Origin of the sequence: Paraburkholderia aromaticivorans, assembly GCF_002278075.1 — a bacterium.
Lineage (GTDB): Bacteria > Pseudomonadota > Gammaproteobacteria > Burkholderiales > Burkholderiaceae > Paraburkholderia > Paraburkholderia aromaticivorans.
On record NZ_CP022991.1, the window covers coordinates 346029 to 403699 of the forward strand.

A 57671-nucleotide genomic window follows, 5' to 3' on the forward strand; every position below is an offset into this window, starting at 1 on the left:
CGTAGAAGTGTCCTGGCGCAGGCTAGCGCGGTGCGCGCTGACGCGCAGCCGCGTGCCTGTACCTGTCATCAGCTCTGGACGCGCCTGAACTGACGGCATATTCAACTGTGACGGAATACTGCATAGGGCTACGCATAATCTGCATTTCGTGAGAATTGTTCTGCTGCTTACGATCAGTCAAAAAGCTTGCGTGCGTCTTTCAGTTAATTGCCCGGCGTTTGGAAGAGAAAGACATGTGCAAAGAAAGGGTTGCCTTGTGACACGTGCCGATGTGCTGCAACGCAACTCAAGCGCGAATGTACACAAAGCTCGGCATTCCTGCTGAAGAACAAATTAGACGCCAGCGACGCGTGAATACCGGGTTAGATCATTTCGCATTGACCGCTCATTCCGGGAATGCCTTGTCATTGCTGGGCAGAAGGATGTCTGGCGGAAACGCGCGCAGGCGCACGAGCGTCGTTTCCCGCGCACGCTAACTGGTCGGCGTTTTTTATTACCAATTGTTCGAGAGGTTCATATGTGCTCCGGAGGCCTGCGCCAAGTGCCATTCGTAGCGCTGACTTTCATTCTGGGGATGAGGTCTTCAACTCACGCGCACATCATGAAGATGAATGTCACGGCAAAAGCGATGTTTTGCACAAAACAGTTGTGTGCGAAACAAATGGACTAGTGTGTGCGGTTTCACAGCAGCGCGCGGGTCGTCGATCGGCGGCGAGCGATGCTTTCAACCGCATGCCGACTTTCCTTTCTCTTTCGAAATGTCCAGGGAAGAGGTTGCTTGCGAGGCGTAAACATTTGAAGGATTGAAGATCCAGTAACGGATAACGGACGAAGGAAAGTCTAATTAATTGTTGCGTAACTCAAGGCACGGGGGTGCGCCCTACACTTCATTCCTCGCTTGATTCCGGAGTACTTCATGGCACCGCGACCCTCCTTTTCGAGCGATTCCGTACGTGGCTTCGAATTGACGGGCGACGGACAGTACTTGTTGCTGAAGGCCAACCAGACTTCCAGCATTGCGTCGCATTGTTCGGTTATGCACGAGCTGCTGGCGGCGTTGTCGAACGCGATTGGTGTGTCGGAACGGATTCGCAGCAAGAAAAAGAGCGTGAAGTTCGCGATGCCGTGTGAGGCCTGGGAGGTGGGCAAGGATGCAGGTGCGGCAGCTCATCTGATCCTCACATTCCGTCTGCCCGGCGGCGCGGAACTCTCGTTTCGCATGCAACGCACTGAGGCCGCTCACATGACGGAAGTACTGGCGCTCGTGAGCGGCATGGCAAAGATCGGCGATCTGTCCGCCATTACGGTGCAATAGCGCTCGCGTCTCCGACACCCGCGCCCTCGATCGATATGCAACACAGCGTATTGCAGTGGGGTCTCCACGTTGCGTTCCTATTTCTTGGTTTTCCTTTGCATGCTTGTTCAAACTTCAACTGTACGTCGTAACAGGACGGTGACGCTCGCCGGCCTGAGTGTCGCAGCGATGTCGGCCCACGCCAGCGACTCATTCGTGATTCGCGACATCCGGATCGAGGGATTGCAACGCGTCGAGGCGGGTACGGTGTTCGCCTACCTGCCCATCAAGCAAGGCGACACCTTCAGCGACGACAAGGCATCGGAGGCCATTCGCGCCCTGTATGCCACGGGCTTCTTCAACGACGTCAAGATTGCGACCGAAGGCAATGTCGTCGTCGTGCAGGTGCTGGAGCGTCCGGCTATCGGCACGATCGATTTCGCCGGCATTCATGAGTTCGACAAGGAAAACTTGACCAAGGCGCTGCGCGCCGTGGGTCTGTCGCAGGGCCGTTATTACGACAAGGCGCTCGTCGACAAGGCCGAGCAGGAACTGAAGCGCCAATACCTGACGCGCGGCTACTACGCCGCCGAGGTCACCACCACGATCACGCCGATCGACCGCAACCGCGTGTCCGTGCTGTTCTCGGTGGCCGAAGGGCCGAGCGCGAAGATCCGCCAGATCAACTTCATCGGCAACAAGGCGTTCAGCACGGGTACGCTGCGCGACGAAATGCAGCTGTCCACGCCGAACTGGTTCTCGTGGTACACGAAGAACGACCTGTACGCGAAAGACAAGCTCACCGGCGACCTCGAAAACGTCCGCTCGTATTACCTGAATCGCGGTTACCTCGAGTTCAACATCGATTCCACCCAGGTGTCGATCTCGCCGGACAAGAAGGACATGTATCTCACGGTCACGCTGCATGAAGGCGAGCCGTACACGATTTCGAGCATCAAGCTGGCGGGCAATCTGCTCGACCGCGAGCCGGAGCTGGCGAAGCTCATCAAGATCAAACCGGGCGACCGCTTCTCGGCTGAAAAGCTGCAGGCCACCACCAAGGCGATCGTCGACAAGCTGGGCGAATACGGCTATGCGTTCGCCACCGTCAACGCGCAGCCGCAGATCGACCAGTCCAACCACAAGGTGGACCTCACGCTGCAGGTGGACCCGAGCCGCCGCGTGTACGTGCGCCGCATCAACGTGGTGGGCAACACCCGCACGCGTGACGAAGTGGTGCGCCGCGAAATGCGCCAGCTCGAAAGCTCGTGGTTCGATTCGAACCGCCTCGCGCTGTCGAAAGACCGGATCAACCGTCTCGGCTACTTCACGGATGTCGACGTGACCACGGTGCCGGTGGAAGGCACACCCGACCAGGTCGACGTGGACGTCAAGGTGACGGAAAAACCCACGGGCTCGATTTCGCTGGGCCTGGGGTATGGTTCGGGCGAGGGGCCCATTATCTCCGCGGGCGTCTCGCAGGACAACGTGTTCGGCTCGGGCACGAGCCTCGCACTGAATGTGAACACCTCGACTACCAACCGTACGCTGACGGTCACGCAGGTCGATCCGTACTTCACGATCGACGGCATCAAGCGCATCACCGACGTCTATTACCGCACGACGGAGCCCCTGTATTATTCGACCGATTCGAGCTTCCGGATCATCACGGCAGGAGCCGACCTCAAATTCGGCGTGCCGTTCTCCGAGTCCGACATGGTTTACTTCGGGCTGGGGTTTGAGCAGAACCGTCTGGATATCGACGCCAATACGCCTCAGAGCTATAAAGACTACGTGACGCAATTTGGGCGAGTCTCCAACAACGTGCCGTTGACGGCAGGTTGGTCGCGTGACGATCGTGATAGCGCGCTTGTCCCCAGCCGGGGCTACTATACGCAGGCCAATGCCGAGTACGGCACTCCGCTGGGCGATACGCCGTACTACAAGGCAGACCTCCAGGCGCAATACTATTATTCGTTCGCGCGTGGCTTCGTGCTTGGCCTGAATTTTCAGGGCGGCTATGGCAATGGACTGAACGGAAAGCCTTATCCGATCTTCAAGAACTACTACGCGGGCGGTATCGGTTCAGTGCGGGGGTATGAGCCAGGTTCGCTGGGGCCGCGCGACGCGACCACCAACGATCCCATCGGCGGCTCAAAGATGGTCGTCGGCAATATCGAGCTGACCGTTCCATTGCCGGGATCCGGCTATGACCGCACGTTGCGCGTCTTTACGTTCCTCGACGGCGGCAATGTGTGGGGTAGCGAAGGCAGTAGCATCGGCGCGAACGGATTGCGCTACGGCTACGGGCTGGGTCTCGCGTGGATCTCGCCGATCGGTCCGCTCAAGCTGAGCCTGGGCTTCCCGCTCGTCAAGCACGCAGGCGATCAGTATCAGAAATTCCAGTTCCAGATCGGCACATCGTTCTAAGGCTATCCGCGAACTGCTTTCGTCATGTTGTCTCACACGCCAAGTTTGATGAACAGTTGCGGCCGCTGCTCGCAGATACTCCTGATGCCGGTCGTCACAACCTGAGCGGCCGAAGCCGAGATAGCCACCACGGTGAGATGACCGTTTTCGCCATCGTTCGTAGTGCTGTACTCGCTCACGAATTTGCCCGGATCGGCTGCCGCCATGATCGCACCGGCATCTCTCGTGCGTTTGAATTCGAGTCGGCAGCGTTGCTCGCTCTCAATCACTCCTGTTGACGCGCACTGCGGAGGCGCGATGCCTGAACTTATCGAACGCAACTAACGGTCAACGACTGCTCCCGCACCCGTCAAAGGTCAAATTCAGTTCCGCAGACGCTCGGCGGTCGTCGGTCTTCAATATGAGCCGACATGAGGGCCGGGTTCTCGAAAAAATTGACCGTGACGGATAGGGCAGACAATACAAGGCCGACGATCGCCGGCCGCCTGCGTGCGACCGTGACCGATTTACCCTCTTTCGGGAGGCTGTCACTGGGAAAGCCTCCCGCCAGCACGCCGACCATGTCGGCCACATCAAACTTACGTGTTCAGATGCGGCCCCAGCAGTGACAGGTCCGCAACCGAAAGACGGTCGTGCGCGGTCTGCACCTGATGCCAGTACGGGTAGAGCAGCGGCGGCGCGCTCACCTTGTCGAGCCGTTCACGCTGTTCGGTGGTCAGCGTGAGATTCGCCGCGCCGAGGTTGTCGAGCAGTTGCTTCTCATTGCGCCCGCCGATGATGACCGACGCCACCGCGGGTCGCCCGAGCGTCCATGCAAGCGCAACCTGAGCGGCCGAGACGTTCTGCTCGCCGGCGATTTCGACAAGCGCATCGACAATCGACCAGAGCCGCTCGGCGTCGCGAATCGGCGGCTCGGTCCAGCCGGCAAGCTGGCGCGTGCCCTCCGGCGTCGCGTCGCGGCGGTGCTTGCCCGAGAGCAGGCCGCCTGCGAGCGGGCTCCAGACGAGAATGCCCAGGCCTTGATCGAGCGAGATCGGCGCGAGTTCGTATTCCGCTTCGCGCGCTTCAAGCGTGTAATGGATCTGTTGGCTCACGAAGCGCGGCAAGCGGTCGCGTTCACTCACATGTAACGCCTTCATCAGGTGCCAACCGGAGTAGTTCGAACAGCCGACATACCGGACCTTGCCATGCCGGACAAGGAGGTCGAGCGCTTCAAGCGTTTCTTCGAGCGGCGTGAGTCCGTCCCATTCGTGCACCTGGTACAGGTCGATCACATCGGTCTTCAGACGGCGCAGGCTCGCCTCGCAGGCCTCGATCAAATGATGCCGCGACAGGCCCCGGTCGTTCGGACCACTGCCCATGGGAAAGCGCGCTTTGGTTGCGATCAGCACGCCGCCTTTGCGTTTGCCGCCGAGTGCCTCGCCGACGATTTCTTCCGACGCACCGTTCGAATAGACGTCCGCCGTGTCGATCAGGTTGACGCCAGCGTCGATGCACATGTCGATCTGTCGGCGCGCGTCGTCGAGGCCGACCTCGCCGACGCTCGCAAATTTGCCTTTGCCGCCCATCGTCATCGTGCCTAGCGTGATGGTCGACACCTTGAGGCCCGAACGGCCAAGTTGACGGTATTCCATGTTGAAGCAATCTCCATGTATGTTGCGAACATTCACAGCCGGCGTGCGGCCGTGAAGTTGCAGCGCGCCCGCACTTCGTGCCGAGTGTTCCTCGACCTCTCCAGACATCCGACGATAGCGGAGATTGAACTGTCATTCCAATAGAAAGATATGATCCAATTGTGCGGTTTTCGTGATCAATCGTCTCTGCGAGAAAGAGTGCCAAAGTGGACTTGAAGCAGCTGGAACATTTCATGGCGGTCGCCGAAGAGCGGCACTTCACGCGCGCGGCGCGGCGCCTGAACCTCGTGCAGTCCGGATTGTCCGCATCGATTCGCTCGCTGGAAGAAGACCTGGGCGGACCGCTGTTCAATCGCAGCACGAGGCGGGTCGCCTTGACGCCTGCCGGCGAAGTGCTGTTTGCGGAGGCGCGACGGGTACTGGCCGCCGCTCGCGACGCGCGGCACGCCGTCACGCAGGTTCACGGGCTCGCGCGTGGCCGGCTGAGCATCGGTGCGATTCACGGTCTGGCGCCCTTCGTCGATCTGCCCGCTTCCCTGGGGCAGTTTCGTGCCGCGTTCGCTGGGCTCGATATCGAATTGACATTGGACGGCTCGCGTGCGTTGATTGACGAGGTGCGGGAGGGGCGTCTCGACCTCGCGTTCACACAGCCGCCGGATACCTCGCTCGACGGTATCGGGTCGCATATGTTCGCGTGCGAAGGAATGGTCGTCGTCTGCGCGACGGATCATCGATTTGCGGGCGCCAGCGAGCTGGAGTTGGCCGACCTCGCCGACGAAACGTTCGCCGACCTGCGCCCGGAGTGGAGCGTGCGACGTCTCGTCGATCGAAGCTTTGCGGCCGCAGGGCTGCAGCGCCGGACCAGCTTCGAGGTCAACGATATGCCGATGTTAATTGAGCTGGCCGCGCATGGGTTGGCGATCACCATCGTGCCCGAATCTGTGGCTGCCGCAAGGAAGAACGACCCGCGCGGCGCGGCGGTCGCGACGGCGAGCCTGCGCGAAGCCGAGGAACCCTGCTGGGAACTCGCGGCCGTTTTTAAGGGAAGCGCGGGAGAACCGCTCATACCGGTCGCCCGTGCGTTTCTGGACTTGCTCAAATTGCCTGTGATAGCGACCTGACGCTCCCGACGGGCTCCGCATGGCGCTCTTAATTGAGCACGTAGGCCAGCGTGGCGGAAAAAGCGTGCGCACTATCGTAGGCAAACGTGACTGTTCAGTGTGAAAAACCTGGCACGATTTGCGGAACGCGACGGTCTTCAGACATCCCGTGAATGCGGGCGAATGTTGCTAGTGTCTTACAGTCGTCCGCTTTATATTCAGGATCCCTTGAGAGCGACGAGTGTGGGCCACGCAGAGAAAACGTGCATGCTAGCATCGTCGATTCACTCTTCCCACGAATCGGGATCGCTGTCGCTAGTGGGCGCCGCGACTCCGGCATCAATGAGGATGCTCATGACTCATTCTGCCCTGACCCCGGGCGCGGTCGCCGTGATCACCGGGGGTGCTGCCGGCATCGGGCTGGCTGCTGCCAAACGCTTTGCGCAGCTTGGGCTGCGCGTCTGCATTGCGGACCTCGGCGCCAACCGCATTGCGCAGGCGGTGGAGGAAATCGCTGTGCTGACCGCAAACGGCACGCAAGACGTCTTCGGGATTGAGACCGACGTCAGCGTCGCCGACGATGTTCGCCGCCTGCACGCGACGCTCGTCGAGCGCTTCGGCGGAACAGACGTGCTGATGAACAACGCCGGGATTCAGCCTGGCAGCGGGATGTTCGGTCCAACCGGGAGCTGGGAGCGCGTGCTGGGTGTCAACCTGTGGGGCGTGATTCACGGGACGCAGGTCTTCGTGCCGGAGATGATCAAGCGCGGGCGTCCGGGGCTTGTGATCAACACCGGTTCAAAGCAAGGTATCACGACGCCGCCGGGCGACCCTGCCTATAACGTGGCGAAGGCCGGGCTGAAAGCGTTCACCGAAGCGCTGCAGCACGAACTGCGCAACACCGCGGGCTGCCGGATTAGCGCCCATCTGTTGATTCCGGGCTTCGTGTTCACGGAACTGACACGGAAGGGCCGCACGGAAAAGCCGGCTGCCGCATGGACGCCCGAGCAGACTGTCGATTTCATGTTCGAGCGCCTCGATGCCGGCGACTTCTACATTCTGTGTCCTGACAACGACGTGCCGCGTTCGCTCGACGAGTTGCGCATTCTGTGGGCGGCAGGCGATATCGTCGAGAATCGCCCCGCGTTGTCGCGCTGGCATCCGGACTACGCCAAGGCATTCGAAGCCTTCATCAAGCAACCCCGGTGAATCGACGGGCGGCGCGGCGTACAAGGTTGTTCATGGCCTGCGGACAGTCGCTATACGGGCTACGCGCCGATGCGACGGCCGCGCTCACAACCTGAGCGCGCTGGCGGGTTGCGCCCGCGCCCGGTCGGCGGCGCCACCGTGTAGGGGGCGGTCGCGCATGGCGAAACAATGCCGGTTCAAGACGTGCGCTGGCGCTCGCTGAACGGGCCGCGCTACGGGTGGAAGCTCACCTGCGTCAGCTCTTCGCAGACCTGCCATAAACGGCCAGCATTCGACGCGTCCCTTGCCTGCCTGGCGACGTTCGCTTCTCCCATCCTGCTTCCCCGTGCCTCCAGAAAGCCCTGCGGACCATAGTAGCCACCATCGCCGACGTCACGCGAAGTCGCCGCGTAAAGGGTTGGCAAGGCGCCCGCGTAGTCGGTGTTCAGCAAGGTGCCGATGACATGGCTGAGAAGCGCGCGAGCAACGCCTGAAATCGCGGAGCGATCTCCACCCCGAAACAGATTGGTGTTGGCGACACCGGGGTGAGCGGCAACCGACATGACACGCGAATTCGCAGCGCGCAATCGCCGGTCGAGCTCGAACGCGAACATCAGATCCGCGAGCTTCGATTGCCGATAGGACCGCATCGGCGAATACGCCTTTCTGGACTGGAGGTCGTCGAAATCGATGTGCCCCTGCTTGTGCGCGATGGAAGCAATCGTGACGATGCGCGGTCGATCAGGCGAACCGTTCGCGGCTAGTCTGAGCGCGGGCATAAGGAGCGCAGTCAACGCGAAGTGGCCGAGTACGTTGGTGCCGAACTGGAGTTCGAAGCCGTCGGCGGTCTCCAGCCGCTTTGGCGGCGCCATGACGCCAGCGTTGTTGACCAGAACGTGAATCGGGCGTTGGCGGGCCAGTTCTTTCCGCGCGAACTGGCGTACGGACTCGAGGGATGCGAGATCGAGAATCGCGAGTTCGGCGCGAGCGCCGGGTGCAGCGGCGTTCAGACGGGCTAACGCCTCCTGACCGCGCTGTTCGTCGCGGCACGCGAGTATGGCTTGCGCGCCTTTGCGCATCAACGACAACGCGGCATGGTAGCCAATGCCGCTGTTCGCTCCAGTGATCAGAACCCGCTTGCCGGTCTGCGGCGGAATATCGGCGATGGTCCACGGGTTGTTCATAGTGCTCCGGCTGGGCATAGTGATAGTCGGTTTCGAGACTACCATTACAGCGGAAGTTCGGATTTGCGGCGACGTGGCGTGGCCGGGCTTCGCCGCACGACTCTTCCCCATCCCACACCACGCCGCCGCGCGACGTGGTGAGCGCGGGTTGCCGGGATGACCGAAGCGGTGCTGATGACCGCTGTTCAACTCGGTCAGCATCCAGATTGTTGAAACGAGAAGATGTCGTATTGAAGCGCTGTCGTCATCCGCATCCGCGCGCTTCTACCTCAATCATGCACGTGATGATGGTGATGGCCGCGTTCGTGCCGGCTCCGTTGTTCAATCTGCGGCACCGCATGCTTCTCTAGATGCGATCGAGCGCCGCGAAGCCTTCATCCAGTAACGTAACCTGATGAGCGAAGCGGGTCGCGTCGCGTGCCTTGAGTTTGGCAAGATTCTCGATTTTCCAGCGGATTGCCGGCAGGTCGCGTAGATGGTCGTACGGCATCAGCGACCAGTCTGGCTCGAGTCTCAGGAGCGAGGCGAGAAATTCGCGGTGCTCCGCGGTCAGTGCCCTCGGAAGGTCATGGTGAAGTCTGGCCTGCACGGCGTGAAGTGCAGCCAGATCGACCGGATCGACGGTCATGCCCACAAAGCCGGCCTCGTATTCGTCCTCGAGCGATCGTGGCTTCGCAAAGAGCACCTCGTGGACCGGTCGGTTATGGCCGGCGAGATAACCCACAAAGGCCGTCGCGACGTCCTGGCGCAGACCATAAGTGTCGTACATGTGCTGCACATCAAAAATATCGCGCGGATGCTGCCGGTCCAATGCGGCAACCAGTTTGCTGCCGTAAAGCTCGGCATCGGCGAGCGTCGGCACTTCGAAGTCGACGCGAAACATGGCCTGCGCGCGCGGCACGATGCTCCGTGTCACCGTTGGCGTTAGTGTGCCGCGAAAAACGTAGTTCACCTCGACCTTGACCTGGGCTTCAGTGGACGAGACAGTCAGTTTCACATCGTCGCCTTTGTTTCTGCCACTGGCGGCGGCCACGGTAACCATGTGTCCCTGTCGCTCGATCGCCTGCCGGGCGCGAGCGAGTTCGTCATGAATGATGGCGAGAGCTTCGTCGCGGCCCGGCTCGTACGAACACATGACCACGTCGATATCGACGGACAGGCGGGGCAGATCCTGAACAAACATGTTGATGGCTGTGCCGCCTTTCATCGCGAAGTGGGGCGTGTCAAAAACATCTGGCGCAATGGCCAGCATGAGGCGAACCGTATTGAGGTATTGATCGTTCATTGTGAGGACGTTGAGCCTTAAGGGGGCGTGCGGATCAGGCCTTCAGGGTGAGGCGGGGGCCGCCCTTGCGGCTGCTCGTCCAACGCCGGCCGGGCCCGAGCCGATCGACGTGCCGCTGGAGGTCCTGGCCCCAGGGAAATCCGCTCGCTTCTCCAAGATCGCGTACGAGCTTGACGACCTTGACGCGCGTGCAGTGCGAGAGGAGGGTGTCCAGGACAGCCGGGCGGAGATTGCGCAGCGAGGACGCGAGACTCATGGCCTCCTCAAGGGACTGCCCCTTCGCACGTCGTTTGCCTACGTCGCTGGCGAGTTCAAGCAGCGCGCGCTCGGGCTCGGAAACGAGCAGCGAGGGATCGCGGTTCGGCAGCGGTGACAGAGCGGTGTTTTCCGGCATGCTCTGGTCGAACAGGTGTGTGGTCTGCAGTGTATAGGGCATATGTTCGCCGACCCAGTCCGGCATGACGTAGGGGCGTTCTGCCCACAATACGACGCGCTCGCGAAAGCTCAGGTTGTGGCGCACCCCCTGCCAGTCCAGGGCCGTTTTGCCGCCGACGTGAAGGCCTGGTATTCGCTGGGCGAGATAGGCCAGTATTCCATCCCGGGTGGGCGTGTCGCCCGCTAGCAGATAGGCGCCTTTGGACAGGCGTTGCAGCCATCCGGCGTTGACCAGATAGGTGGTCTGCTGGGGGCTCACACCCCAGTCGCGAAGCGTTTGCGGGTCAAGCGGTTGCCCGCGCGGCGCGCTTGCCATGAGCCGTTGAAGTGTCTTGCTGGCCATTCCGTCGATCACGCATGATTTTTTATAGCATACACGTGTTTAATTTGAAGTTACAAAGAATAAATCATGCGGCGTATGCGCGTTCGACTGGCAGGGACGAGGAGGAGCGCTGCTTCGCAGTATGGAGAGCTTCCGGCGTACCCTACATGATTTATTCTTAGTAAATACAAATTTTGTGCTATTTTGTAAGAATAATGCATGCGCTCGCCTGGTGCCCGCCTGCGGATCGACCTTGGACTTCGCCGAAGCGCGTGTGGATTTACGCAGCAAATTTGGGCCTCAAAGTTCCCTCTGTGCCGCTCCGGTCGTGCTGGTTTGCATAATTTTTCCCGCGGGATGGGTCGGGAAGGTCATGATCCGCGCGCGGCATTTCCAGACACGCGCGGCTTTTCCCCGCGGAACTAGAGCTACACGAGTACGCTGGCCGAGGCGTGGCCCGGTTCAGGCGTTTGTGCAGCAACCTGCCGCACCATTGCGCTGGCCCCATGCGGTCCCCTTGCTGGACAAGCTGTAGATTCCCGAAGCGCGAGCATGTGACAAACTCCCCGGAAGAATATTAAGAATGGAGGCAGCTTTGCGGACGGTCGAATATCGCTTCTCCACCATCTGGCGCATCGACGCGCCAGTGCAGGAAGTCTGGACGGCAATCCAGGATTCTGCGCGCTGGCCCGAGTGGTGGAGTAGCGTCGAGCGCGTAGAACAGTTGGAGGCAGGCTCCGATCAGGGCGTGGGCCTCGTACAACGCTACACATGGAAAGGCTGGTTGCCCTATCGCCTCGTGTTCGATATGCGGGTGACGCGCGTCGACCCACTGGTCGCGCTTGAGGGGGAAGCCAGTGGCGATGTCGACGGCGTTGGTCGGTGGAGCTTTTCGACCGACGGACGCAACCGTACCGAGGTCCGCTATGACTGGTGTGTGCAGACGAACCGCGCGTGGATGAATGCGTTGGCACCGTTATTGCGGCCCGTTTTTCAATGGAACCACGACGCCGTGATGCGCGAAGGCGGCGCGGCGCTAGCGCGACGGCTGGACGCGCGGCTGCTTGGCATCGAGCATGGATGAAGCCAGCGCCGCATAAACCGAACGCACCGCGACGATTCGCCTTCACCTCGAGGCTTCTCCTCGCATCGAGGCAAATGATGCGCTCAAATGGTGGGGCAGAATGGAATCTGAACCCAGGCGTTGGCAGATGGCGATCAACCATCGGTCGCTGTTCGGCCCGGTTTCAGCCGGTCGGCGCATCCCTGTGAATCACCGACAATCCGTCTGATTCGGATCGTCAACGACTGTATCTTTCCAGGACATCACGTGCAGTCTTTAGCTGGAGTTATCGGTTCTGCCGTATCTCTTTTGGCGGCCGTCCCGTATGGATATGCAATTTATAGACGGGCCATCCGCCCACACCTATTTAGCTGGTTGATCTGGTCCGTCGTGACGGCTATCGCTGCCGCCGGCCAATTTGTTGCCGGGGCCGGTCCTTCAGCATGGTGTACAGCGGCGATTGCCGTTACATGTTTTCTCACGCTCATGGCCAGCATCTTCAGAGGGGAGAGAAGCTGGGCAAAATCCGACTGGTTATTCCTCAGTATTGCGTTATCGGCGATTCCGATTTGGGTACTTACAAAGGACCCCACGATATCGGTCTGCCTGGTGACACTAATTGAACTTGCAGGTCTCGGTCCGACAGTCCGAAAGACTATTCGTGATCCGTGGAGTGAAAATCTCACCTATTTTTTGTTGTGCGTCCTCAAATACGCACTCGCCATGCTCGCACTTAATACGTGGAGCGTGGCTGTTGCCTTTTATCCAACGGTCAACGTTGCGGCATCGGTCGGCGTTTGCATTCTGATGATTGTTCGGCGCCGGTTGCTGCCCAAAGAAGGGACCAACTCTCAATGACAACCAGTGCTTCTCGAACGCCTGTCGAACAGCAGTCGGCGGCCCCTTGAACCGGCCGATCGAACCGTGCCATATGTACTCTTCGACTTTCGATACGCCCGGGGGCCACGCCTACTTGATCGACTTACGCCAGAAGAGCAGGTATGCGGATGCGCACGATACGGCGAGCAGAATCGCCCACATCGGAGCCAGACTGATCAGAACAGCAGTGACGGGTAACATTTGGATTCCTAATGTCAAGGATTAACGATTACCAACACGTATCCGCTTTAGCCGGAACGGACGATCTGATCGAATATTGCGGTTCCGGCTAGCGATGAGTTAATGCTATATCGCTACCTGGGGGCACCTCTGTGACGTCCTGTCGCACCACCGTTGATACATGTCAAGGCCGAGCCACTCCGGTATCTGAAGGCCTTGGGGCTTCAGATACCGGGACAATCGCTGGCCGCCGATGAATGTCCTGGTGGTTCAAGCACTGTGCAAGAACGCGAACGACCAGACAAATGTCGTCATTCAGCCGCTCAATTCGACAGGGCATTCGCAGGAATCAACGAGATATTGAAAATCCGCACGAGAGCCGGCTGGCCGTTGACCAAGCCGGGACTCGAAGCGGATGTCACTCAGGAAAGAGGGAGGGCGAGTCGCGCTATCTCAGCAAAATATCGCGCACCGGTGAGCAGGATCTCGTCGTTGAAGTCGTAACTGGCGTTGTGGAGCGGAATACCTCCTGCCATCCCCGTATCGCCGTTGCCAATGAAAATAAAGTTGCCCGGTACGGCCTGAAGGAACGCGCCGAAATCTTCGGAAATCATCATGGGCTGCACGCTTGCGTCGACTTTATCCGCACCGACGATATTGCTGGCCGCCGCAACGGCAAGATCCACATATTCCGGTGAGTTCACGGTAGGCGAAAATTCGTGCGTGTATTCGAACGTACATTCAGCCCCGTGCGTATGGCAGAGGCCTTCGCTGATTTCACGCATGCGGGTTGCGAGCATCGTCTGGACTTCGGGTGTGTAGCTGCGCGTGTCACCCTTGATCGTCACGTTCGACGGAATGACATTGCGGATACCGTCCGTCATGAATTCCGTGCAGGAGATCACCGCCTGCAGGCTCGGATCGAGATTGCGGGACACGATTGTTTGCAACGCCAGCACGATTTGCGACGCGATCACGATGGGATCGACGCCCATGTGCGGTCTGGCTGCATGTGTGCCATGGGCCTTGATGTGAATGACGAAATTGTCTTCGCTAGCCATGATGCCGCCGGCGCCCGTAGCGAATGTCCCGGCGGGCATGCCGGGCATATTGTGCGCGCCAAAGATCGCGTCGACAGGGTATCGCTCGAAGAGCCCGTCTTTCATCATCGCTTTTGCGCCGCGGCCGTGTTCTTCGGCCGGCTGAAAAATGAAGCGCACGGTGCCGTTGAAATCCTTTCTCTCGGCAAGCAGGCGCGCCGCGCCAAGAATCATCGACATATGTCCATCGTGTCCGCAGGCGTGCATCTTGCCTTGCGTTCGCGAGGCATGCAGGCGGCCGGGTGCGTTCTCCGCGATATTCAATGCATCCATGTCGGCACGCAGGCCAATCACGCCGCGGCCATTGCCGACCGCGAGGTTGGCGACCAGGCCCGTTCCGCCGATTCCCCGGTGCACGTCGAGGCCGAGTGCTTTCAAGGCTCTCGCGACATAGTCCGAAGTGGCAACTTCCTCAAAACCGGTTTCCGGGTTCTGGTGCAGATGCTGACGCCAACTTTTCAACTGCGATTGCAAGGAGCTTTCCATAACGCATTTCCCTTTTCGACGGCGATTCGGATTGTCCTATCGAACCGTGGGTTCCAGCCATTGAGCCTGACGTGCAAGAACCGAGTCGGCCGTTTCGCCCACACATTCGCTGTAGACCGAGGGTGCCGTCGCTCCCTCCGTGCTGATCACGAGAACGCGTGACTCTTTGTTCAAACCGATGGCCTGCGCCAGTTGTGGATCGTGCATCGCCACTTCGACGCCGGCATAGCCAGCTGCGCCGGATTCGCCGACTACCAGCGGAATGTCCGCAGCGGTTCCGGCCGCGAGCCTGCGCATCGCTCCGATTGCGTCTGCGTCGCTGATCGTCATGAAATCGTCCACGCACAGATCAAGGATCTTCCACGCGATCGGTGAAGCTTCGCCGCAGGCGAGGCCCGCCATGATTGAATCGACGGAGCCTGTGGCTTTCGCGGCTCGACCTTCGAGCGCACTTTGATACAGGCAGTCCGCTTGTTGAGGTTCAACGACCATGAATCGCGGACGTTTGGGGCCATGCATCTCCCAGAGATAACTGGTTACTCCGGCAGCAAGGCCGCCGACGCCGCCTTGCAGAAATATGTGCGTGAAGGCGCATTGGTCTGCATGACTCCGGGACTGCTCGACGATCTCGGCTGCGATCGCGCCGTAGCCCTGCATGACGTCGCGAGGAATGACTTCATATCCTTCATAGGATGTGTCGGAGACCACATGCCAACCGTTTTCCTTCGCAAGGCGTGCGGCTTGTTCCACGGACTCGTCGTAGTTGCCCGTGATGCGAATGATCTGCGCGCCGTACGCGGCGATGGCCTGTTCGCGTTCTGCGCTCACGTTGGCGTGCAAGACGATCACGCAATTGCAGCCGAGTGTTTGCGCTGCGGCGGCCAAGGCCTTGCCATGGTTGCCGTCGGTCGCACTGATCACGACCAGGTTCGTCAGCATTTCCTTGTAGCGTCCCTGGATCAAGCCCTTCGGATCGAGATCGTGCTCGGGCCACAAACGCAGAATCAGGCGTACGAGCGCGATCGGTGCTCCCAGAGCCTTGAAGCTACCGAGTGGCGACCGGACGGATTCGTCCTTGACGCTCAGTCGCGCGACGCCAAGTCGTGCTGCCGCATCGGGCAGATCCCATAGAGGCGTAGCGGACGAACTGAGAAGCTTCCAGCTCTTAAGCCATGCACGGCTCTGTTCAGCGGACTCGACATTCAAAAGAGTCTTCAGTGTGTTGGGATAGTCGGTGTGCGACGCGTGCTTGTTAGTGATCAGCATTGCGATGCGGCTCCAGTGAATAAGTGTCCGGCACGGACCGTCGCATTCCCCGCTGGAAATCGACGCGCCAGCCATTGGGCAAAATGATATTGCTTGACGTGGTTAAATTAATCCCTAAATTTGAGGTTGCGACGCAATAATCTTTCACTTTCGCACCGGAACCTCAGACCATGGCTATCACCCTCGATGCATTCGATCGCAAACTGCTAGCCGAGGTCCAGCGGGATGCGCAACTACCCCAAAATGAACTGGGTGCGCGAGTCAACCTCTCGACTGCCGCCGTGAACCGCCGGCTGCGCCGGCTGGCCGAAGACGGAGTGATCGATCGGTACGCGGCCATCGTCTCGCCCGAAAAGGTGGGATGTCTGCTTACTATCGTTTCCATGGTGGAAGTGGAGAGCGAGCAAATCGATCTGCTCGATTCCATGAAGCGGACCTTTGAACGATGTCCGCAGATTCAGCAGTGCTACTACGTTGCGGGTGAGTGGGATTTCGTACTGGTTCTGACAGTGCGGGACATGGAGCAATACAACGACCTGACCCGGCAACTTTTCTTTTCAAATAACAACGTCAAGCGCTTCAAGACGCTCGTGAGCATGAGTCGGGTGAAGGTCGGGCTCGGCGTACCTGTCGATATCGACGACTGAAGCAGATCATCCGGCGCGGCACCCGGTCGCGCGGAACGTGACATGTCTGTTGCGTCGCCACCGGCACGCGGTGCCAATGCCACGGCCTCCGCGCGATGGACCTCGAATTGTCCATCGCGACGAAGTGGCTTATCTGACGACGCTCGCGTCGTGCCAATCGCCCTGGCCAAACTGCCTGACAGTAATCGCGCCGTTGCGAATGTCGCCGTTCCCGTCAAACTCGATCGGTCCCGTCACACCGTTCAGTGCCAAATTTTGAAGCTTGGGTAGATAGACTTTCGGGTCGACCGAGTCGGCTGCCTGCATCGCACCGGCCATCGCCATCACGGCGTCATACGCATACGGCGCGTAGAGTTGCACCGGAACGCCGAACCGCTGCTGGTAGCGCTTGAAGAACGCGTCTCCTTGCGGCATTTTCGACGGCGGCACGCCTGCCAGCGTGCAGTACGTGCCGCTATTCATCGCAGCACCCGCGAGCTTGATGAATTGCGGCGTACAGGCCTCGTCACCCGCGATGAGTTTGGCCTTCAGACCGAGCTTCTGGGCCTGCTGGACGAATGCCGCCGCTTGCGTATCGCCACCGGTGAAGACGATCCCGTCGGGCACGTGGCTCTTGATGGTCGTGAGGACCGCCATCCAGTTAGTGGTTTTGTCGGTACCGTATTCACGGGCGACGACGGCGCCTCCCGAAGCCTTGACCGCTTTTTCGACTTCGTCGGCGAGTCCCTGTCCGTAGGCTGTTCGATCGTCGACAATCGCGATTTTGGTCGACTTCAGTTCCTTCACAAGATAGGTGCCGATGACCGTTCCTTGCCGCACGTCATTCGCAACCATGCGAAAGACGTTCTTGTAGCCCTGCGCCGTGAGTTTAGGGTTGGTGGCGGACTCGGTGATCATCGGTATGCCCGCATCAGAATAGATCTTCGATGCGGGAATCGACGTGCCGGAATTGGCGTGGCCGACCACGCCTGCAACGCGGTCATCGACCAGCTTTTGCGCAACAGTCACGGCGGTCTTCGGGTCGGCGGCGTCGTCCTGCGAATCCAGTGCGAAGGTAACCGGCTGCCCTCCGATACGGAGTTTCTTCGCGTTGAGATCCTCGATGGCGAGCCGGACGCCGTTCTCGTCGTCCTTGCCAATGTGAGACAGTTCGCCGGTTAATGGCGATACCTGGCCGATCTTGACCGTGACGTCCGCCTCTGCCAGAAGCGGTTGCACCGCGAACACCATCGTCAGAAGAGGAGGGATGAATTTCAGATTTTTCATGCTCGGGCGCTCGCTAGGTTGCGTCGACGGATTGAGGGAAACGCTGGCACTTCCGCGGCCTTTCTGGATCGCTGAAGCAGTAACGATCGTAAAAGACGGGTGCGATAGCCAAAATCCTCCGGTTGCCCTGCGATGCAACTTCTGATCGTTCCGTTGCGGAAAAGTGAGAGATTTTTGATGTCCATGTCGCCGCGAGAAGCGGGGCAACGGCGACGGTCGGAAAAGCTGCGATCGCGTCGCGAACTCGAAGGGTTCGGGATTATCGAGCGTAAGGGCATGATCGCTTTTCCCGATGCTGCGCTCGCTGCAAGGGGTGGGGCTGCTATGGGGCAGGAAACGGTCGTTCGGGGGTGGTATTGGGGGGCCGTTGCGGATCGACAGTTCAGGGGGAATGACAGGCGCAAGGCCTGCCAGATATGGACTGCTACCATTGCTGTAGCAGGTCTGTCGCTTCTGTCCCCCCGTAACTGGCCGGTGGGCCGCATCGAGATAGACAGACGGCCAAGAGGCAAAATTCGGCACGGATTTGCAAGAGCGAGTGTCTGTCCCGGCCAAATGTGCAACGCAACATGTCAGAATTTCGCGACACACTATTTTGTTTCGCTTAGGAGAAACAAGGATGTCGAGTTACGCTCCCATTCGCGGCAACAACAATGTGATCATTCTGCGTGGAGAAACGGATGAAACGAATCGCACTGTCGACTCTCTCGCTGGCCCTGGTCAGCGCTGCAGGCGTAGCACATGCACAAAGCAGCGTAACCCTTTATGGGTTGATCGATGACTCGATCCAGTATGTTCACAATGCCAACCCGGCTGACAACAACCTTTGGCAGCTCGCAGCGGGTAACCTGCAAGGCAGCCGCTGGGGCATGAAGGGCACGGAAGACCTAGGCGGTGGTCTGAAGGCGATCTTCCAGTTGGAAAGCGGCTTCAACCCGAACAACGGCAAGATGGGTTCGTACGGCACGGGCACGAAGCTGTTCGGCCGCCAAGCATATGTCGGCTTGACGCAGGACACATTCGGTACGTTCACGCTGGGTCGCCAGTATGACCCGCTCGTCGATCTGGTCCAGCCGCTCACGGCTGACAACTACTTCGGCAGCACGTTCGCGACCCCGGGCGACGTGGACAACAACGACAACACCTCACGTACGAACAATGCAATCAAGTATGTCTCGCCGGTGTGGGGCGGCTTCCAGGTCGAAGGCATGTATGCGCTGGGCGGCGTCGCTGGCGCAACGGGCGCAGGCCAATCGTGGGGGGGCGCAGCAACATGGGCCGGCGGTCCGTTCAGCGTTGCAGCTGGCTACTTCCGCATGGAAAACGGCAACACGGCAGCAAGCCGTGGCGTGACCCCGACTAACGTGGGTGGCACGTGGAATGCGGGCGGGACGTCGGACGGCACGTTCGATGGTTCGAACATCAATGGCGCGTACCAGTCGGCCAAGCAGATCGACATCACGTCGTTGGCTGCACAGTATGTAACGGGTCCGTTCACGTTCAACGTCCGCTACAGCTTCGCACAGTACAAGCCGGACGCATTCTCCGGCTTTACCGAGCAGGAAAAGTACCACGTCGCTGGTGCGTTCGCTGGCTACCAGCTCACGCCGGCAATGCTGCTCGGCCTCGGCTACACGTACACGCACGGCGCAGGCGACACGTCGGCGAACTATCACCAGGTTTCGCTGGGCGGCGACTACTCGCTGTCGAAGCGCACCGACTTGTACCTGATCGGCGCATACCAGCACGCAAGCGGCCACCAGCGCGATGCAGCCACCGGCTCGGTGGTCGATGCAGGCGCATCGGTTGGATCGTATGGCTACCAGGCCGGTTCGACCAGCCAGGAAATCGTCAGCTTGGGTATTCGTCATAAGTTCTAATAGAACAACATGACCTACGGCTCGAGACGTCGAGCCATACCCCGAAGCCAGCCGGAGGCGTAAGCCGAAGGCTGGCTTTTGTCATGTTCCTTGATCGCTTAAAAAGCGCACGTCCCCGTGAGCGACAACCGCTCCTCAAGGTTAGGCCTGTATTGGCTCTGTGCCCTCTGATCGAAAAGTCGTGTTTATTTCGAGGTGTCCTGAGGACCTCGATTTCCGGTGTCGTTTGCCGGCATTATGCCGTTGCCAGCCAACACCCCCGCAAGAGACGCGAACGCGGCCTTATCACTAGCAAGACGTTGGGGCAACGCTTCCTGTAGAAACTCGACCCATGACCTTATTTTTTTATCAAAAGGCAGGGGAGACGGGTAAATCACGTGGACGTTACGGGCCTTCATCTTGTACTCAGGCAGGACGCGCACCACCGACCCAGCACGCAGTTCTTGCATTCCAACCCGAAAGGGTAACGGGCCAATGCCAAGACCAGCCAGAATCGAATCTTTGAGTATGTCGCATAGGTCGCTCTGAAGAACTGTGTGGTCGACCGAGCACGCCTCATCACCAAATGGCCCTTCAAATTGCCATTCTCCGGATGATATATCGCCGGCCAGATCAATGCGCCGATGCTGCTTAAGATCATAGAGTGTCTTCGGCACCCCGTAACGCTCCAGATAGACAGGTGACGCACAGAGGATTGAAGACATCGCACCAAGACACTCAGAGCTTATACCGGGCTCGGGCGGTTTTGATGAGCAAAGAAGGACAACGTCGTGATCGTCGAGCTTCGCTTTCTCTACCTTCTGCACGAGTGTCACGCTCACCGAAACCTGTGGGAATCGCTCAATGTAGCCTGAAATTACACCCGGTAGATGGTACCGGTCAAAGCTCGCGGATACGCCGATCCTAAGCGTCCCGGAAGGCTCGGCGCTTACTCCCAACGCCTCAGCTTCTGCCTGTGCCAAATGTTTGAGGATCGCTTCACAGTGTGAAAGATACCGCTCACCTGCTTCCGTCAATGCGACGCGCCGAGTTGTCCTATGCAAAAGACGTATGTTCAAGTGCGTCTCAAGGTCTGCTATAGCGCGTGAAACCTGAGACGTAACGAGGTGGAGTTCTTGCGCTGCCGTGGTAAAGCTGCCAGCTGATGCAACTTGAGCAAAGGCGCGGATGGCCTGCAACGTATCCATCGATCAAGTTCCGTCCATTCGGGCTCTAATGATTGGGCAACGACTCGCAACCAACCTGCCATACCACGCGCCATTATTATGCCTGCCTCCGGATGAATCCGCCTTGAATTTGGCTGACCGACCGGAATTTGACGCAACGGGACCAGGCCTAATACGCGGGAGCAGGTGTTTAATAGCGTGCCGTGAACTGCCGGTGCCCCGAGCCTGACTCGTCCGGAATGGCGTCGCCGTCTCGCGTCGAGGAAGGAGCAACGAGGAGGTCCGAACCGTGTCGAACTTGAGACGTTCGCGGTCTTTAGTTGAACGACTGCAGTGGGTCGAAGATTGACCACTCCATCACGCGCAGAATCGATCTCCCTTCATTGAAGAGGAGGCTGTCATGGAAGCGCTTAATTCTTTTGGCTCTCGCCGGGTGCCGTGGAACAAGGGGAGGTCGACCGGCCAGAAGCCTCCGTTGAAGCTTTGAAAAATCTGGGCGATTAGAACGAGGCTGCAGATCTCGTCCGACGCTCGTCAGTTGGCGATGTTCAACCTGGCGATCGACAGCAAGCTTCAGGCGTGCGATTTGACGCGCTTGCAGGTGCAGGACGTCTGCATAGGAGGCCACGTAGTTGCGCGAGCGACGTTTATGCAGCAGAAGACACAACGACCGGTCCAGTTCGAAATTACGGAGCAAACTCGGCAGAGTGTCGCGGCCTGGATCTCAGCGCGGAGGTTGAAGCTCTCCGACTATCTGTTTCCGAGTCGCCCGCACGGGTCAGAGCACCTATCGACGCGCCAGTGTGCTCGCATCGTGCATCGATGGGTGGCGTCAATCGGCCTAGACGCTGCCGCCTACGGCACGCACACAATGCGCCGCACTAAGGCGTCGTTGATCTCCCGCCGAACAAAGAACCTGCGCACGGTTCAGTTACTCCTGGGCCGTACGAAGCTCGACTATGTCCCGCGCCGAACTATGTCCCGTGGCGCACGAGACTGACATGACGTCATCAGTTGGCCGCGCGCAGCGCGGGATATAGTCCGGGCCTACAGGCCCTTCAGAAACGCCAGCAATCGGTCGTCCGGCCGATACCGTCCCGGCTTGCCGTTGGGCGGCGTCGTCCGGTCTAGGACCTCCTGTTTCAACGTGAGGTTAGCGTCGAGGTAGACCTGTGTTGTTTCCACCGATTCGTGACCGAGCCACAGTGCGATCACCGAGGGCTCGACACCTTCTTGCAGCAAATCTATCGCTGTAGTGTGTCGCAACACATGCGGGCTCACGCGCTTGTTTGTCAGCGACGGGCATCTGTCTGCTGCCGCCACGACATACTTGTGAAGCAGGTAGTGCATGCCGTGTACGCATAAGACCAAAGGCCGATTTACGCATGCGCAGATAGCCGTCATCGTATTGAGGCTGCAGCCAGCAAACGGTTGGGGACTGACTCAGACTTGCTCGTTCCTCTGTCCGTTACTCTCATCGACTGCATCATCGATAGGCTGTTGCCGCTAACCTTGTTGAAGGGTCGCGGGTGAAAAGATTGCCTCGGTAACGACCAGTCACCGCGGAAAAGGCCTGTTATGAAGGCTTGTCATCGAGTTTCCGGGCGATGTGAATCGTTCGGGCTTGCACGCATGCTCGCGCGACGTTGCATCAAACCCATGAAAATGCCGATCCAAAGTGAGGGATGAAAAGATGAAACCGTTACCCTTTCTCCTAATGACTGCCGTCACCTTGACTGCCTGTGCGACTGCACCGATGCCGCCGAACGCACAATCGGTCGGTGAAAGTCAGCAGCCGGTCGCCGCAGTCGCGCAATGCATCGCTCAGAAATGGGCGGACCGGTCGCAACAGACAGTCATATCGCAGGTCATTGTGGCGAACAATCAGGCGATGGATGTCTATGTTCCAGGGCAGCGGCCGCCGGATGGCGCTGCAGCTGTCGTGCGGCCCTCGTGGACGGGCCACAAAACCTGGGTCGGATTTCGCTCGGGTGCAGGTGCGGGTGGCGATGCCACCGGCGATATCAACGCCTGCCTTTAAGCCTCCGAACGCCGGAGCCCTTGATGGCAACCATGGCCTTCGTCCGCTGTGAAGTCGACCAGGTTAGAAGCGCTCGGCTGTGTAGTTGAAAGGATAGTCCGCTTCCTTACAGCCATGGTTTTTTTGCGTCTTCGGCAGTGTAACTTTCTAGCGCGGCATTGCCTCATAAGGAATCCTGCTCAGCAGATCGCTGATGATGTTCAGGCGCACACGCCGCTTGTCGTTCGAATTCGCCACATACCATGAAGCGATTTCGGTGTCCGACGCCTCGAACATCGAATCGCGTGCACGCGAGTAGTCATACCATCGGCTATAGGATTTCGGGTCCATGTCCGTCGGTTTGCAAACCTTGAACCTTCGTTGATACGTTCTTCCAGGCGGCGGGTCTGTTCTTCGGGGCTGACTTCGAGCCAGTATTCGAGCAGGATGACCCCGACTCGACGATCGCCTGCTCGACAAGCGGTGCCGCCTTGAAGCTCTCAACGCCGCAAAGCTGCCACTAGCACAAGGTGAATGTTTTCGAACGGCGGCTTACGGTGAGAGTGTCGAACGCCTGGACACTCATGCGTCTCTTTCGCGCAAGTTTCGACCTTTCAATGGACTACATTCAACACTCGGCGAAAATCAACGAGGCGTGTAAGAGAACTTCTGGCCGCCAACGCTTGCCTCGTACATTAGACCGCCCTTGGCCACTGTAAACACAGCCATGCCTTTTCGATAGGCGCCTGTCGTTTTGGCATCTTTCTTCCCGCCACTCACGTTAGTAGACGTGCCCGTCGTGCCTGCCTGCGCGCCAGCCGCCGCAGTGATCGCGATCGCGTTGGCATCTGCGCCGAATTCAAAGTTACCATTGGTGAATTCTTTGAGGGCCCGTTCATCCTCGAACAAAATGAGTTCACTGTACACCTGGCCGCCAAGTTGCAAGCCCACAGTGACCTGAGTCATCGATGTATCGCCGATACGTTTCCCTTTCTCATAGACGCGACCCTTCCCATGGGCACCGCCTATACCGACCCCTCCCTTGCCAATCTTCGGAAACACAGCGTAACCATAGGCACTATGCAGAAGGCTGCCGCTTTCTCCCGCGTTCTTGAATAGGTTGAGGGTGTCCGTATATTCGTCGGCCCGAGCAGCAGAAAGAGGCAACATCAGCAGGACCGTGAGCGTCACTATCAGACGTTTGAGCATGACATGTTCTCCATGGATTGATCGCGTTCAAGCACTGCCGTGACGTACTCCCACCCATTATTGTCGATCATGCCAGCGGCAGCAAAAATACATTACAGGATCGCTCCGGCGTGTAGCGATTCACCGGCCGCAGGATCGTCGTGTGCCTCGTCGATAGACCGCGCTCCGCCATCGTCAAACGGTCGAATCGGTTCGCCTAGCCGGGTTGATGTCATCGCGACCGGGCTGCGCACCAGGCTGCCGGATCGGGCGGCACGATCCGGCCCGTGACGAGCGAGTCGAACCGATGACGGATCGCAGCGAGGCGAGCCCGGGCGCCCCGTATCAAGGGGGAAACGATCGGTGCGCACTTGCCAACGACGGTAGTCCCTCCCGAGCGGTCGTAGAGGTTCATCGGCATCGTATGACTGAGAAGGGTCGACTACGGCAGCTAGCCTCGCGACTCGGGCCGCAGAGGTCACCGGCGCTAGGCGAACTTCCGCGTCCGGCCCGAGTATCAATATTCGGCTGGGCCCGAATATCGCCTAGGCGAGCAGCGGAACAATCTTCGCGTACAGGCCACATACCCCTGGAACGCCCGACGCCTCTGCGTAGCGATGGCGACCGGCACTAACATCGTGGTCAGCGCCACGCGCGCGGCCAATCCTTCGGCAGCCATCTTGCCTGATACCCTTTAATGGCCTGAATGCCGGGCAACGAGCGAAGCCATCGTTGTGCGCCTTATGTGTCGCGCTCCGAGTGAATGCGACTATCGATCCGCGTGGTTCGCACCTTCAGACGAAGGAGAGGCATAGATGGTGACAATATGACTTCAGCGTGCCAATCGCGTCATCGTCTCGTAGGCCAACGGTCCACCCACCGTTCGTGAAACCAGGCTCGGTTCCGTAGTTACAGTAATCGATTGTCGCTTCGCGTGACATCGGCCCAAGGTCCTATACCTGCCCGTGTGCGTCAGGCCTATTCTTGGCCTGATGTACTCTTGTTCGGAGGTTGCCATGACACCGTCAACGGACCTGTTGACGGTTATGGTCCCTTCGGCTGGTTGGCCGTTGAGGTGAAAAATGAAGCCGTTATAGTTTTTCGTCGTGACCGTTGCTGTGTCAGCCTGTGCAAGCCAACCTATGCCTCCGAGCGCGTAATCGCTTGGAGAAAGCCAACAGCCGGCCTCTGCTGTCGCGCAATGCATTGCTCAGAAATGGGCAGACCAGTCGCAACAGCAAGTCATATCGCAGGTGATTGTGGCGAACAACCAGGCGATGGATGTCTATGTTCCAGGTCAGCAGTCTCCGATTGGTGCCGCCGCCGTCTTGCGGCCGTCGTGGACGGGTAACAGCAAAACGTGGGTAGGCTTCCTCCCGGGCAGCGGGAGCGGCCGCAACGCCGGCGGAGATGTTGCAGGCTGCCTCTAGGAACTCCGGCCTGATGGCCAACCTTAACTTCGAAGGCACGAAGGTCAGCAGGCTCGACATCTAATACCGGCACGGCACCGCACGACTATCGAGGCGTCCATTTCAGCAGGCGCGCATGCATACAGAGCTGAAATGAATATCAAGATTTGCTTTGTGGTGGCCCCCATCGCCATGAGGCGCGTCCCGCATTTGCCTGACCACAGACGTGGGTGGAGATCACAAAAGGTACGGGCATGAACAAGTAGCTGGTCGATGAATCGGCTTCCATCGGAAGTCGACGGACGCAGTGGCATGGTTCTGTGCTGGCAACCATGGCTAGGGGCGTGCCCAGGATTGTCGCCGGCAGATCCTCGAGTTGACCTGCCGGGAGACAAGTTATGCTGCTCACACCGATTACCCAACGGGTGTTGTCCAGAGAATTGCTCGATGTACTGATCCGTGCTGGACTCGTTGCTGTTCTGGCCATTTTCTGTTTCCGGATATTCGTCCCGTTCCTCAACCTCATGGTCTGGGCGTTGATCCTCGCAATTACGTTGTATCCGCTTCAAGTCAGACTTCGGCGTACGCTCGCCGGCAAGGATGGTCTGATCGCCACGCTGATCATCCTCGTCGCGTTCGGTATCATCCTTGTTCCGACGTATCTGCTGGGCGTCGCGGTAGCCGAATCGATCGATAACGCGATGGCCATTTTCAAAAGCGGCAGCTTCAGCATTCCGCCCCCCGCCGATTCGGTGGCCAGTTGGCCGCTGGTTGGGCAGCGTGTGTATGACTTCTGGCAGCAGGCCTCGATCGACCTTACGGGTCTTGTGTTGAAGTTCGCTCCACAACTCAAGGATACCGGGCTCGCTCTGCTCGGAACGGTTACCGGTCTCGGCGCTGGGCTGCTGCTGTTCTTCGCCGCCCTGATTGTCGCTGGCATACTCATGGCTCATGGCGAGACAGGCCATAAAAGTGCGGTGGAGATCGCCTCGCGCATCTCCGGCCCTGAAAACGGCCCGCAAATCGCCGAACTTTGCACATCCACTATTCGTGCGGTCGCCCAGGGTGTGGTCGGAATCGCGTTCATCCAGATGCTACTTATTGGTGTCGCGTTCGTCGTCGTCGGTATTCCAGGTGCAGGTCTGTTCGCGCTCGCGGTGCTGCTGCTTGGCATCATGCAGTTGCCCGCGACCCTGATCACCATCCCAGTGATAATCTTCGTGATTGCGACGCAAGGCGTGAGCGCAATCACGATCATCTTCTCGGTCTATGTGTTCGTCGCGGGGCTTGCCGATAACGTGCTCAAGCCCTTGCTGCTGGGCCGCGGCGTCGCCGTGCCGATGCCAGTGGTGCTGATCGGCGCGCTCGGTGGCATGGTGACGGGCGGCGTCATTGGCCTGTTCATCGGACCTGTCATGCTCGCGGTCGGGTATCAACTGTTCTGGCGATGGGTAAAAGACCAGCCGAAGCCGTTAAAAGCAAATCAGGACATCTGATGTTTCCGGGGCCGATCGTGTCCTCTGCGCCACTTTACGCGCGCCGGTACTGGCTGCTGTTCGCCGCCAGTTGCCTGAGCGCATGCATGCGCGTCGGCCCCGACTTTCGCCCGCAGCATGAGAGCTGGACTGAGCACTGGAGCAGCGCGTCAACCGAGCAGGTCACACGGCAGGCAACGCAGCCTGACGTTCGGCAATGGTGGCAGATATTCGCGGACCATAACCTCGAGAGTCTGATCGCACAGGCCGATGTCAGCAACGGCGATGTGAAGATTGCCGGCCTGCGTGTGCTCGAGGCGCGCGCCCAACTGGGCATCGCGATCGCGGGCCGCTATCCGCAGGTGCAACAGGCCAATGTCGACGTCCTGTACTCGGTGCGCAAACGCTCGGATGGATTCAACCCGCGCTCAGGCGGCTTCTGGCAGTACGGGGCGGGCTTCAGTGTCGGCTGGGAGCTGGATTTCTGGGGGCGCTTCAGCCGCGCAATCGAATCTGCGCAAGGGGCCGCGCGGCGCTCGCTCAAGCTCGCCAATACGATCTATCGGGAAGGGTACTCGGACTTCCAGCGTGTCCTCGACGCGCAACGGACCCTGTTCGCCCAGCAGGACGCGTACATCGTCAACCGCGGCAACGCGGTGGGCAGTCTGATTGCGCTCTACAAGGCGCTCGGAGGAGGCTGGTACTCGGAACAGCCGCTCGTCGATCCCGCGACGCGCCAGCAGATGCAGCAGCGCACCGACTGGGGCGACTTGCTGAACGAGTCGGATGTTCCGTCCGCTGCCGCCAGTTCGCCTGGAGGTTCGTCCCCATGAGCGACAAGCCCGAGCCCACCCCCGTGACGCCGCGGGAGGCGCCGGCGCCTGTCGCCGACCCGTCCGGCAAAGCGGTGAAGTGGGTCGTCTGCGTGATCGTTGTCAGCCTGATCTGGTATTTGTTCGCCGATCGCTTCACCCCTTATACGCAACAGGCACGCGTTCAGGCTTACGTCGTATCCGTCGCCGCGGAAGCATCGGGGCGGGTGACCCGCGTCCTCGTGCATAACAATCAGGAAGTCAAACCGGGCGACGTGCTCTTCGAGGTCGATAGCGCGCAATACCGGATCGCCGTCGATCGCGCGCGGGCCGATCTCGAGTCGACGCGCCGGCAGGTCGGCGCGAGCACGGCCGGGGTCGATTCGGCGCTCGCATCGTTGCGCGCGGCCGTCGCGAATGAAGTCAAGGCACGCCAGGACAGCGAGCGCCTCGAAAGGCTGTATCGCGACGATGAGGGCACCGTCTCGCTGCGGCGCCTCGAAGTGGCGCGAGCGACGCACGAGCAGGCCTAGAGCCAGGTTGCCGCTGCGCGTGCCGAAGTGGAACGCGCTCGCGAGCAGCAGGGCGGCAATGGGGAGGAGAACGCGCTGTTGCGCGCCGCTGCCGCAGCGCTCGAAAAGGCGGAACTCGATCTTGCGAGTACGCGAATCAAGGCGCGCTCAGGTGGCGTCATCACGGATCTGCGCACGGAGATCGGCCAGTTCGCAGCGGCGGGCAATCCGGTCATGACGCTGATTGCAATCCGCGACGTGTGGGTCAGTGCGGATATGACCGAAAACAACCTGGGGCATCTACGGCCCGGCACGCCCGTGATGATTGCGCTGGACGCGCTGCCGGGCGAAGTTTTCGAGGGACGGCTTCGCAGTATCGGCTATGGCGTGAGTGTAGGGCAGAGCGCGCCGCCCGGAGGTCTGCCTACCGTACAGAACAGCCGCGACTGGCTGCGCCCCGCGCAACGCTTTCCGGTCGTCGTCGAGTTCGACCCGGGTGAGAGGGCGCGCCTTCACAACGTTCGTGTCGGTGGGCAGGCAGAGGTGATGGGGTTTCCAGATCCGGGTAATCCGCTCAATCCGCTGGGTCGCCTGTTTCTGCACGTGATGAGTTGGGTCTCGTACCTTTACTGAATGGCTAACTACTGCATCTATGGAACACAGGCTTCAGCTTCTCGGTCCACGTACGCTACGCGTTGCCACAGGGACGGCACTTTGCCTGACGATCAGCTTCGCGCTGGACCTGTCGGTCCCCGTCATCGCGCCGGTGTTCGCAGTCTTTCTTCTCGCGACGCAAAACCGCCCACTGTCGTTCAAGGCCGGCGTAGCGTTCGCGCTGATCGTGGCTTTGACCACGGGCAGCGGCTTGCTCCTTGTGCCGTTGCTTCGCCATTACGCGTTCGCTGGCGTGATGGTGGTTGGCCTCATGCTCTTCCTCGCGTTTCGCTATGGTTTGCGCGGCGGGAATAATCTGGTCTCGACCTTTCTGGTGGCCGGCCTGACGATGATCTCCGCTGCCGGAACCACTGACTTCCAGTCGGCCGTGACGGTTGTTGGCGCGCTGGTGAAGGGACTTGTGCTAGCCGTGCTGGTGGCACGATTGACTCACATGCTGTTTCCCGAGCCCGTGAGCACGGGGCCACAACCTGCCGCTCAGGCCATGCCCAACGGGCAGGCGGCACGCATCGCGCTGCGCGCCGCACTCGTTGTCATGCCAGCATATCTGCTCGCCATCGCCGATCCAGCGAGCTACATGCCGATCATCATGAAGTCCGTAAGCCTCGGTCGACAAAGCTGTACCACGACGGCCCGTAGCGCGGCGCGCGATCTGATCGGCTCCACGTTGCTAGGTGGCTTGCTGGCGATCGTGTTCTGGCTTGCGCTCAGGCTCTTTGTGGACCTGTGGATGCTCTTCCTTTGGATGCTGCTGTTTGGCCTGTTGGTGGGTCGCAAGCTCTATCGCATCAGCATAACGCGTTACTCACCGGGTTTCTGGTTGAACAGCCTCGTCACCATGATCATTCTGCTGGGCCAATCGGTGCAAGACAGCGCGGCGGGAAAGGACGTCTACACGGCGTTCGCGGTCCGTATGGGACTCTTTGTGGCCGTCACGGTCTACGCCTGCCTGATGTTGCTGATTTTCGAGCGAAGCCACCGCGCGCGATGACGCCGCGCGCAGCCGTGCCTCAGCCCAACGCAATTATTGGAGTCCCTGCTGATGTGATGCCGAAAGCGGGGTGGGACCGACATTCACCCACGTGTAACGGGGTGAGCACAACGTAGGAGGTGCCTGCAAATGGGAAATGCGACAAGCGACACGGTCGTCCGCCTGCGGGCGCGTGAGATCTTGCAGGAATCAGGCCGGACCCTTTGGTACCTGCGTGCAGTCCTGGCTAGCCTGCTAGTGCTGTTCGTGCTGCTAACGGTCGCAATGTATTACATGGGGGACCCCGTGGAGACGGTGAAGCGAACGCCTTCGACGATGGAGGAAACCTGGTACTTCTGCGCGATCACCGCGCTGACCATCGGGTACGGCGACGTGGTCCCTACCTCGACGTTTGGCCGGATTGATGCGATATTGCTGGGCCTGATCGGCATGGTGTTCACGGGGCTGATCGTTGCCGCAGCCGTGCGGGGCGTGCAGGAAGCTGCGCGCCGGGCGGCGGGTGTTGTCGCACATCCCAGCAGGCAATAAGCACTGTGCTGTCTGACCCGCTGGTCGGGCTGCCCTATGCATGGGAGGAAATAGCTGAGAGCACGGCTGTCGTCGCGCGCCGTTGGTAACATCCGGCGGCAAGCCTTCGTGCCACGCATGCGGGCCTGAGGCCAATCGCCGATTGCAAATTAAAACCGTCATTGCGCGGAGGTCGTTTGCCATACTAACTGAATGACGGCTTTAGCCGACCAGCCAATTTGGCGAACTGAATGACCGTTTTACTTTTGAAACACGACGTTCAGGCCGCGATCGCCTGAACGTCCGAGAAGGGTCAGTCCATGCCTGTTGCGTATCTCCGGCGATCAGCGATCCTGCGAGGTTTGCGTCGGGCCGGGCTCGGCCAACTTGAGCCGGTCACCGGAATTCTTCAGCGGTCCGCTGGCCACCCATACCGGACAGTGCTTGAAAGCACCGTGACACGGTGACGCCCTTCGCCTTGTTCAACTTCGACGCGGAAACAGCGAACGACTCTCTACGGGAAATGCAATTTTGCCGGGCCGGCGGAGCGTTATTGGTCGTCATCGCTCTGAAAGGCTAAAGACCTGGATAACCATACCGTTAACAAGGACAAAGAGTCGGCGGCCCCGCTTTCTGCCGCGTATCGAATCTAACATTCTGAGCGGATCTGTACTCATGCGAAATAATCAGCCCGTCACGCAACGCGAATTCGAGTTTCCCGACAACGCGACGTTAATGTCAACCACGGACACCCAAAGCAACATCACATACGCAAACGCAGCCTTCGTCGAAGTCAGTGGCTTCAGTCCTGAGGAAATCCACGGCCAGCCGCACAATCTGGTACGGCACCCTGATATGCCCAAAGAGGCCTTCGCCGACATGTGGGCCACGCTCAAAGGCGGCGAACCCTGGACCGCATTGGTGAAGAATCGGCGCAAGAACGGCGACCACTACTGGGTTCGCGCCAACGCGACACCCGTTGTCAGAAACGGTCAGCCGGTGGGCTATATGTCCGTGCGGACCAAAGCCTCGCGCGAGGAAATTGCCGCGGCTGAAGCGCTCTACAAGGATTTTCGTGAAGGCAACGCTCGCCGCCGTCGCTTTCACAGAGGGTTGATCGTTCGCAGCGGTCTGATGGGCTGGACATCGGCGGTGCAGACCATGCCCGTGCGCTGGCGCATTCGTTCGGCGCTCCTGGTTCTGGCGCCGACACTTGTCGTCGGTGCCTGGGCGCTGGGTCTCGCGGGCGGCGCTCTTGGCGGCTTTGCTGGGGGGGCTTCGATCTGTTTATTACTGGCCTCATGGTGGCTGGAAGCGCAGATCTCGCGGCCGCTCGAACAGATGCGAGAACAGGCGTTGCGCGTGGCCTCCGGTGAAAGCCAGAAGGTCGTGCATATGAATCGCGTCGATGAGATCGGCATGACGCTGCGCACGATCAGTCAGCTCGGTCTGATGTTTCGCTGGCTGATCGACGACGTCAGCGGGCAGGTGCTCAATGTACAAACCGCGAGCAACGAGATCGCACAGGGTAACAATGATCTTAGCGCGCGCACCGAGCAGGCCGCGACAAACGTTCAGCAAACGGCTGCATCAATGACGCAGATGACCGCCACCGTGAAAAGCAACGCAGAAACGGCGACCCAGGCCAACCAGCTCTCAGGGTCTGCAAGCGATGCAGCGGCAAGGGGAGGCCAGGCAGTGTCGGAGGTGGTGACCACGATGAACGACATCACCGACAGTTCGAAAAGGATCGCCGACATCATCGGCGTGATCGATGGCATTGCGTTTCAGACCAACATACTGGCGCTCAATGCCGCGGTTGAGGCTGCACGTGCCGGCGAGCAGGGGCGTGGGTTTGCAGTCGTTGCTGCCGAGGTTCGCGCGCTCGCACAGCGTAGCGCCAGTGCGGCCAAGGAGATCAAGGGTCTGATTGGTGCTAGCGTCGCGAAGGTCGAATCAGGCTCGAGGCTCGTCGATGACGCCGGCAAGACCATGGACGAAATTGTCGTTCAGGTGAAACGCGTCTCGGACCTGATTGCCGAGATCAGCTCGGCCACCATCGAGCAGAGCAGCGGCATCACGCAAGTCAGCCAGGCCGTCAGCGATCTCGACCATATCACGCAACAGAACGCCGCGCTGGTGGAGCAGGGCGCGGCGGCGTCTGAAAGCCTAAAGCAGCAGGCAACGCGCCTGGTCGATGCGGTGAGCGTTTTCCGCTGACGGTGCTTGCCCCTGAGCCTGGTTCTCCAGGGTTGCGCATGCGCGGATATATGTCGGAAGACGTGCTTGACGCAACAAGCTTAATCTCATGAGTGGGCGTGCCACGTCCTAGTCGTGTGACATCGCGTCTCATGGCGACTCGTAAGGGTACGGTCGAAGGTATTGCATCACTGGCCGAAGTGGGTCGACAGCGGGCGGACGGGAAATTTTCGAGCGTAGGCCATGGCGTAGGCCGTCCCGCAAAGTCTTATCCGGCGCGGGGAAGGTACTGCTGCGTCACGGGCGAACGGGCAGCAGGTGATCCGGCGGTTGCTGTGATAGTGGGTTCACGCATGTTCGGATACAAAGTTGCTTGGGTGCCCGGGTTTATCAGTGCGCTACTTTATCCGGCTGCCCGATCTTCCGTTTCCGGTCATTGCCGTCATTCGCCCGCAAGCCAATGCAGACGTTCGGAACACGCCCATTAATGTGAGTGTGCAGGATGTGGACGATCGATTGGTCGTAACTGCCGGTGGCGGGCCTTTGATCTAACGCGCTGCCGAGCGAAGCATGGATATAGCTTGCTCCGCTACCGATCAGGCGCGGGACCAACTCCAGCGAGTCGCCGATGCTCAATCGCCCGTCCATGCCTTCTTCTACCGACATTCGATAGCCAAGCGCGAATGGACGATCGGCATGGTCTGCGATGGTTCGCTTGACAGCTTCTACCACCGCGAGTGGGAAGCGCATGCGGTTTTCGAGCGAGCCGCCCCATTGGTCAACGCGGCGATTCGAATGAGGGGAGAAAAAGTTCTGGATCAAAAAGCCATGTGCCCCATGGAGCTCTATGCCATCGAAACCGGCAGCAATAGCACGACGTGTGGCATCGGCAAACGCCTCGATAACATCCAGAATTTCCTCTTCCTGGAGCGCTCGCGGTACGATGGCCGAGGCAAACGGGCCTGCTTCACCTTCGACCTCGCTTGCTGCCACCACGTCGCTGACCAGGGCCGGCAAGGTCTTCACGCCGGCATGAAAAATTTGCAGGATCGCGCATGCACCGCCACTTTTGGCGGCGTTCGCCAGTCTCTTCAGACTGGGAATGAAGCGATCCTCATACGCGGCAAATTCGCCAGTGAAGCCAACTCCATTCTCCTGCACATGCGTGCAGCCGGTGATGACCACACCGACGTCCTTCGCCCGACGCCGGTAATAGGTTTCCTCTTCGTCGGAGACGGTGCCATCGTCGTTGCTGGCCCATGTTGTCATTGGGGCCATCGCCACGCGATTGCGTACGGTCAGGCCAGGCGCCAGTGCCATTGGCTCGAATAGCTTGCTGTATTTCACGTAACTTTACTTGAGGTCTTGTGGCTCGGGGACACGGTGGCGCAATGCTGACCCACCACCGCGTTATGGAAACTCAAACCGTATAGTCGATCTGGCTCATGTGGTCTTTGCCCATACGGTCGCCGAAAACAGGGAATTTTGAGAGCTTGGTGTCGATTTCCTGAACGTCGGCGGCCGTGAATTGGAGGCGCTGCGCACCGAGGTTTTCGAGCAGATGCGACTCGGTACGCGTACCCGGAATCGGAACGACATGGGGTCCTTTCGCAAGCAACCACGCCAGCGAAACCTGCGACGGTGTCGCCCCTTTGCTAGCCGCGTACTCCTTGAGCCATTCGATGATGGGCATATTCAGTTTCAGGAATTCCTTCGAGAAGCGAGGAAACCCGGCACGGAAGTCGTTCTTCTCGTCGAACTTTGTGTTCGTGTCGAACGCGCCCGTCAGGAACCCCTGGCCAACCGGTGACCACGGCACGAAGCCGATTCCCAGTTCGTTACACGTCGCCAGCACGCCATTGAGTTCGACGTTGCGGGTCCACAGCGCGTATTCCGTCTGGACTGCGGCAACTGGTTGCACGGCATGCGCGCGACGGATGGTCTTCACACTCGTTTCGGATAGTCCGAAATGCAGTACCTTTCCCTGGCCGATCAGGTCCTTGATCGCTCCGGCGACGTCCTCGATCGGGACGCTCGGATCGACGCGATGCTGATAGTACAGGTCAATGTGATCGGTTCGAAGGCGCTTGAGAGATTCCTCGACCACTTTGCGAATGTGTTCCGGGCGGCTGTTCAGCGCGATCGTCCCATCGATCGCGAAGCCAAATTTGGTGGCGATCTGCACTTTGTCCCGAAACGGCGCCACCGCCTCGCCGACGAATTCCTCGCTCAGATACGGCCCGTAGACCTCGGCGGTATCGAAGAAGGTCACGCCATGCTCGAAAGCCGTTCGGATTGTTTTTAACGCTACGTCTTTCGGCACGGGCGCATTGTAGTTGCCAGCGAAAGTCATGCAGCCTGCACCGACTTCCGAGACCTGCAATCCGCCTAATGTGCGCTGTTTCATGTCTTGTCCTTGTACGGGTTGGGTGTCGTGTTTGCCGTGGGAGTACGCCCCGTCGGTTCCAAGGGTGAGCTGGGAGGCGGCGACCGTGCCCAGCGCAATCGAGTGCTTGACGAATGTGCGCCGGCTGTCGCTTCGGAGACTGGGACGATCCCGTGATTGCGGCGTCGATCCAGCGTTTTCGTCACTAACAAGCATGGTCATGCCTCGTGATGAGTGCGGAACGCGTTCCGCTGGGTGCGTACTGTCAATCTATCACCGTGAAACTCATACGATTAGATGGCACTATCCTCTTGCCGTTATCGGAAGGGGTTATGAATATGAAAGAGAGCCTGGACGACCTTGCCGCGTTCCTCGCGGTGGCGACGAAAAAGAGCTTCACGCGAGCGGCTGCGCAACCGGGGATCTCGCAGCCTGCATTGAGCGCAAAGATGACGTCCCTCGAAGAGCGGTTAGGCGTGTGACTTCTAACGCGCACGACCCGCAGCGTCTCCACGACCGGGGCCGGCGAACGGCTGCTTAGATCGATCACGCCTCACTTTGCGGGCATTGCCTCGGGCCTGGCTGATCTGAACGCGCTACGGGACAAACCAGCGGGGCATCTGCGGATAACCTCCGTAGAGCACGCTTCGCAGAAAGTTCTTATACCGGCGTTGGCAAAGCTGCTGCCCGACTATCCCGACATCACGGTGGAGGTCATCAACGATTACGGCCTCGCTGACATAGTGGCCGAGCGGTTCGACGCGGGAATCCGTCTTGGCGTGCAGGTCGCGCAAGACATGATTGCCGTGCGCATTAGCCCTGACTTCGGGCAGTGGGTGGTTGGCGCGACTTCGTATTTCGCCTGGTATGGCACGCCCGAGACCCCGCATGATCTTACGGGTCATCGCTGCATATCCCTGCGCCTGCCGACTTCCGGCGGCGTCTGGTCGTGGCCCTTTGTTAAGGACGGGTACGAGCTGAAAGTGCGGCCCGGAAGCGAATTGTCGTTCAACACGATCACGCTTCAGCTGGACAGCGCGCTAGCCGGGCTCGGCCTCGCTTACCTGCCGGAAGATTTCGTGAGCGACCACGTGGCGGCTGGGAGACTGGTACGCGTCCTCGCCGACTGGTCGACGCCAATGTCCGGTTACCACCTTTACTATCCGAGCCGCCGGCAGCCGAGTCCGGCATTTTCTCTGCTCGTCGATGCCTTGAGTTATCGAGGGCGAGCATCTTCTGGGGGATAGGCGGGAGAGCCTGTGCCTCGTGCAGGCGCTGAAGCGCACCGCGGTGGGATGGTGTCCTTCGTTGACTGGTCGCCGCGGGTACGGCAATAGCCGCGTCGCTATCCATGTCAGCTCGTTTGCGCAAGCCTCGTCCAATGACCATATTGGCGGCGCGCCCACGTTAGCATGCGGCGCAAGCGACTGTCCGTTTTACCGGAAGCGCCGACTTGATACGGCGCTGGGTCGATCGTCTGAGCCGGGGCGACAGCTGTCGACCGCGATTTCCCGAAGCCCCGGCTGCGTAGGCAGCTTGCACGAGGCAGTGACCGGCCATCCACGATCGTCGTGCCGTGTCTTCATGTGGACGTTCGAATGTCGCCTTCGCCCGGTTATCGAACCTTTGCGTGTCGATGTTCCGGCGCGTCGTGGAACTGGCGGCGGGCGATTCGGATCGGCTGCAGTCATTCCGTTCAGCTTGCAAAATGTGCAGTCAATTTGTCCTTCGCCGCTTGTTCGAGCTTGTGATGCAACTCAAGCGGCACGCTGAAGACCGGTCATGAAGGGGCGCGCAATCCGAGGCGGAAATACGCACCAGCAGCCGTCGTCGTGCCGAAAGAAAAAGATTGCGCGCGGGCCGCTCGGAGCTGATGCCTCGACGTGCACGTAGCGTCTCCTATCTTCGCGCATATGTCCAAACTGAATTACGCGAATTTGAGTATTGGGGGCCGGCGCAAGCCACTTTTCCACCAGGTAATGCAAGGACTTCTCGGCGGTGTTCACGGTCATCTCCTTCGATCGCCCACCCTCAGCCGGCCAGAGACTCAAGTGCTGCGACCCGAGCCTACGCGATGAGGATGATTACAGCGTAGACTCGGCTGTAGATTTGCGATAGTTAATGTTTTTAACAAAAATAATAGGCTTTTGTTTATACATTGTTCCTCTTGGGGCCATCGTGACGCCGCGCACCGGTCAGCCCGCTCAACCCTCGGAAGCGAAACTGCGCGGACGCGGTCGCTCACTTAATAGGCGAAAGAAGCAGCCAGCGATGGCTTGTGAGACATGCTCGCATCAGTGACCGAAGTAGATCGAGCGAGTACCTTGGGTTGCCGTCGGCGCACCCGACTGCGATGAGCCATCCGATATTCCGCCTACACCCGTGCTTCGCGGCGCAGTGACATCCTGCGCTTGAAGACGCGCCTCAGCCGCTTGAATATCTGCTGGGTAGTGCACATCTTTTGCGGCCGGCCTGTACCCGGCTTGTTCCACTCGAATCAGATCCGCGCGTATTTCGGCCCGCGTCAACGGACCCGTAGCGTCCTGTGCGAAAGAGGCTACGGGAGTGGCAAGTACGCCGGCAATCAGCGCTGCATATATAAGGGTCTTCATGGTGCATTACCTCCTGAACCTGGGTTGGGTCAGCTTCACGCCGCCGTGACGGAAGCCTTCGATCTCACCACCTCGTGGAACCGGGAGTGAGTACCCTTATTCTGTACAGCGAAGATTGATGCACGCTGACGCAAACATTACATTGATGTTATGTTCGCTTCGCCTTCAGGAACGGCAGGGCAGCCTTGGAAGCACTCGTTCAGGTCTCGGAGGGCGAAGCACTGCAACGGGTGAACATGAGCCGAATGCAAAAGGCCGCGTTCGGGCCAGAGACGACCGGTCGCTGTTGTTCGTACGGGCAGCGCAATGCCCGGATACTGGCGCAAGATTCAGCGTTTTTTGGGGATTTCTGTGTCGCCCGTGCGTGTCACCGTGCTGACGCTGCTTGCAATGGTCGCGTTTGCAGCGAATTCGTTGCTATGCCGGCTGGCCCTGAAGGGCACCGGCATCGATGCAGCGAGTTTTACGTCGATCCGTATCGCGTCGGGCGCCCTCGCGCTGTCGATAATAGTGCGGCTGCGGGGCGGGGGGCTGGGCGGCGCCGGAAACTGGCTGTCGGCGCTGGCGCTGTTCGCCTATGCGGCCGCATTCTCGTTTGCATACCTGAGCCTGCCGGCGTCCACTGGGGCGCTGCTTCTGTTCGGCGCCGTGCAGACGACGATGATCGGCTACGGCATCCGAAAGGGGGAGCGCTTCCATACGCGGCAATGGATCGGATTGACATGCGCGTTGGCAGGCCTTGCCGGGCTGCTGCTTCCCGGTCTCTCCGCCCCACCTCCCGGAGGCGCTGCCCTTATGCTCGGGGCTGGCATCGCTTGGGGCATCTATTCGTTGCGCGGCAAGGGCGCAGGAAATCCCACCGCGGTGACGGCCGGTAACTTCCTGCGCGCAGTCCCACTTGCCGCTGCGCTCAGCGCCGCCATGTCCGCCCACGCTTCGGTTGATTGCGCCGGTTTCTGGTATGCAACGGGTTCCGGCGCAGTGGCCTCCGGCATTGGCTACGCCATCTGGTACGCGGCGTTGCCCGGTCTGAAAGCTGGCAACGCGGCCACGGTGCAGTTGAGCGTGCCGGTCATCGCGACGCTCGGCGCAGTCGCATTTCTTGGAGAGAGCGTGACCATCCGAATCGTGTTGGCCTCGGCAGCAATCCTCGGAGGTATTGCCCTGGTTGTGGTGGGTCGGGGAACCCGGCACGACCGGCGGCGGTAAGAGGGCGGTGGACGACGTGGATATATCGGGACTGACGGATCGCGGCCTGCTTCAACGCTCCTTCATCGGCCTTATGCGAAGCTTTCCATAAGGCCGAACTCCCGTCTCCCTATGCGGGGCGACGAACGGCAGTTGTACATTGATGATGTTGAAAAAGTCGTTTCGAGATTTCTTCTGTTCGCTCGCGCGAAAATCGACCTCTCAGATCGACCTACAAGCCGCTCGCGACCTCTGCTCAAGGGCAAGAAGACCCCTTAAACGTCGCAAGAGAGACCGACGGCGACTTTTTCAACAACATCACGACGAAACCGGCCCGTCGATCCCGATTTCGGTGACCGCTCGTAGGCTAATCACCGAGTGTTGCCTCGAAGGACACGTCCATATCGTGCAAAATAGTCGCATCTAGAATACGGAGGACGACCCGTGGGCGTCAACTTCGACCTGAACGATTTGCAGGCGTTTCGAGCCGTCGTGGAGTTGGGTAGTTTCCGCAAAGCAGCGGAGGCGGTTAATATTTCGCAGCCAGCGCTGAGCCGGCGCATCGAGAAGCTCGAAGCGGCGCTCGGCGTGCGGCTCTTCGAGCGGACCACCCGCACCGTGACGCTCACCACCGTAGGTCGCGTGTTCGCCCCGAGCGCGGAACAACTTCTCGACGATCTTGATGTCGCGTTGCTCGGCATTCGCGATGTCTCCAGCAGCCGCCTCGGTCATGTGACCATCGCATGCGTGCCGTCGGTGGCCTACTATTTCCTACCGAGCGTCGTTGCCGCCTATCACAGCCGCTATCCGCGGATCCGGGTCAAGCTGCTGGACACGAGCGCCAACGACGTGCTCAGCTCGGTCATCAGCGGTGAAGCCGATTTCGGCGTCAGCTTCATGGGCAGTCAGGAAACCGATGTCGAGTTCAAGGTCCTGCTGCAGGAGCGCTTTGTCGCCGCGTGCCGTCGCGACCATCCCCTTGCCCGGAAAAAACAGGTGACCTGGAGTGAGCTGTATGAATACGAATACGTTTCCGTCGACAAGACTTCCGGCAACCGCCTGCTGCTCGATCAGGCGTTGACCAATGTGGCGCCTGCAGTGCCGAGCGTCTGTGAGACTCGCCATGTCACCACCATGCTCGGCCTCATTGAAGCGGGACTCGGTGTGGCAGCGGTGCCTTCAATGGCAATGCCCATGCGCGACCATCCGATTTTGACCAGCGTGCCGCTCTTCGATCCGATCGTGACGAGGCGAGTCGGTATTGTCAGACGCCGGGGGCGCCCCCTCGCGCCGGCCGCGCAGCAGTTCTACCAGACGATCCTCGACACGAAGCGAAGCGGCATGGCCGGTGCGGCGAAGAAGACCCAGAAATGACGCTATCAAGGCCCTTCAGGCTGCTTTACGTCCAGGTCCTGCTTGGAATGGGGTTCGGCATGACTGTCGGCCACTTCTGGCCACAGGCCGGCGCGTCGCTGAAACCGCTCAGCGATGCGTTCATCGCGCTGGTACGCATGATGATCGCGCCAATCGTCTTCTGCACGATCGTCACCGGCATCACGTCGCTGGTGAGCGGCTCGAAGATCGGCCGGGTCATCCTGAAGGCGCTGGCGTTGTTCTACTTGCTCACCATCGTTGCGCTCGTTCTGGGGCTCGCGACCGCGTTCGCGCTGCATCCGGGCGCGGGACTGCATATCGACGCACATCATCTGGACACAGCCATCCTCGCGCAGTATTCGACTCGCACGCAGACGCACGGACTCGTGGAATTCGCGCTGCATGTGATTCCGGAGACGCTCGTCGGCGCCTTCGAGAGAGGCGAGGTTCTGCCGGTCCTGCTGCTTGCCCTTCTGTTCGGCTTCGCAATGAACGCCAGCGGAAGCGCCGGGCGGCGAGTGCAGGAATTCATCGATAGCTTCGCACACGTGCTGTTCCGCATCCTCGCGCTGATCATGCGGCTTGCCCCCGTCGGGGCATTCGGCGCGATGGCGTTCACGGTGGGCCGATTCGGGATCCGTTCGATTGGCTCGCTCGGCATGCTGATGTTGTCGTTCTACGTGGCGTGCCTGCTGTTCGTCGTCTGCGTGCTCGGCCCGCTCGCACGCCTGCATCGCTTCTCCCTCTGGCGCTTACTGCGCTACATTCGCGAGGAACTCGTCATCGTGCTGGCGACGTCGTCGACCGAACCGGTGCTGCCGCGCCTCATCGTCAAGCTCGAAGCGCTTGGCTGCGACAAGGGTATCGTTGGACTGGTGCTGCCGGCCGGCTATTCTTTCAATCTCGACGGCACGGCGATCTACCTGACCCTCGCCTCCCTGTTCATCGCGCAAGCGTGCGATATACACCTGTCGGGCGGCCAGATCGCGACGATGCTCGCGGTCATGCTGCTCACGTCCAAGGGCGCGGCGGGCGTGTCGGGCAGCGGACTGGTTGCGCTCGTCGCGACGCTCGCCGTCATTCCCGATCTGCCGGTTGCAGGCGTCGCGCTATTGGTCGGCATCGATCGCTTCATGTCCGAGGCGCGTGCCCTGACGAGCGTGATCAGCAACGCCTGTGCTGTTATCTTCGTATCGATGTGGGAGCGCGCCTGCGACCGCACGCGTTTGGTGGATGCATTGAGCCTGGCGCATGGGCCAGAAGAAGCTTTCGATCAGCCCGCCGACCTGCCGGGCTGAATCGTTGCTGTCGTCTCAATGCGTGGCGACGGAGTCGAGCCCGGTCGATGTCACCTCCGGCTGCACGGCGGGCGACGCGAGGTAGTCGAGCAGCGCTTTCGCCTCCTTCGGATGCTGCGCGCCGACCGGGATGCCAGCCGCAAAGCGCGTGACGGATTGCACCGACTCCGGAATCTTGCCGACGTACGCCGCGCCCTTCACCGGGAGCAGCTCGCTTACCTGCTGAAATCCCACTTCATAGTCGCCCGTTGCAACCACCGATGCCACCGGGATCTTCGGGATCATTTTCGCCTTGGGCTTCACCTCTTGGTCGATGTCGAGCCGCTTGAACAATTCGCGCTCGATATAAACGCCGCTCGCGCTATCCGAGTAAGCGATCGACCGGGCATGCAGCAAGGTTTCCTTGAGCGCCGCCTCAGAACCAATGTCGGGCTTCGGCGCGCCGTCGCGCACCACCATGCCGATACGCGAATCCGCGAGCTCGACGCGCGAATTGGGGATCACCTTACCCTGCTTGATGAGGTCGTCGAGTGCATAGCCGACCATGATTACGACGTCGGCAGGCTCGCCGCGCTGGAGCCGGTTCGGAATGGCCTCCGGCGACTTGCCCATCGACGGTCCTAGCGCGGTATCGAGCGTGTTGCCCGTGGCGGCCGCGAACTTCGGGCCGAGCAGCTTGTAGGCAGCGGTGAAGCCGCCAGAGCTCATCACGTGCAGTTCGGCGGCCTGCACATTTGCCGCGGCGGCGGCGCTGCCCAGGAGCGCCGCGGTGCAGAGTTTCAGAAGGATGGAATTCATGGGTGAAAGGACGTCAGGCTGAAGTTCGAGGAGCGAAGCGATGCTTCAGGAAGCCGCACGCAGCGGAACGGGACGACGCCGGTACAGCGCGAGCGTGGCACCGAGCCCGCAGACCGCGGCGAAGCTCATCCAGTAGCCCGGCGCGGCTTTGTCGCCCGTCATGTGAATGAGCGCGGTCGAGACCACAGGTGTGAAACCGCCAAAAACCGCCGTCGCGAGGCTGTAGGCCAGCGAGAATCCAGCGACACGCACTTCGACCGGCATCAGCTCGGTGAGTGCGACGACCATCGCGCCGTTGTACATCCCGTACATGAATGAGAGCCAGAGCAGCACGAGCAGCATGTTGACGAAGCTCGGCGCGTGAGCGAGCAGCGACAGCGCGGGGTACGCGGTCGCCATCGCCAGGATCGTCATTCCGAAAAGCAGCGGACGGCGACCGATCCGGTCCGACAGCGCGCCGCCAATCGGCAGCCAGATGAAGTTGGAGATCCCCACGCACAGCGTGACAAGCAGGCTATCGGCGGTGCTCAGATGCAGGACCGTCTTGCCAAAGGTAGGCGCATACACGGTGATGAGATAGAAGCTCGTGGTGGTCATTGCGACCAGCAGCATGCCCGCGATCACGACGTTCCAGTTCTGCATGAGCGTCGTAAAGACTTCTTTCATGCTGGGGCGATGCTGGCGCTGTTTGAATTCCTGTGTTTCCTCGAGATTGCGCCGCAAAATGAAAATGAAAGGAACGATCATGCAGCCGACGAAGAACGGCACGCGCCATCCCCACGCAGCGATCGCAGCCGTGTCGAGCCACTGGTTGAGCGCGAAGCCGAGCGCGGCGGCGACGACGATCGCCACCTGCTGGCTCGCCGACTGCCAGCTCGTGAAGAAACCCTTGCGGCCCGGCGTCGCCATCTCAGCAAGATAAACCGATACACCGCCCAGTTCCGCACCGGCGGAGAAGCCTTGCAGCAGACGGCCAATCAGAACGAGGGCCGGGGCGAACAGTCCGATCGTCGCATAGCCGGGTACGAACGCGATCAGGATGGTGCCGCTCGCCATGATCGACAGCGTGACGATCAGGCCCTTGCGGCGACCGACGTCGTCGATATACCCGCCGAGGATGATCGCGCCGAGCGGTCGCATGAGGAAGCCCGCGCCGAACACGGCGAAGGTCATCATCAGCGAAGCGAACTCGCTCCCCGCCGGGAAAAAGACCGCGGCAATCTGCGTGGCATAGAAGCCGAACAGGAAGAAGTCGAACTGCTCGAGGAAGTTGCCTGCCGTCACGCGTAGCACGGCAGATGCCTTCGATTGCCCGGGGGCCAGCGGGGTTGAGGAGGGATGCATCGAGGTGTCTCCAGAAATTTTGACTTGCGATGTTCGGGCGATTTGTTGTTTGTCGAATATTGGCCCGAACCGCACGAAACGATAAGTGCTATTTTCGAAACGATTGATGTGCGCTGGTTATCAATGCCGGCAACGTGCTCAAGCCACGAAGCGGCACTGCGACGCGGGCGTTCGGGTGTCCATGTTGCGCCCCCGGTTCAGGTGATCGTCGATTTCCGCCGCGCATCCGAGCATGCGGGGATAAAGGAAGATCGTGAATGCGGCGGTTTCCAGATCGGACTCGGTCAATTCACCGCGTTGCAGCGGCTGCAACAGCATCTTCAGCAGCAGCGCCGCGATCACGGCATCGACGTTTACGCAGTACACGTTACGGGAGACGCCGGTATCGAACAAAGCCTGCACCAGTTCGCGATAGAAAGCGTGGAACACGTTATATTCCCCACGCTTCTCGCACAGTTGCGCGATGAAAACTTCGCGCGGGTCATAGTTGATTGGCCTGTCCTTGAAGACCGGATGGTTCACTCCGGGCAGCTTCGCGATATCGAGGCTGCCGGCCTGCTTCTGTCGAGCCTTGTACTTCGCATAGCGTTCGACCGAGCGCCCGGCCAGCGAGCGCAGGTCGACGCCGTGCGCGGGGTTGGACGCATCGGCAAGCCCGCTGTCCCTGAACGCTTCGATCAGGAACGCGATGCCTTCATAGCCATTGCCGCCATGCGTATAACCTGTATGGGTGAGAAAGCCGACCAGTGCCTTGTTGAGTTGCACGCGCTCGGGGCTTTCCGGGCCGTCAGCGGATACTGCACCTTTTGCTCCCTGCGCCGAGATGGCTCCCGGACCGTTGGTGAGCAGCAGACCGACGAGCGTCTTGAAGGCGAACAGATCGTTGGGCCCCGGCGCGAGATTGAGCAACGCGGCAAAACAGATTTCGGTCAGACTGCGTTCGTTCAGCAGCGCTTGCGTGGTAAAGCCGCAAAAGCCGTCGGGACGGTGTCGCGAGGCGTCCGCCGATGCGCCGATCAGCGTCCCGAACAACATGATCCACCAGGGCAGGCTCTCGGCCGTGACGCGCGAGATGCGCTTGCGCATCAGCGGTCCCCACGCGAGCGTCACGCAGATCGCGGCCAGCACCGCGTCTGCCGTCGGGTGAGCGGGCTGAGACGTGAGCCAGCGCAAGAGGACCGACCTGACTCCACGCTCGGCGAGTCCCGCAAGCATCGCTTCGGCACGCACATCGCGCGTGTCGGCAAAGAGCGGCTCGCAGCCGCTGAGGTCAATCCGGGCGCTGTCAAAGGTCTCGTCAAGCGCACTCTTAAGGCCGGCTGCCGAGGAGCGTTCGATCATCCATTTCGCGGCATGCCGCGACGCGCGCTGACGATTCGGCCCGATGATGGAGGTCGCGGCGGCCAGAATGGCGTTGGGTGCATTGCCGGCCTCGCGTGCTGCTTGCGCTGCCGCGAGTTGCGGCGTTCCGTGCAGATTGACGAATGCAGCGATCGCGACATTGATGAGCTTCTCGTCGTTTTCTCCGCCGAACTCGTGAAGCAGGGCAAGGCAGACGTTCGCTTCGAGCGAATGCGTCGCCGCGTCGAGCATCGAGGCGCCATACAGGCTGCTCACTTGCGTTTTCGGATCCATCTGCGATGCTCCCGAGGCATCCTTCAACGCCTGACGTGGCGCAATCGCACCGATTTGTCGATTGACCTGCAAGACTTGCTCGTCGTAGGGTGCTACCGCTCCCACTACGGGGATCGCAAGGTCGGACGGAAGCTGAATTCCCTGGTCGGAACCGAACCACGGCTTGAGCGCAAGGCTGCCTTCGGGCTCGAAATCAGGCATCGTCGCGTTGGCGCGCATGACGGCGGTCAGCGCCGCCGGGATATGCGCGATGTTGGTGACGACCGCGCCCTTGACCGAGCAGCACGGATCGTCGGGCGTGAAGAGGCGGTCTACGCCGAACCTTTCCATGAACCAGCGCTCCTTAGCTTGCGCGTCGTCAGAGCCCCCGGCCATCGCGCCTGCATGGCCGACCGCACGCGTGAGGCGGCTCTTCCACCGGCCCACCACACAGGCGACCACCGGTTTCGTGAAGTCCGCATCGGCCTCGTAGTAGCCACCCGGTTCGCAATAGAGCACCGCGGCCTTGCTTCGCGCATCGTTGGCGAGTGCGAACGCAAATTCCGGCGCGGCATAGTGGATGTAGACGTCCTTGCCGCTCGAGATGACGGTCGATGTGCCCCAGCCGCTCATGCGCAGGTACTGCGCGATCGTTGTACTGAAGCCGCCCGAGTTCGAGAAGATGGCGATCGATCCTTTGCGCAATGAATCGTCTGGACTATCGCCGCCAAGCGCTCCGCCGATTCTTACGCGATTCCACGAGTCAGCGACGCCGAGCCCGTTCGCACCGAAGATATCGATGCCCGCCTGCTGACCCATCGCGCGAATTTCGCGGGCGTCGTGTACGGCGATCTTTTCGGTGATGATGAAAATCTTCTTCAGATCGGGATTGACGCGGATCAGTTCGGCGACGCCGTCGCGGGCCGCCGATGGCGGCAGATAGACCACGCCGCAGTTGAACCGATGCCCCGCTTCCAGACCCTCACGGACGTTGTTGTAGACCGGAATATCTCCGATGGAGGTGGCGAGCACTTGCCCGCCTTTGCCCGGCGCCGTGCCGAAGACAATATTCCCGCCTGAGAACGCATGACTGACGGGCGTCACTTCGGAGGACTCGCCGCCGAGAATATTGAGCACGCACACCCGATCGTCCGGCGTGGCGATCTGCGCGAGCGAGTTGACACCCACGAAATACTTGAAGTGACTGCTGTTTTGCTTATACACGTTGCTCTCCTCAGGCTTGAGCCGTTTCGGTTTCCGTCGCGGATGCGCCGACCCGCGCTGCGACCTCGGCCCGCCCACCGGCGCGCATCCAGGCGTCCGCCTGACGTGCGTACTGAATGACCTCGCTGATGTCGGAGTCGAATCCGAAGAGCCGATAGGGCAGACCGAGCGAGTCGCATGTGTCCCTCAGCGCGGCCATCCCGCGCACGAGGTTCGGACCTCCCCGGCCCAGCACCACGTAAAGCGGTGTCGGCCCATGCTCGCTGAAGTGTTCACGAAGAGCGTCGGCCATCGCTCGCAGCGTCTCGAAGATGTCGGTATTGTTCGACTTGCCGCCGATGATGAAGAGCACGTTCGACTGCCTGAGCCAGTGTTTGAAGCAGATACGGGCCACTTCCTTCATCTTGGCGTACGGGGGATTGCCGCCGAAATCCGACGAGATGATCGCGGCGTCGCCGAGCATTTCGGTCACGAGCGAGTTGGCGCCGCCGCCGAACGTGGGCGCGAGAATCGTGCCTTCCTCGTTGATCACATACACATCGCTCTGGCCTTGATGCGTGCGCAACTGATTGATCTCCTGCTCGAAGTCGGAGTAATCCGCTGCGAACAGGTGTTGCGGCAGCCCGAGGCGCGTCCATCGCGGATCGTCTCGATCGAAACCACACTTGAAGTCGCAGGCGACCGGCGTGAGGCGCCCCTTGCTGTCCTCGCGCATGCGGATCGGATTCAACTCCAGTGTCGTCATGCCGAAATCGTGAAACAGCTCCCACAGTTTCGGCAACTGCTGCACGAGCGGCGAGATGATCTCTTTCGGCGCACCAATCTCGCTCAGCGCGTTCGCCACGACAAACGCCTTTAAACCCGTCAACGCGTCGAAGGGCACCATCGCCACATGCTTCGGGTCGACCTCTTCGATATCCATGCCGCCCTTATGCGAGAGCGTCATGGTCGGCGCACGAAAACGCGTGGAGTCGGTGATCGAGAAATAGACCTCATGGTGGGCCGGAACGCCGGCTTCGAACGTCACGCCATTCGACTTTGCCCTCAGGTGGCCGACGGAATGCTCGGCGAAGTACAACCGCTCTTTTTCGATCAACGCGGTTTTGAGATCGGTCGCGCGGCCGAGTAAACCCGCCTTCCCCTTCTTTCCCACACCACCCTTGAAGACGGGTTTGATGAATATCTGGCGATGACGATCAATCAAAGCCTTGATCTCCTCCTCGCTGGCGCTCGGGCCGAGGATCTCACTCGCCGGGAATCCGACGAATTGCAGCAGGCGCGCGCCGTGCAACATACCGGTGATTTGCATGAAGTTGTCTCCTGAAGGGCATAGCGATCTAAAAAGAAACGGGTGTTCGGATGGGTCGTCAAGGGGCAATCGCGCCGGACATGGCAAGCGGCCGTGACGCCGACGGCGCTCGGAAAGCAGGACTGGTGTGTGTTGAGTTGGCTGGTGCCCGAACCGGCTGGAATTCGCGACTACCCGCCACGGGGCGCTGGTTAAGCGCGCCAGCTGCGCCTTGCGTTGTACATAGCCTTATCTCCAATGCGTTTTACTTTCGTTCCAATTTCGCTGGAATCTTGAGGACAGATACTCACGCAAATGGAGTTACGCGATAAGTGCATTTTTTCGAAGCATTGATGTTTAGGTGTTATCAATGCAGCTGGATGAAACGTAGCATCACCGCCACGTTCCTCTGCGCTGCCTGTTGGGGGAAGACGGGAGCGGTCCGATCAGTGATGTCGCTTCAGTTGATGGTCCGTCATGGGCGAATGAAGGGTCATTCGCCATATGGAGGAGGCCGTCCGTTCCGGGTCGACCACGGTCCGACGCGAGTCCGGCTGACGCACGCGCCCTATGCAATCGGTATCGGACCGTGATCGGCCGAGGCCGTGTAAAAACGCGTGAGCCGGCAGTCTGTCGAGCGACTGGTGAGGCTGCGCCTTCGCAGCTTCCTGCTTTCTACGACTGAACTGATTGCGCCACGCCAGCACGCATAGGCAGGTGTGAGATTACGCGCCTGCGAGCTTCATCGCTCGCAGTGTCTTTGCAAATCCGAGGATCTTCATGACGCGTTTGAGGTTGTACGCCAGCACATGCAAGCTCATTTCAGTCGAGACGTTCCCAAGCCTGCGCATCTGGAAGTGGGTTGAGCCCATCCAATGCTTCAGCGTGCCAAACACGTGTTCGACCGTTCGTCGCCGTATTGTCATCGCGTCAAGCTGACGATCCAGTCTGCGTTGCATTCTGTCGAGTACCGCTTCGTGCTCCCATCGGCGAATGCGCCGATACGGGGCCGGCGTGCACTGTTTTCTGAGTAGACAGTGTGGGCAGGCACCGCTCCAGTAGGTCCGCAATTCCAGCAGATTGGCACTCTCCAACGAGGTGTAGCGGTATATCGCGCGTTGCCCCGCCGGACACAGATACTGGTCGTCTCTGCCGATGTAAATGAAGTCGGCCCGGTCGAAGCGGCCGTCAGCCTTTGCCCCGGAGGTTTGTGATTTGGGCACGAGGGCCGCAATACCCGCGTCGTCGCATGCCTTGATCTCTGGCGCGCTGAAGTATCCACGGTCTGCCAGTGCCTTGGTTTTCTTCTTGCCCATCGCGTCGCGCGCTGCTTTGGCCATTGGGCTCAACTGCGTCCGGTCGTTGCCGACATTCGTGACTTCGTGAGTAACGATGAGATGGTGCCGGGCGAAGACGGCGACCTGAACGTTATAGCCAACCACGCCCGTACCCTTGGCTTGAGAGATCATTGAGCGTGAGTCCGGGTCGGTCAGCGAGATCTGCTTTTCCGGCAGATCGTTCAGAAGCTCAGCAGCACGATTCAGATCACCCATCTGTTCACGCAACGTTTCGATCTTCTCCCGTAGCCGTTCAGTCTTCGCTTCTACCTCGGCTGGTTGGGTGCGATCGACGGTCTCCAGCGCGTCCAGATAACGCTGGATGCTTTGCTCGATCTGCTCCTGACGTCGTGCAATCTTGTTGGGCGTGAAGTTATTGTCGCGGCTGTTGACCGCTTTGAACTTGCTGCCGTCGATGGCGACGACCGCTTGTGTGAACAGCTTCAGGTCCCGGCATATCATCACGAAGCGACGGCACACGTTGCGAATGCCTTCGCCATTGCTTCGCCTGAACTCGGCAATCGCCTTGAAGTCTGGCGCAAGCCGGCCGGTCAGCCACATCAATTCAACATTGCGCTGGCACTCCCGCTCCAGGCGTCGGCTAGACTGCACCCGATTGAGATAACCGTAGATATAGATCTTGAGCAGCGCGGCCGGGTGGTAAGAAGGTCGGCCGGTGCTCGCCGGCGTGATTCCTTCGAATCCGAGGGACGCCAGTTCGAGTTCTTCGACGAATGCGTCAACAATCCGCACAGTGTTGTCTTCAGCGATGAAGTCATCGAGACACTCTGGCAATAGTGTGGTCTGACTGCGCTCCGCACCTTCGACAAATCGCCCCATCTGCGCCTCTCGTTTCAGCAGGTTGATTCAGTCTAGGTGATCACACGCGTTTTTACGCGGCCTCGGCCAGTTTCGGTCAGCCGACCGGCAAAAGAGTCGGACATTCGAAGGTCCGCTACACGCAGCTAAGCGACGTTCAGTCCATGATTTTGTTCGTCGGGTCAATTGCCGGTATCGATGCCTGGGCGCTCGTTTGGCGGACGACAGTTGCTAGTCGCGCGAGGACGTTGGCTTGACTGTATCAAGGTGAACAATCAGGGCATCAATGAAGGCGCGGACCTTTGCTGACATGCTGCGGTGGGTCGGATACAGCGCGTGAAGCTCAATGGATTCCCGTCTCAATGACGGAAGTACCCGCACCAGGGTGCCGGCCGTCAAGGCGGGAGCTGCGAGGTAGCTTGGAAGAAAACCAATTCCGCCGCCGCCTTCAAGAACGATCTTCTGCGCAGCCGCGTCCGGGATGATTGCCGAACCGCGTGGCTGTACGGTCAATTCCGTTTGGCCATCCTGAAAGACCCAGCTCGTGGGTGCCTCGCGAACGACGAGCCTATGTCCATGAAGTTCAGCTGCCTGCGTCGGTACGCCCGACCGCGATAGGTAAGATGGACTTGCGCATAGCCACAATTCGACCGGTGGCAGTCTGCGAGCGATGAGCGACGAGTCAGGAAGTGTACCGACGCGCACCGCTATGTCGATACCTTCGCGCGCAATGTCGACGTAATTTGAGTCCGTGGTCAGCTCGACGGTCAGTTCCGGATAGCGGTCGAGAAAGTCAGGCAGCATGGGCGCAATGATTCCCTGGGCGAACGATTGCGTCGTGTTGATACGTAGAAGCCCGCGTGGTTCCCCCGCGTAGCCATCGATGATCGCCTGCGCTTCCTGCAGGTCGTGGACTGCCCGCGACGCGTAGGGCAGTAGCAGTTTTCCCGTGTCAGTTAGCCTGAAGTGTCGTGTGGACCGGTCGAAGAGCGCTGATCCAATCTCCATCTCCAATCGTAAGAGCGCCCGGCTTACGGTCGATTTGGGGGACTTCAGCGTCCGTGCCGTGCCCGAAAGGCTTCCACTATCAGCTAATCGAAGAAATATGACGAGGTCGGCTTGGTCCATTTCGTGTCGTTTTCCGGAGCAGCGAGTCGCGATTTAGCTATCTTATATTCAAAATCGGAACGCCCTAGACTTCTCCCCGACGACGTACACCGCGCGTCACGACGATCGGAGGGAGATATGGAGAACACACACACGAGCTATTTGATCGCCGGCGCCGCCGGCGACCTGGGGCACCGAATCATCGATGCGTTACTTCGCACACGGCCCGCCAGGGAGATCCGTGCGGGCGTTCGCGGCGGTTCAGCAGGCAAACACGGCAATCGTGCAGAAGGGTGGATAGCGAACGGCGTAACCGTCGTCAATATGGACCTGGACGACCCGCTCAGCCTCAAGCACGCCTGTGCAGGCGTCGGTACTGTTATTTCAGCAGTTCAGGGTGGACCTGACACCATTATTGATGGCCAGTCCCGGTTGCTTGAAGCAGCGCTCGCGGCGGGCGTCGGACGATTTGTTCCGTCGGACTTCTCTGAGGACCTGTTCTCAATCCCTGAGGGCATTAACCCTTATCTCGACATGCGGCGGACCTTTGATCGCAAGGTAAGCCCGAGCGGCATCGGCTATACCCACATCCTGAACGGTGGGTTCATGGAGGCTGTGTTCTCCAACCCCGGCCTGATCGACGCCGAGGCGGGCACGATCACTTACTGGGGCGACGACGAAGTGCCCCTCGACTTCACCTCCTTGAACGATGTTGCAGCATGGACAGTCGCTGCCATTGACGATCCTACGACGGTCAATAGCGTGGTTTCCGTAGCGGGCGACCGTCGCACCATTGCCCAGATTGCAGCTGACTATGCGGCAGCAACGGGCAAGGCGCTTCATCAGGTGCGCAGAGGGTCGATCGCGGACGGATATGCCGAACTACGCCGAATGGCGAAAGCCGGTGCTCATCCAATGGCAATGCTGCCGCTCCAGTATCTGCTACCGATGATGTCGGGCGAAGGGGCTTTGTGCGACATCGCAAATGACCAATATCCGACAGTGCGGCCGACATCGCTCCTCGACTTCATGAAACGTCACTACCTAACCAGGGGCGGCAAGCGATGAGTGATCTGATCGAGCCGTTTCAGCTCAATGTGTCTGAGGAGGATCTGTCCGAGTTGCGTGGGCGACTGCAGCGGGTGCGCTGGCCAGACCGTGAAACCGTCAATGACACGAGCCAGGGTCCGCAACTTTTAAAGCTGCAGGCACTGGTCGCGCATTGGATAGACGTTTACGACTGGCGTCGCTGCGAGTCGATGTTGAATGACTTCGGGCAGTTCAAGACGACCATTGACGGCCTGGACATCCACTTCCTTCACATTCGGTCACCAGAACCCGATGCCATTCCCTTGCTGATGGCGCATGGTTGGCCCGGCTCTGTGCTTGAATTCCGCAAGGTGATAGCGCCGCTCAGCAATCCCGGCGCACATGGCGACGATCCGAGGCAGGCGTTTCACCTCGTCATTCCGTCGATGCCGGGATTTGGGTTTTCGGACAAACCGAGCGAACCCGGGTGGGATATGTCTCGCATTGGGCGTACCTACGTTGAGCTGATGCGGCGGCTTGGCTACGAACGTTGGGCTATGCAGGGCGGCGATTTTGGCGCAGGAGTGACCGACGAAGTCGCGTCACTAGCGCTCCCCGAGCTTATCGGTATCCATCTGAACTTCGCGATGTTCATGCCCGCGCCAGACGAAATCCGCGACGCTACGCCGGATGAAGAGGGCATGCTCGCCAGTGCCCGGTATTTCTGGAGCACGCTTTCTGGATACGCCCAGGTGCAGCGGACCCGACCGCAGACGATAGGCTACGCGCTCGCAGATTCTCCAGTCGCGCAGGCAGCGTGGATTTACGCAATGTTCCAGGACACGTGTGGTACGGCAGGCAACGCAGAAGTTTCCTTCACGCTCGACGAAATACTCGACGACATCATGTTGTATTGGATACCCAATGCGTCAGCTTCGTCGGCTCGACTTTATTGGGAATTAAAGCGATCCAACTGGTCCTCTGCGGCTCGCATCGATCGTCCAATTGTCGTGCCATCTGGATTCACCATGCTTGCCGGCGAACAGGTGCGTAAATCGCGACGCTGGATTGAACAACGCTACAGCGATGTGCGGCACTTCGCTGAGCACGAACAGGGCGGCCACTTTGCCGCGTTGGAAAATCCGCATGCTTTGGTAGGCGATATTCGCTCGACCTTCGCGAGCCTTCGCGAAAGCTGACCCAATGGCATGCCTGCGTCGAAACGTTGGTGGGGTACTTCCTTCATGCGGCAATTGGCTGCGAGTGTCGACGAGGCAAGTAGGCTGACTACTTGTCCACCAACTTCGCCTGCGGGAATGACCGTTATATCCTGAAAGCAGCCTTAGGCTTGGCGCCCGGCTGATGGACCGAATTGGGTCGATTCTGTTGAAAAAGTCGGCGGCGATGCGGAATGTTGGGTATCCTGGAAGACATCAAACGACGGGAGCGAATCGTCATGATGGGTCGACTGGATAGCGGACAGGACAAGCTCTTCTACTCGTTCAACCTCGATAACCACGTCCCGCAATCGCACCTGTTGAGAGGCATCGATCGCTTCCTTGATCTGCGAGATCTGCGCCGACACCTCGCGCCGTTCTACAGCCCGATGGGTCGGCCATCGATTGACCCGGAGCTCATGATTCGCATGTTGATCGTGGGTTACTGCTTTGGCATCCGGTCCGAGCGACGTCTATGCGAAGAGGTGCATCTGAACCTCGCATACCGGTGGTTCTGCCGCCTGGGTCTGGAAGACGCCGTACCGGAACACTCGACGTTCTCAAAGAACCGTCACGGTCGCTTTCGCGATAGCGACCTGTTGCGCCACGTATTCGAATCTGTGCTGAGTCGTTGCATGGCCGAGGGCCTCGTCAAGGGCGAGGGATTCGCCATTGACGCAAGCATCATCAAGGCGGACGCGAGTCCTGCTCGCGGAGTGCCGGGAACCGAGCCTATCGACTGGGGACGTGCCGACGGCCAGAGCCGCGCTGTGCGGGAATATCTTGAGGCACTGGAGCAAGCCAATCCGGTGGCCGCAGATACGTCCGAGCCAGCATCGTCTTCGGCACCTCCAAAGAAGATATCCCTGACTGATCCTGCTGCACGATGGACGGCCGCTCCGGGCGGTCCTGCGTTCTTTGCCTACTCGACGAATTACCTGATCGATCTGCAGGCAGGGATCATTGTGGATGTTGAAGCGACGCCGGCGAACCGGTCACAAGAGGTCGAATCAACCAGGACAATGATCGATCGTGTTCAACACCAACGGGACCTGAAGCCTCGCCGACTGGTAGGTGACACCGCATACGGCACAGCAGCACTGCTTGGCTGGATGGTTGAAGAGAAACAAATTGAGCCGCACGTTTCAGTCTGGGATAAAACAGAGCGCAAGGACAATACATTCTCTCGTAGCGAATTCATCTGGGATGAAGAGGCCAACGAGTATCGATGTCCTGCAGGGAACGCGCTGCGCTGCGACTGGCGTCCACTGAAGAATCCACGCACGCACATCACGAAAGCCGACACTATCGTGTATCGATCGAGCGAAAAGAACTGCAACCGATGTTCGATTAAGAATCAATGCTGCCCGAATATGTCGTTTCGCAAAATCACGCGCAGCATCCATGAAGCCGCCCGCGATGAGGCTCGACGCATCGCGGCAACCCCCGAATACAAACAGTCGCGCCGGCAGCGAAAGAAGGTGGAAATGCTCTTCGCTCACCTCAAGCGCATTCTCAAACTTGATCGCTTGCGACTGCGTGGTCCAAGCGGTGCCCATGATGAGTTTCTGATGGCAGCAACTGCGCAAAATCTGCGAAGAATGGCCAAGTGGCTCACGCCTGAAGGTAAGCAGGCAAACCAGGCAGCTACATGACGAGAAACGGGGGGCGTCGCACGTTGCAAGACCGCCGCCTCGCTGAACTCCCCAACTCGAAACTTACTGCCGAAGCCCGGGACCCAAACCAAAACACGACTTTTTCAACAGAATCGGTCGCGTGCCGCCGATCGCCGACAGGCAGTGGTCATGATCTGTCATTCGTGTTGTAAGGCGCCAAGCGGACCTACTGGAACGCCCCGACCTCGACCGCTTCTGAGAATCGGCTAGCGCGAGCGCCACGCTTAAACCGTGGAACTGGCACCAGCGAATAAACTTTCGCATCCGAAAATCATATACTGACTACGCCTGCCTGCTATCTGTAATGCGGTTGTGGTATCCGTGCGCATGATTGTTCGAGCAGTATCAGTGCGCTCGGCGAGAGAAGACTGATGGAGGTCGGCCGGCCTCGCGTCGCACGCCAGGGGCTGAGCGATCTGCTTGCGCATGTCCTTTTGTCAGGCAGATGACCCGAAAGCCCCTGGCCGGAGCTTCACCTCACTTGCCTATCTGGACGAAGCCATGCTGACAATCGACGACATCCGGGCGATTCCGCTGTTCTCCACACTCCCTGACGACGAACTGGAACATCTCGCGCGTACGTGCGCAGACCTGCATCTATGCGCAGGCGAGTTCGCGGTTCATGAAGGTGGGGAGCGCGCGCTGTACGCCGTTCTTGCCGGCAGGATGGAAGTCATCAAGACGTTCGACGGTATCGAGCGCACGCTAGGCTGGCGTCTGCCCGGTACCATTTTTGGCGAAGTGCCGCTCGCGCTGAGTTCGCCGTTTCCCGGTGCCTATCGGGCCGCGGAGCCGTCGCGTGTCATGCGCGTGGACGCTCAGCGTTACTACGCACTTGCTGCTGCGTCGCCGGAAATTGCGTTCAGGATGGGCACCCTTGCGCGTGAGCGGATCGGCGGACTGCAGGGCCTCTCCGCCGAGCCGCCCAAGGCCCGCGTGACCATGATTGGAAGTCGCTGGGACACTGCTTGCACCGCGTTGCGCCAGTTCCTCACCCGCAACCAGATCAGCTACGACTGGATGACACCGGATGCGCCCGAAGTGACGGCGCGCTGGCCTGGAACCTGTCCGCCAGAGCAGGATTGCCCGATATTGCGACTGGTCGACGGGGCGGTGCTGAGCCGACCTACGACACGAGAGCTCGCGGAGTTGCTGGGTTTGCAGACGCAGCCTCGCCTGGCAGAATACGACACGATGATCATTGGTGGCGGGCCAGCCGGTCTCGCCGCGGCAGTGTACGGCGCGTCAGAAGGCTTGCGCACCGTGGTGCTGGAGCGCGAAGCGCCAGGCGGGCAGGCCGGGACCTCCTCGCGTATTGAGAATTACCTCGGCTTCCCCAACGGCGTGTCGGGCGACGAACTGGCGAGCCGTGCACTGCAGCAGGCAAGGCGGCTCGGTGCAGAGATTCTGGTGACACGGTCTGTCGCCCGGATCGATGTCGCCAGCCGTAGCGTTCACCTCGACGGAGGCGGCGTCATCCGGGCGAGAACGATCATTCTCGCGACTGGAGTTACGTGGCGCCGTCTTGCGATCGACGGCTTCGACCGGTTTATCGGTAAAGGCATTTACTACGGCGCGTCACGCAGCGAAGCGAACGCCACTCACGGCCTCGACGTCTATCTGATCGGCGGTGGAAACTCGGCCGGCCAGGCAGCGTTGTACTTTGCCAATCATGCGCGCATGGTGACGCTTGTCCTGCGAGGCGATTCGCTGGAGAAGAGCATGTCCCGCTACCTCGTCGAGCAGCTTCGTGGGAAGTCAAACGTAGGAGTGCAACTGCGATCGGAAGTAGTCGGTGCGCACGGCGATACCCATCTGACAGCGATCGATGTACGCGGTGGCTTGAGCGCAGAGGTGCGTCGACACGATTGTGGCGCATTGTTCGTGTTCATCGGCGCCGATGCTGAGACTGAGTGGTTGCCGGAGGAAATCGCACGTGATGTGCGCGGATATGTTCTCACCGGCGACGACGTCGTCAAGGCGGGACGCTGGTCCCATAGCCGGGATCCCTACCTCCTCGAATCGAGTGCTCCTGGCGTATTTGCCTGTGGGGATGTGAGGTTGAGCCCGGTCAAGCGCGTCGCTTCAGCGGTCGGCGAAGGCAGCATGGCGATCGCGTTCGCCCACAAATATTTGCAGCACGACGCCAGATAGCACTGGGTGCGACAGTGAGATGTATGTGTGCTCGTCGTAGCGGGTTTTGATTGATATTGAACGTCCGCTTCTATGCGTCGGATAGACCGCTTGGGTCGGTCTATACCCTTTGAATACCTGCTGCGATCAGCAATCAATCGAGGTCTGCATCGGACCGGGTCCGGGCCAACTGCGGCCGCTGGCCCAGCCACCGAAGCTGTCAGTCGAACGTCGGCTTCGCCCAGCTAACGGACTGTGACGCGTCGACCACGCTCATCGCTTTATTCTGTCGGTGGCCGCACGCGGATTACGCGCAACGGCCGGCCGGCATCGTGACGTCGCTCCACGCTTCGGTAAATGGCGGTGAGGACGCCGAATCCGCTCCTACCGGATTCCAATCACCATTGAATCCGGGCCGGCGAGAAGCTCGACGCGTGCCTGTGAGAAGCCGACTTCCTTCATCCACGCACAACACTGCGCACCCGTATAGTCGAAACCGCCGGGGGTTTCGATGAGCATGTTCAGGCTCATCAGAAGACCGAATGCATTCTGCTTGCGATCATCGTCGATCATCGCGTCGTAGACGATCAGACACCCCCCTGGAGGCAGCGCCGCGTAGCACTTCGCCAGCAGT

The 57671-nt window shown here is 59.9% G+C and carries 43 protein-coding genes and 6 pseudogenes (1 of these 49 only partly in view); 25 read left to right on the forward strand and 24 right to left on the reverse strand.

The features are described from left to right. The first annotated feature begins 916 nt into the window (after window positions 1-916). Window positions 917-1315 carry a hypothetical protein gene (locus CJU94_RS34560; RefSeq protein ID WP_095423149.1) on the forward strand — a complete coding sequence of 133 codons (399 nt, stop codon included), beginning with the start codon at window positions 917-919 and terminating at the stop codon, window positions 1313-1315. A gap of 168 nt (window positions 1316-1483) precedes the next feature. After that, window positions 1484-3724: an outer membrane protein assembly factor BamA gene (gene bamA, locus CJU94_RS34565; protein ID WP_244221106.1), complete on the forward strand. Its 2241-nt coding sequence runs from the start codon at window positions 1484-1486 to the stop codon at window positions 3722-3724. A gap of 32 nt (window positions 3725-3756) precedes the next feature. On the opposite strand, the gene CJU94_RS34570 is transcribed toward bamA, so the two are convergent. Further along, window positions 3757-3930 carry a hypothetical protein gene (locus CJU94_RS34570; RefSeq protein ID WP_157763849.1) on the reverse strand — a complete coding sequence of 58 codons (174 nt, stop codon included), beginning with the start codon at window positions 3928-3930 and terminating at the stop codon, window positions 3757-3759. Window positions 3931-4302: 372 nt separating this feature from the next. After that, window positions 4303-5358, reverse strand: a complete 1056-nt coding sequence (locus CJU94_RS34575; RefSeq protein ID WP_095423151.1) for an aldo/keto reductase — start codon at window positions 5356-5358, stop codon at window positions 4303-4305. Between the two features lie 233 nt (window positions 5359-5591). On the opposite strand from CJU94_RS34575, the gene CJU94_RS34580 reads away from it, so the two are divergent. Beyond that, window positions 5592-6479, forward strand: a complete 888-nt coding sequence (locus tag CJU94_RS34580) for a LysR family transcriptional regulator (RefSeq protein WP_244221158.1) — start codon at window positions 5592-5594, stop codon at window positions 6477-6479. 333 nt (window positions 6480-6812) lie between these two features. Next, window positions 6813-7667 (forward strand): SDR family NAD(P)-dependent oxidoreductase, encoded by an 855-nt coding sequence (locus CJU94_RS34585; RefSeq protein ID WP_095423153.1) that lies wholly within the window; start codon window positions 6813-6815, stop codon window positions 7665-7667. 212 nt (window positions 7668-7879) lie between these two features. On the opposite strand, the gene CJU94_RS34590 is transcribed toward CJU94_RS34585, so the two are convergent. The 3 genes from CJU94_RS34590 to CJU94_RS34600 form a co-directional block, all read right to left on the reverse strand. Next, a complete protein-coding gene (locus CJU94_RS34590) occupies window positions 7880-8830 on the reverse strand; it encodes an oxidoreductase (protein WP_095423154.1) in 951 nt (316 codons plus the stop codon). A 346-nt stretch (window positions 8831-9176) separates the two neighbouring features. Further along, complete coding sequence (locus CJU94_RS34595) at window positions 9177-10115, reverse strand: nucleotidyl transferase AbiEii/AbiGii toxin family protein (RefSeq protein ID WP_095423155.1); 939 nt, start codon at window positions 10113-10115, stop codon at window positions 9177-9179. Window positions 10116-10149: 34 nt separating this feature from the next. Continuing rightward, window positions 10150-10893 (reverse strand): type IV toxin-antitoxin system AbiEi family antitoxin domain-containing protein, encoded by a 744-nt coding sequence (locus CJU94_RS34600; RefSeq protein WP_095423156.1) that lies wholly within the window; start codon window positions 10891-10893, stop codon window positions 10150-10152. Between the two features lie 562 nt (window positions 10894-11455). On the opposite strand from CJU94_RS34600, the gene CJU94_RS34605 reads away from it, so the two are divergent. Together CJU94_RS34605 and CJU94_RS34610 are read left to right on the forward strand one after the other, a co-directional pair. Further along, window positions 11456-11956 carry an SRPBCC family protein gene (locus tag CJU94_RS34605; protein WP_244221107.1) on the forward strand — a complete coding sequence of 167 codons (501 nt, stop codon included), beginning with the start codon at window positions 11456-11458 and terminating at the stop codon, window positions 11954-11956. 246 nt (window positions 11957-12202) lie between these two features. After that, window positions 12203-12793, forward strand: coding sequence for a hypothetical protein (locus CJU94_RS34610; RefSeq protein WP_244221108.1), 591 nt, complete (start codon window positions 12203-12205; stop codon window positions 12791-12793). Window positions 12794-13416: 623 nt separating this feature from the next. On the opposite strand, the gene CJU94_RS34615 is transcribed toward CJU94_RS34610, so the two are convergent. Together CJU94_RS34615 and CJU94_RS34620 are read right to left on the reverse strand one after the other, a co-directional pair. After that, window positions 13417-14580, reverse strand: coding sequence for a M20 aminoacylase family protein (locus tag CJU94_RS34615; RefSeq protein ID WP_095423158.1), 1164 nt, complete (start codon window positions 14578-14580; stop codon window positions 13417-13419). A gap of 36 nt (window positions 14581-14616) precedes the next feature. Then, entirely contained in the window at window positions 14617-15846 is a 1230-nt protein-coding gene (locus CJU94_RS34620) for a diaminopropionate ammonia-lyase (RefSeq protein WP_095423159.1), read from the reverse strand. Between the two features lie 170 nt (window positions 15847-16016). Between CJU94_RS34620 and CJU94_RS34625 the strand changes: the two genes are divergently transcribed. After that, window positions 16017-16493: an Lrp/AsnC family transcriptional regulator gene (locus tag CJU94_RS34625; protein WP_095423160.1), complete on the forward strand. Its 477-nt coding sequence runs from the start codon at window positions 16017-16019 to the stop codon at window positions 16491-16493. A 129-nt stretch (window positions 16494-16622) separates the two neighbouring features. On the opposite strand, the gene CJU94_RS34630 is transcribed toward CJU94_RS34625, so the two are convergent. Beyond that, window positions 16623-17759, reverse strand: a complete 1137-nt coding sequence (locus CJU94_RS34630) for a branched-chain amino acid ABC transporter substrate-binding protein (protein ID WP_095423161.1) — start codon at window positions 17757-17759, stop codon at window positions 16623-16625. 680 nt (window positions 17760-18439) lie between these two features. Between CJU94_RS34630 and CJU94_RS34635 the strand changes: the two genes are divergently transcribed. After that, on the forward strand, window positions 18440-19639 hold the full coding sequence (locus CJU94_RS34635; RefSeq protein WP_095423162.1) for a porin: 1200 nt from the start codon (window positions 18440-18442) through the stop codon (window positions 19637-19639). Window positions 19640-19824: 185 nt separating this feature from the next. Here the strand turns inward: CJU94_RS34635 and CJU94_RS34640 are convergent, their stop codons facing one another. Further along, window positions 19825-20826, reverse strand: a complete 1002-nt coding sequence (locus CJU94_RS34640) for a LysR family transcriptional regulator (protein WP_095423163.1) — start codon at window positions 20824-20826, stop codon at window positions 19825-19827. Window positions 20827-21205: 379 nt separating this feature from the next. Between CJU94_RS34640 and CJU94_RS34645 the strand changes: the two are divergent. Next, window positions 21206-21805, forward strand: a pseudogene (locus CJU94_RS34645) (tyrosine-type recombinase/integrase). 47 nt (window positions 21806-21852) lie between these two features. Here the strand turns inward: CJU94_RS34645 and CJU94_RS34650 are convergent. Further along, entirely contained in the window at window positions 21853-22155 is a 303-nt protein-coding gene (locus tag CJU94_RS34650; RefSeq protein WP_244221109.1) for a tyrosine-type recombinase/integrase, read from the reverse strand. Window positions 22156-22498: 343 nt separating this feature from the next. On the opposite strand from CJU94_RS34650, the gene CJU94_RS34655 reads away from it, so the two are divergent. Next, on the forward strand, window positions 22499-22846 hold the full coding sequence (locus CJU94_RS34655; RefSeq protein ID WP_095423165.1) for a hypothetical protein: 348 nt from the start codon (window positions 22499-22501) through the stop codon (window positions 22844-22846). Between the two features lie 63 nt (window positions 22847-22909). On the opposite strand, the pseudogene CJU94_RS34660 reads toward CJU94_RS34655, so the two are convergent. From CJU94_RS34660 to CJU94_RS42005, 3 genes and pseudogenes are all read right to left on the reverse strand, one after another. Continuing rightward, window positions 22910-23321 (reverse strand): annotated as a pseudogene (locus tag CJU94_RS34660) (polyphosphate kinase 2 family protein); the annotation flags it as partial. Window positions 23322-23470: 149 nt separating this feature from the next. Further along, on the reverse strand, window positions 23471-24034 hold the full coding sequence (locus tag CJU94_RS34665) for a YSC84-related protein (protein WP_095423166.1): 564 nt from the start codon (window positions 24032-24034) through the stop codon (window positions 23471-23473). 410 nt (window positions 24035-24444) lie between these two features. Continuing rightward, window positions 24445-24730 (reverse strand): annotated as a pseudogene (locus CJU94_RS42005) (SulP family inorganic anion transporter); the annotation flags it as partial. Between the two features lie 425 nt (window positions 24731-25155). Between CJU94_RS42005 and CJU94_RS42010 the strand changes: the two are divergent. The 7 genes and pseudogenes from CJU94_RS42010 (at window position 25156) to CJU94_RS34700 (ending at window position 32614) form a co-directional block, all read left to right on the forward strand. Beyond that, a pseudogene (locus CJU94_RS42010) lies at window positions 25156-25443 on the forward strand (hypothetical protein). A 377-nt stretch (window positions 25444-25820) separates the two neighbouring features. Further along, window positions 25821-26918: an AI-2E family transporter gene (locus CJU94_RS34675; protein WP_095423167.1), complete on the forward strand. Its 1098-nt coding sequence runs from the start codon at window positions 25821-25823 to the stop codon at window positions 26916-26918. Then, the gene (locus CJU94_RS34680; RefSeq protein ID WP_095423168.1) at window positions 26918-27730 is read left to right on the forward strand and encodes a TolC family protein; all 813 of its coding nucleotides are present in this window, start codon (window positions 26918-26920) and stop codon (window positions 27728-27730) included. Before CJU94_RS34675 ends, CJU94_RS34680 begins: the two co-directional genes overlap by 1 nt. Then, window positions 27727-28854: pseudogene (locus CJU94_RS34685) on the forward strand (HlyD family secretion protein). Before CJU94_RS34680 ends, CJU94_RS34685 begins: the two are co-directional and overlap by 4 nt. 19 nt (window positions 28855-28873) lie before the next feature. Further along, a complete protein-coding gene (locus CJU94_RS34690) occupies window positions 28874-29887 on the forward strand; it encodes a DUF2955 domain-containing protein (RefSeq protein ID WP_095423169.1) in 1014 nt (337 codons plus the stop codon). A 129-nt stretch (window positions 29888-30016) separates the two neighbouring features. Then, window positions 30017-30415, forward strand: coding sequence for a potassium channel family protein (locus tag CJU94_RS34695; RefSeq protein ID WP_095423170.1), 399 nt, complete (start codon window positions 30017-30019; stop codon window positions 30413-30415). Between the two features lie 654 nt (window positions 30416-31069). After that, window positions 31070-32614, forward strand: a complete 1545-nt coding sequence (locus tag CJU94_RS34700; protein WP_095423171.1) for a methyl-accepting chemotaxis protein — start codon at window positions 31070-31072, stop codon at window positions 32612-32614. A gap of 369 nt (window positions 32615-32983) precedes the next feature. Here CJU94_RS34700 and CJU94_RS34705 read toward each other — a convergent pair whose 3' ends face one another. Further along, window positions 32984-33913 carry an oxidoreductase gene (locus CJU94_RS34705; protein ID WP_095423172.1) on the reverse strand — a complete coding sequence of 310 codons (930 nt, stop codon included), beginning with the start codon at window positions 33911-33913 and terminating at the stop codon, window positions 32984-32986. Between the two features lie 100 nt (window positions 33914-34013). Next, window positions 34014-35000 carry an aldo/keto reductase gene (locus CJU94_RS34710; protein ID WP_095423173.1) on the reverse strand — a complete coding sequence of 329 codons (987 nt, stop codon included), beginning with the start codon at window positions 34998-35000 and terminating at the stop codon, window positions 34014-34016. A 317-nt stretch (window positions 35001-35317) separates the two neighbouring features. Here CJU94_RS34710 and CJU94_RS34715 point away from each other — a divergent pair. Next, window positions 35318-36226: pseudogene (locus CJU94_RS34715) on the forward strand (LysR family transcriptional regulator). Window positions 36227-36736: 510 nt separating this feature from the next. On the opposite strand, the gene CJU94_RS34720 reads toward CJU94_RS34715, so the two are convergent. Together CJU94_RS34720 and CJU94_RS34725 are read right to left on the reverse strand one after the other, a co-directional pair. Then, window positions 36737-36985 carry a hypothetical protein gene (locus tag CJU94_RS34720; RefSeq protein ID WP_167397611.1) on the reverse strand — a complete coding sequence of 83 codons (249 nt, stop codon included), beginning with the start codon at window positions 36983-36985 and terminating at the stop codon, window positions 36737-36739. 288 nt (window positions 36986-37273) lie between these two features. Further along, a complete protein-coding gene (locus tag CJU94_RS34725) occupies window positions 37274-37591 on the reverse strand; it encodes a DUF4148 domain-containing protein (RefSeq protein ID WP_095423175.1) in 318 nt (105 codons plus the stop codon). A 306-nt stretch (window positions 37592-37897) separates the two neighbouring features. Here CJU94_RS34725 and CJU94_RS34730 point away from each other — a divergent pair, with 306 nt between their 5' ends. From CJU94_RS34730 to dctA, 3 genes are all read left to right on the forward strand, one after another. Beyond that, the gene (locus CJU94_RS34730) at window positions 37898-38800 is read left to right on the forward strand and encodes a DMT family transporter (protein ID WP_095423176.1); all 903 of its coding nucleotides are present in this window, start codon (window positions 37898-37900) and stop codon (window positions 38798-38800) included. 423 nt (window positions 38801-39223) lie between these two features. Continuing rightward, on the forward strand, window positions 39224-40153 hold the full coding sequence (locus CJU94_RS34735) for a LysR family transcriptional regulator (protein ID WP_095423177.1): 930 nt from the start codon (window positions 39224-39226) through the stop codon (window positions 40151-40153). Further along, the gene (gene dctA, locus CJU94_RS34740) at window positions 40150-41451 is read left to right on the forward strand and encodes a C4-dicarboxylate transporter DctA (protein ID WP_095423178.1); all 1302 of its coding nucleotides are present in this window, start codon (window positions 40150-40152) and stop codon (window positions 41449-41451) included. The genes CJU94_RS34735 and dctA overlap by 4 nt, the downstream gene beginning before the upstream one ends. Before the next feature lie 15 nt (window positions 41452-41466). Here dctA and CJU94_RS34745 read toward each other — a convergent pair whose 3' ends face one another. From CJU94_RS34745 to CJU94_RS34770, 6 genes are all read right to left on the reverse strand, one after another. Then, the gene (locus CJU94_RS34745) at window positions 41467-42249 is read right to left on the reverse strand and encodes a substrate-binding domain-containing protein (RefSeq protein WP_095423179.1); all 783 of its coding nucleotides are present in this window, start codon (window positions 42247-42249) and stop codon (window positions 41467-41469) included. A 45-nt stretch (window positions 42250-42294) separates the two neighbouring features. After that, window positions 42295-43593: an MFS transporter gene (gene tcuC / locus CJU94_RS34750; RefSeq protein ID WP_095423180.1), complete on the reverse strand. Its 1299-nt coding sequence runs from the start codon at window positions 43591-43593 to the stop codon at window positions 42295-42297. Window positions 43594-43731: 138 nt separating this feature from the next. Continuing rightward, the gene (locus CJU94_RS34755) at window positions 43732-46431 is read right to left on the reverse strand and encodes a CoA-binding protein (RefSeq protein ID WP_095423181.1); all 2700 of its coding nucleotides are present in this window, start codon (window positions 46429-46431) and stop codon (window positions 43732-43734) included. Window positions 46432-46441: 10 nt separating this feature from the next. Then, entirely contained in the window at window positions 46442-47740 is a 1299-nt protein-coding gene (locus CJU94_RS34760) for an ATP citrate lyase citrate-binding domain-containing protein (RefSeq protein ID WP_095423182.1), read from the reverse strand. A 704-nt stretch (window positions 47741-48444) separates the two neighbouring features. Further along, entirely contained in the window at window positions 48445-49896 is a 1452-nt protein-coding gene (locus CJU94_RS34765; protein ID WP_095423183.1) for an IS1182 family transposase, read from the reverse strand. A 210-nt stretch (window positions 49897-50106) separates the two neighbouring features. Next, complete coding sequence (locus CJU94_RS34770; protein ID WP_095423184.1) at window positions 50107-51003, reverse strand: LysR family transcriptional regulator; 897 nt, start codon at window positions 51001-51003, stop codon at window positions 50107-50109. 117 nt (window positions 51004-51120) lie between these two features. On the opposite strand from CJU94_RS34770, the gene CJU94_RS34775 reads away from it, so the two are divergent. From CJU94_RS34775 to CJU94_RS34790, 4 genes are all read left to right on the forward strand, one after another. Further along, a complete protein-coding gene (locus CJU94_RS34775) occupies window positions 51121-52050 on the forward strand; it encodes an NmrA family NAD(P)-binding protein (RefSeq protein WP_095423185.1) in 930 nt (309 codons plus the stop codon). After that, a complete protein-coding gene (locus CJU94_RS34780; RefSeq protein ID WP_095423186.1) occupies window positions 52047-53210 on the forward strand; it encodes an epoxide hydrolase family protein in 1164 nt (387 codons plus the stop codon). The genes CJU94_RS34775 and CJU94_RS34780 overlap by 4 nt, the downstream gene beginning before the upstream one ends. A gap of 257 nt (window positions 53211-53467) precedes the next feature. Beyond that, on the forward strand, window positions 53468-54883 hold the full coding sequence (locus tag CJU94_RS34785) for a transposase (RefSeq protein WP_095418279.1): 1416 nt from the start codon (window positions 53468-53470) through the stop codon (window positions 54881-54883). A gap of 522 nt (window positions 54884-55405) precedes the next feature. Then, a complete protein-coding gene (locus CJU94_RS34790) occupies window positions 55406-57058 on the forward strand; it encodes an FAD-dependent oxidoreductase (RefSeq protein ID WP_095423187.1) in 1653 nt (550 codons plus the stop codon). Window positions 57059-57421: 363 nt separating this feature from the next. On the opposite strand, the gene CJU94_RS34795 is transcribed toward CJU94_RS34790, so the two are convergent. Next, a protein-coding gene (locus CJU94_RS34795; RefSeq protein WP_095423188.1) for a methyltransferase crosses the window boundary here: on the reverse strand, window positions 57422-57671 show its end. It continues 812 nt past the right edge of the window; only the last 250 of its 1062 coding nucleotides appear in the window; its start codon lies off the right edge, out of view; the stop codon is at window positions 57422-57424.

What these genes read in the sequence shown, in the direction of transcription:
- CJU94_RS34630 (WP_095423161.1), bottom strand. Translation starts at nt 17,759, where the DNA reads ATGAAAAATCTGAAATTCATCCCTCCTCTTCTGACGATGGTGTTCGCG.
- CJU94_RS34650 (WP_244221109.1), bottom strand. Translation starts at nt 22,155, where the DNA reads ATGCACTACCTGCTTCACAAGTATGTCGTGGCGGCAGCAGACAGATGC.
- CJU94_RS34595 (WP_095423155.1), bottom strand. Translation starts at nt 10,115, where the DNA reads ATGAACGATCAATACCTCAATACGGTTCGCCTCATGCTGGCCATTGCG.
- CJU94_RS34760 (WP_095423182.1), bottom strand. Translation starts at nt 47,740, where the DNA reads ATGCAAATCACCGGTATGTTGCACGGCGCGCGCCTGCTGCAATTCGTC.
- CJU94_RS34590 (WP_095423154.1), bottom strand. Translation starts at nt 8,830, where the DNA reads ATGAACAACCCGTGGACCATCGCCGATATTCCGCCGCAGACCGGCAAG.
- CJU94_RS34615 (WP_095423158.1), bottom strand. Translation starts at nt 14,580, where the DNA reads ATGGAAAGCTCCTTGCAATCGCAGTTGAAAAGTTGGCGTCAGCATCTG.
- bamA (WP_244221106.1), top strand. Translation starts at nt 1,484, where the DNA reads ATGTCGGCCCACGCCAGCGACTCATTCGTGATTCGCGACATCCGGATC.
- CJU94_RS34745 (WP_095423179.1), bottom strand. Translation starts at nt 42,249, where the DNA reads ATGAATTCCATCCTTCTGAAACTCTGCACCGCGGCGCTCCTGGGCAGC.
- CJU94_RS34705 (WP_095423172.1), bottom strand. Translation starts at nt 33,913, where the DNA reads ATGGCACTGGCGCCTGGCCTGACCGTACGCAATCGCGTGGCGATGGCC.
- CJU94_RS34700 (WP_095423171.1), top strand. Translation starts at nt 31,070, where the DNA reads ATGCGAAATAATCAGCCCGTCACGCAACGCGAATTCGAGTTTCCCGAC.
- CJU94_RS34785 (WP_095418279.1), top strand. Translation starts at nt 53,468, where the DNA reads ATGATGGGTCGACTGGATAGCGGACAGGACAAGCTCTTCTACTCGTTC.
- CJU94_RS34690 (WP_095423169.1), top strand. Translation starts at nt 28,874, where the DNA reads ATGGAACACAGGCTTCAGCTTCTCGGTCCACGTACGCTACGCGTTGCC.
- CJU94_RS34775 (WP_095423185.1), top strand. Translation starts at nt 51,121, where the DNA reads ATGGAGAACACACACACGAGCTATTTGATCGCCGGCGCCGCCGGCGAC.
- CJU94_RS34620 (WP_095423159.1), bottom strand. Translation starts at nt 15,846, where the DNA reads ATGCTGATCACTAACAAGCACGCGTCGCACACCGACTATCCCAACACA.
- tcuC (WP_095423180.1), bottom strand. Translation starts at nt 43,593, where the DNA reads ATGCATCCCTCCTCAACCCCGCTGGCCCCCGGGCAATCGAAGGCATCT.
- CJU94_RS34665 (WP_095423166.1), bottom strand. Translation starts at nt 24,034, where the DNA reads ATGCTCAAACGTCTGATAGTGACGCTCACGGTCCTGCTGATGTTGCCT.
- CJU94_RS34675 (WP_095423167.1), top strand. Translation starts at nt 25,821, where the DNA reads ATGCTGCTCACACCGATTACCCAACGGGTGTTGTCCAGAGAATTGCTC.
- CJU94_RS34790 (WP_095423187.1), top strand. Translation starts at nt 55,406, where the DNA reads ATGCTGACAATCGACGACATCCGGGCGATTCCGCTGTTCTCCACACTC.
- CJU94_RS34710 (WP_095423173.1), bottom strand. Translation starts at nt 35,000, where the DNA reads ATGAAACAGCGCACATTAGGCGGATTGCAGGTCTCGGAAGTCGGTGCA.
- CJU94_RS34575 (WP_095423151.1), bottom strand. Translation starts at nt 5,358, where the DNA reads ATGGAATACCGTCAACTTGGCCGTTCGGGCCTCAAGGTGTCGACCATC.
- CJU94_RS34680 (WP_095423168.1), top strand. Translation starts at nt 26,918, where the DNA reads ATGTTTCCGGGGCCGATCGTGTCCTCTGCGCCACTTTACGCGCGCCGG.
- CJU94_RS34765 (WP_095423183.1), bottom strand. Translation starts at nt 49,896, where the DNA reads ATGGGGCGATTTGTCGAAGGTGCGGAGCGCAGTCAGACCACACTATTG.
- CJU94_RS34570 (WP_157763849.1), bottom strand. Translation starts at nt 3,930, where the DNA reads ATGGCGGCAGCCGATCCGGGCAAATTCGTGAGCGAGTACAGCACTACG.
- CJU94_RS34770 (WP_095423184.1), bottom strand. Translation starts at nt 51,003, where the DNA reads ATGGACCAAGCCGACCTCGTCATATTTCTTCGATTAGCTGATAGTGGA.
- CJU94_RS34600 (WP_095423156.1), bottom strand. Translation starts at nt 10,893, where the DNA reads ATGGCCAGCAAGACACTTCAACGGCTCATGGCAAGCGCGCCGCGCGGG.
- dctA (WP_095423178.1), top strand. Translation starts at nt 40,150, where the DNA reads ATGACGCTATCAAGGCCCTTCAGGCTGCTTTACGTCCAGGTCCTGCTT.
- CJU94_RS34560 (WP_095423149.1), top strand. Translation starts at nt 917, where the DNA reads ATGGCACCGCGACCCTCCTTTTCGAGCGATTCCGTACGTGGCTTCGAA.
- CJU94_RS34730 (WP_095423176.1), top strand. Translation starts at nt 37,898, where the DNA reads ATGCCCGGATACTGGCGCAAGATTCAGCGTTTTTTGGGGATTTCTGTG.
- CJU94_RS34580 (WP_244221158.1), top strand. Translation starts at nt 5,592, where the DNA reads ATGGCGGTCGCCGAAGAGCGGCACTTCACGCGCGCGGCGCGGCGCCTG.
- CJU94_RS34635 (WP_095423162.1), top strand. Translation starts at nt 18,440, where the DNA reads ATGAAACGAATCGCACTGTCGACTCTCTCGCTGGCCCTGGTCAGCGCT.
- CJU94_RS34585 (WP_095423153.1), top strand. Translation starts at nt 6,813, where the DNA reads ATGACTCATTCTGCCCTGACCCCGGGCGCGGTCGCCGTGATCACCGGG.
- CJU94_RS34655 (WP_095423165.1), top strand. Translation starts at nt 22,499, where the DNA reads ATGAAACCGTTACCCTTTCTCCTAATGACTGCCGTCACCTTGACTGCC.
- CJU94_RS34725 (WP_095423175.1), bottom strand. Translation starts at nt 37,591, where the DNA reads ATGAAGACCCTTATATATGCAGCGCTGATTGCCGGCGTACTTGCCACT.
- CJU94_RS34695 (WP_095423170.1), top strand. Translation starts at nt 30,017, where the DNA reads ATGGGAAATGCGACAAGCGACACGGTCGTCCGCCTGCGGGCGCGTGAG.
- CJU94_RS34605 (WP_244221107.1), top strand. Translation starts at nt 11,456, where the DNA reads ATGGAGGCAGCTTTGCGGACGGTCGAATATCGCTTCTCCACCATCTGG.
- CJU94_RS34780 (WP_095423186.1), top strand. Translation starts at nt 52,047, where the DNA reads ATGAGTGATCTGATCGAGCCGTTTCAGCTCAATGTGTCTGAGGAGGAT.
- CJU94_RS34625 (WP_095423160.1), top strand. Translation starts at nt 16,017, where the DNA reads ATGGCTATCACCCTCGATGCATTCGATCGCAAACTGCTAGCCGAGGTC.
- CJU94_RS34640 (WP_095423163.1), bottom strand. Translation starts at nt 20,826, where the DNA reads ATGGATACGTTGCAGGCCATCCGCGCCTTTGCTCAAGTTGCATCAGCT.